41 protein-coding genes and 1 pseudogene (2 of these 42 running past the window's edge) are annotated in these 57,671 nt (G+C 43.3%); 10 read left to right on the top strand and 32 right to left on the bottom strand.

Annotated elements, in window-relative coordinates; all coding sequences use genetic code 11:
- The 3 genes in view from WA407_RS18150 to WA407_RS18140 are tightly spaced (at most 25 nt apart) and all read right to left on the bottom strand, a layout consistent with a single transcriptional unit that may run on beyond the window.
- Positions 1 to 1,075, bottom strand: the 5' portion of a protein-coding gene (locus tag WA407_RS18150) for a Ger(x)C family spore germination protein (RefSeq protein ID WP_061831256.1). Its footprint begins 125 nt before the window's first position; only the first 1,075 of its 1,200 coding nucleotides appear in the window; the start codon lies at positions 1,073 to 1,075; the stop codon falls past the left edge of the window.
- On the bottom strand, positions 1,072 to 2,166 hold the full coding sequence (locus tag WA407_RS18145; RefSeq protein ID WP_235307174.1) for a GerAB/ArcD/ProY family transporter: 1,095 nt from the start codon (positions 2,164 to 2,166) through the stop codon (positions 1,072 to 1,074). Before WA407_RS18145 ends, WA407_RS18150 begins: the two co-directional genes overlap by 4 nt.
- 25 nt (positions 2,167 to 2,191) lie before the next feature.
- Positions 2,192 to 3,892 carry a spore germination protein gene (locus tag WA407_RS18140; protein WP_254329044.1) on the bottom strand — a complete coding sequence of 567 codons (1,701 nt, stop codon included), beginning with the start codon at positions 3,890 to 3,892 and terminating at the stop codon, positions 2,192 to 2,194.
- A gap of 238 nt (positions 3,893 to 4,130) precedes the next feature.
- Here WA407_RS18140 and WA407_RS18135 point away from each other — a divergent pair, with 238 nt between their 5' ends.
- The 3 genes from WA407_RS18135 to WA407_RS18125 all read left to right on the top strand — a co-directional run bounded on the left by WA407_RS18135 (position 4,131) and on the right by WA407_RS18125 (position 10,044).
- Positions 4,131 to 4,472, top strand: coding sequence for a phage tail protein (locus WA407_RS18135; RefSeq protein ID WP_235307173.1), 342 nt, complete (start codon positions 4,131 to 4,133; stop codon positions 4,470 to 4,472).
- A gap of 45 nt (positions 4,473 to 4,517) precedes the next feature.
- Complete coding sequence (locus tag WA407_RS18130; RefSeq protein WP_336077959.1) at positions 4,518 to 8,408, top strand: immunoglobulin-like domain-containing protein; 3,891 nt, start codon at positions 4,518 to 4,520, stop codon at positions 8,406 to 8,408.
- A 232-nt stretch (positions 8,409 to 8,640) separates the two neighbouring features.
- Positions 8,641 to 10,044, top strand: a complete 1,404-nt coding sequence (locus WA407_RS18125; RefSeq protein ID WP_336077958.1) for an exosporium glycoprotein BclB-related protein — start codon at positions 8,641 to 8,643, stop codon at positions 10,042 to 10,044.
- Between the two features lie 72 nt (positions 10,045 to 10,116).
- On the opposite strand, the gene nirD is transcribed toward WA407_RS18125, so the two are convergent.
- On the bottom strand, positions 10,117 to 10,446 hold the full coding sequence (nirD, locus tag WA407_RS18120) for a nitrite reductase small subunit NirD (RefSeq protein WP_336077957.1): 330 nt from the start codon (positions 10,444 to 10,446) through the stop codon (positions 10,117 to 10,119).
- A gap of 39 nt (positions 10,447 to 10,485) precedes the next feature.
- Positions 10,486 to 12,915 (bottom strand): nitrite reductase large subunit NirB, encoded by a 2,430-nt coding sequence (nirB, locus tag WA407_RS18115; protein ID WP_336077956.1) that lies wholly within the window; start codon positions 12,913 to 12,915, stop codon positions 10,486 to 10,488.
- A gap of 344 nt (positions 12,916 to 13,259) precedes the next feature.
- On the opposite strand from nirB, the gene WA407_RS18110 reads away from it, so the two are divergent.
- Genes WA407_RS18110 through WA407_RS18100 form a run of 3 tightly spaced genes read left to right on the top strand, consistent with a single transcriptional unit; the run spans position 13,260 to position 17,256 of the window.
- Entirely contained in the window at positions 13,260 to 14,939 is a 1,680-nt protein-coding gene (locus tag WA407_RS18110; RefSeq protein WP_336077955.1) for a spore germination protein, read from the top strand.
- A 24-nt stretch (positions 14,940 to 14,963) separates the two neighbouring features.
- A complete protein-coding gene (locus WA407_RS18105; protein ID WP_069292060.1) occupies positions 14,964 to 16,067 on the top strand; it encodes a GerAB/ArcD/ProY family transporter in 1,104 nt (367 codons plus the stop codon).
- Positions 16,060 to 17,256 carry a Ger(x)C family spore germination protein gene (locus tag WA407_RS18100; RefSeq protein ID WP_235307161.1) on the top strand — a complete coding sequence of 399 codons (1,197 nt, stop codon included), beginning with the start codon at positions 16,060 to 16,062 and terminating at the stop codon, positions 17,254 to 17,256. Before WA407_RS18105 ends, WA407_RS18100 begins: the two co-directional genes overlap by 8 nt.
- 112 nt (positions 17,257 to 17,368) lie before the next feature.
- Here the strand turns inward: WA407_RS18100 and WA407_RS18095 are convergent, their stop codons facing one another.
- From WA407_RS18095 to WA407_RS18065, 7 genes and pseudogenes are all read right to left on the bottom strand, one after another.
- Complete coding sequence (locus WA407_RS18095) at positions 17,369 to 19,411, bottom strand: serine hydrolase domain-containing protein (protein ID WP_235307160.1); 2,043 nt, start codon at positions 19,409 to 19,411, stop codon at positions 17,369 to 17,371.
- Between the two features lie 123 nt (positions 19,412 to 19,534).
- Positions 19,535 to 20,836 (bottom strand): GHKL domain-containing protein, encoded by a 1,302-nt coding sequence (locus WA407_RS18090; protein ID WP_336077953.1) that lies wholly within the window; start codon positions 20,834 to 20,836, stop codon positions 19,535 to 19,537.
- A 1-nt stretch (position 20,837) separates the two neighbouring features.
- Positions 20,838 to 21,578: a LytR/AlgR family response regulator transcription factor gene (locus tag WA407_RS18085; RefSeq protein ID WP_235307158.1), complete on the bottom strand. Its 741-nt coding sequence runs from the start codon at positions 21,576 to 21,578 to the stop codon at positions 20,838 to 20,840.
- A gap of 209 nt (positions 21,579 to 21,787) precedes the next feature.
- Positions 21,788 to 22,537, bottom strand: coding sequence for a trehalose operon repressor (gene treR, locus WA407_RS18080; protein ID WP_069291030.1), 750 nt, complete (start codon positions 22,535 to 22,537; stop codon positions 21,788 to 21,790).
- Between the two features lie 76 nt (positions 22,538 to 22,613).
- Positions 22,614 to 24,571: pseudogene (gene treP / locus WA407_RS18075) on the bottom strand (PTS system trehalose-specific EIIBC component).
- Between the two features lie 90 nt (positions 24,572 to 24,661).
- Positions 24,662 to 26,401, bottom strand: a complete 1,740-nt coding sequence (gene treC / locus WA407_RS18070) for an alpha,alpha-phosphotrehalase (protein ID WP_336077952.1) — start codon at positions 26,399 to 26,401, stop codon at positions 24,662 to 24,664.
- 272 nt (positions 26,402 to 26,673) lie between these two features.
- Complete coding sequence (locus WA407_RS18065) at positions 26,674 to 27,255, bottom strand: LysE family transporter (protein WP_336077951.1); 582 nt, start codon at positions 27,253 to 27,255, stop codon at positions 26,674 to 26,676.
- 113 nt (positions 27,256 to 27,368) lie between these two features.
- Between WA407_RS18065 and WA407_RS18060 the strand changes: the two genes are divergently transcribed.
- Entirely contained in the window at positions 27,369 to 27,920 is a 552-nt protein-coding gene (locus WA407_RS18060; protein ID WP_336077950.1) for a helix-turn-helix domain-containing protein, read from the top strand.
- Positions 27,921 to 28,041: 121 nt separating this feature from the next.
- Here the strand turns inward: WA407_RS18060 and WA407_RS18055 are convergent, their stop codons facing one another.
- The 5 genes from WA407_RS18055 to WA407_RS18035 form a co-directional block, all read right to left on the bottom strand.
- Complete coding sequence (locus tag WA407_RS18055) at positions 28,042 to 28,611, bottom strand: sugar O-acetyltransferase (protein WP_165178915.1); 570 nt, start codon at positions 28,609 to 28,611, stop codon at positions 28,042 to 28,044.
- 20 nt (positions 28,612 to 28,631) lie between these two features.
- Entirely contained in the window at positions 28,632 to 29,840 is a 1,209-nt protein-coding gene (locus WA407_RS18050) for an MFS transporter (RefSeq protein ID WP_442952042.1), read from the bottom strand.
- Positions 29,841 to 30,075: 235 nt separating this feature from the next.
- Positions 30,076 to 32,430, bottom strand: coding sequence for a glycoside hydrolase family 2 TIM barrel-domain containing protein (locus WA407_RS18045; RefSeq protein ID WP_336077948.1), 2,355 nt, complete (start codon positions 32,428 to 32,430; stop codon positions 30,076 to 30,078).
- 79 nt (positions 32,431 to 32,509) lie between these two features.
- Positions 32,510 to 33,304: a Nif3-like dinuclear metal center hexameric protein gene (locus tag WA407_RS18040; protein WP_336077947.1), complete on the bottom strand. Its 795-nt coding sequence runs from the start codon at positions 33,302 to 33,304 to the stop codon at positions 32,510 to 32,512.
- A gap of 121 nt (positions 33,305 to 33,425) precedes the next feature.
- On the bottom strand, positions 33,426 to 33,992 hold the full coding sequence (locus WA407_RS18035; RefSeq protein WP_069291023.1) for a 5' nucleotidase, NT5C type: 567 nt from the start codon (positions 33,990 to 33,992) through the stop codon (positions 33,426 to 33,428).
- Between the two features lie 497 nt (positions 33,993 to 34,489).
- Here WA407_RS18035 and WA407_RS18030 point away from each other — a divergent pair, with 497 nt between their 5' ends.
- Entirely contained in the window at positions 34,490 to 35,473 is a 984-nt protein-coding gene (locus WA407_RS18030; RefSeq protein ID WP_336077945.1) for a glycoside hydrolase family 5 protein, read from the top strand.
- A 100-nt stretch (positions 35,474 to 35,573) separates the two neighbouring features.
- Here the strand turns inward: WA407_RS18030 and WA407_RS18025 are convergent, their stop codons facing one another.
- From WA407_RS18025 to WA407_RS18015, 3 genes are read right to left on the bottom strand one after another with little or no spacing between them, the layout of a single operon-like run.
- Entirely contained in the window at positions 35,574 to 37,931 is a 2,358-nt protein-coding gene (locus WA407_RS18025) for a beta-galactosidase (protein WP_336077944.1), read from the bottom strand.
- Positions 37,932 to 37,952: 21 nt separating this feature from the next.
- A complete protein-coding gene (locus tag WA407_RS18020) occupies positions 37,953 to 39,239 on the bottom strand; it encodes a cellulase-like family protein (RefSeq protein ID WP_336077943.1) in 1,287 nt (428 codons plus the stop codon).
- Positions 39,232 to 42,588 carry a DUF5107 domain-containing protein gene (locus WA407_RS18015; protein WP_336077942.1) on the bottom strand — a complete coding sequence of 1,119 codons (3,357 nt, stop codon included), beginning with the start codon at positions 42,586 to 42,588 and terminating at the stop codon, positions 39,232 to 39,234. Before WA407_RS18015 ends, WA407_RS18020 begins: the two co-directional genes overlap by 8 nt.
- A gap of 136 nt (positions 42,589 to 42,724) precedes the next feature.
- Here WA407_RS18015 and WA407_RS18010 point away from each other — a divergent pair, with 136 nt between their 5' ends.
- Both WA407_RS18010 and WA407_RS18005 read left to right on the top strand, forming a co-directional pair.
- The gene (locus tag WA407_RS18010) at positions 42,725 to 43,606 is read left to right on the top strand and encodes an AraC family transcriptional regulator (RefSeq protein WP_336077941.1); all 882 of its coding nucleotides are present in this window, start codon (positions 42,725 to 42,727) and stop codon (positions 43,604 to 43,606) included.
- Between the two features lie 115 nt (positions 43,607 to 43,721).
- The gene (locus WA407_RS18005) at positions 43,722 to 44,696 is read left to right on the top strand and encodes a bile acid:sodium symporter family protein (RefSeq protein WP_307352252.1); all 975 of its coding nucleotides are present in this window, start codon (positions 43,722 to 43,724) and stop codon (positions 44,694 to 44,696) included.
- Positions 44,697 to 44,960: 264 nt separating this feature from the next.
- Here the strand turns inward: WA407_RS18005 and WA407_RS18000 are convergent, their stop codons facing one another.
- The 12 genes from WA407_RS18000 to WA407_RS17945 all read right to left on the bottom strand — a co-directional run.
- Positions 44,961 to 45,386: a MarR family winged helix-turn-helix transcriptional regulator gene (locus WA407_RS18000; protein WP_061831105.1), complete on the bottom strand. Its 426-nt coding sequence runs from the start codon at positions 45,384 to 45,386 to the stop codon at positions 44,961 to 44,963.
- Between the two features lie 362 nt (positions 45,387 to 45,748).
- Entirely contained in the window at positions 45,749 to 46,585 is an 837-nt protein-coding gene (locus tag WA407_RS17995) for a hypothetical protein (protein ID WP_336077940.1), read from the bottom strand.
- Between the two features lie 510 nt (positions 46,586 to 47,095).
- Positions 47,096 to 47,224 carry a hypothetical protein gene (locus tag WA407_RS17990; RefSeq protein WP_322161575.1) on the bottom strand — a complete coding sequence of 43 codons (129 nt, stop codon included), beginning with the start codon at positions 47,222 to 47,224 and terminating at the stop codon, positions 47,096 to 47,098.
- A gap of 668 nt (positions 47,225 to 47,892) precedes the next feature.
- Positions 47,893 to 48,315, bottom strand: a complete 423-nt coding sequence (locus WA407_RS17985; protein WP_322161576.1) for a hypothetical protein — start codon at positions 48,313 to 48,315, stop codon at positions 47,893 to 47,895.
- 11 nt (positions 48,316 to 48,326) lie between these two features.
- Positions 48,327 to 48,743: a hypothetical protein gene (locus WA407_RS17980; protein ID WP_322161578.1), complete on the bottom strand. Its 417-nt coding sequence runs from the start codon at positions 48,741 to 48,743 to the stop codon at positions 48,327 to 48,329.
- Positions 48,744 to 48,762: 19 nt separating this feature from the next.
- A complete protein-coding gene (locus tag WA407_RS17975) occupies positions 48,763 to 51,882 on the bottom strand; it encodes a phage baseplate assembly protein V (RefSeq protein WP_336077939.1) in 3,120 nt (1,039 codons plus the stop codon).
- An 11-nt stretch (positions 51,883 to 51,893) separates the two neighbouring features.
- Positions 51,894 to 52,328 carry a DUF4280 domain-containing protein gene (locus tag WA407_RS17970; protein WP_039270432.1) on the bottom strand — a complete coding sequence of 145 codons (435 nt, stop codon included), beginning with the start codon at positions 52,326 to 52,328 and terminating at the stop codon, positions 51,894 to 51,896.
- A 27-nt stretch (positions 52,329 to 52,355) separates the two neighbouring features.
- Positions 52,356 to 53,780 carry a phage baseplate assembly protein V gene (locus WA407_RS17965; protein ID WP_336077938.1) on the bottom strand — a complete coding sequence of 475 codons (1,425 nt, stop codon included), beginning with the start codon at positions 53,778 to 53,780 and terminating at the stop codon, positions 52,356 to 52,358.
- Positions 53,777 to 54,436, bottom strand: coding sequence for a hypothetical protein (locus WA407_RS17960; protein WP_235307138.1), 660 nt, complete (start codon positions 54,434 to 54,436; stop codon positions 53,777 to 53,779). Before WA407_RS17960 ends, WA407_RS17965 begins: the two co-directional genes overlap by 4 nt.
- A gap of 20 nt (positions 54,437 to 54,456) precedes the next feature.
- Positions 54,457 to 55,014 (bottom strand): hypothetical protein, encoded by a 558-nt coding sequence (locus tag WA407_RS17955; RefSeq protein WP_235307137.1) that lies wholly within the window; start codon positions 55,012 to 55,014, stop codon positions 54,457 to 54,459.
- Between the two features lie 6 nt (positions 55,015 to 55,020).
- The gene (locus WA407_RS17950; RefSeq protein ID WP_336077937.1) at positions 55,021 to 56,169 is read right to left on the bottom strand and encodes a pentapeptide repeat-containing protein; all 1,149 of its coding nucleotides are present in this window, start codon (positions 56,167 to 56,169) and stop codon (positions 55,021 to 55,023) included.
- A gap of 312 nt (positions 56,170 to 56,481) precedes the next feature.
- On the bottom strand, positions 56,482 to 57,671 hold the 3' portion of the coding sequence (locus WA407_RS17945) for an ABC transporter permease (RefSeq protein ID WP_235307135.1). The gene runs 130 nt beyond the window's last position; only the last 1,190 of its 1,320 coding nucleotides appear in the window; its start codon lies off the right edge, out of view; it ends in the stop codon at positions 56,482 to 56,484.

The raw sequence follows: 57,671 nt of genomic DNA, 5'->3' as shown, positions 1-57,671 counted from the left end.
GAATCCTCAAGGCTTCTCCGAAACCTCCGACATCAGCCTGCAGCTTTTGCATTTTGGCTACAGTTTGTTCAGCTAATGAATTCACTTTCTCCTGAAAGATACTTTCTTCTTGTCCGAGCACAGCGTTGCTGCGCAAATTTTCTTTCTTGTTAAAAACCTCGGAAACGCGCCCCTCTGAGGTCATTTTTACTTGGAAGGAAATGTCGTCCCCCTGAACGATGGCCTTGATCCTGCTTTTCACTGCTTTGATCTCATAGGCTATATTTTTACCGGTTTGAGGATCGTTACCTTTCAACACGCCTCCAACCAATTGGCCCTTGATCCACATAAGACCCTCGACCTCTGATTCATTCAGAAAACCACCGTATGTTTGCGTCTTTCCTTTGATGATCCCCGCACCTGCGACCTTGATTTCATTCTCCGTCGAAATGACATTGGGTAATATAAAACTTCCCTTACTCTTCATGGGCCCGACCACTTTAACCAAAGCCACGGGTTTTATCAACCGTGCGTTCCGTTTACGATTTTGGAAAATATCCTTTAAGATATAGGCAGGAATTTGACCAGGAGTTTTTTCCTGAAGCGCATTGCTCGCCTTGTCTGTACTAATCAGTAGCTGGACGCTGAGCCGAATGTCATTATCCCCCAAGAAAAAGTCCAGCAGCTCGTACAACGGGATCTTGCGAAGCAGACTGGAGCTGATAATAATCGTTTTCAAATGTTGCCCAATGGGCGGTCGGTTGGTTCGCAATGAAATTTCTCTTAACATCTCAAAAACGGAATCCCCTGTTTCTGTAATATTAAAAAATTTTTTAGCTTGCGGTGAGGAGCTATTGGAACCGCCGCTTTCCTCTGGGATGATAAATTGAAAGGTTCCCGTAATTAACTCTTTTTTCGGATAATCTCCTCCTTTTTGATTAATTTGCTCTTCTTGTGAAGATTCTGTCGCTATATCCATAGCAATGCCTGTCTCCAGATTTAGATCCTCCACGGGAGAGCTGCTCCAGCAACCTGAAAGTGTACTGCATATTAGAAGAACCGCTATTCCGAGTATTCCTGAACGGAACTTCATCATGACCCCACACCCCTCCAGCGAGAAATAAGCAGGAGTGGCAATGGAAGTAGAGCAAATAAAACGAATGCTGCATTCCCGATGATCGTTCCAAAAGAAAATAACTCATTCAAATTTTTGGGTATTTGGGACAGGACGTAGATGATCGGGAGCAAAATAAACAACACCTTGGAATAAGAGCTATTCAAAATTTGAGAAACTCCGAGCGAGGCGCAATAAAAAGCTATGCTGAATGTAGCAAAAATTTGCATGATCCAAATGGTCAACAATAAGGATTCGAACCGTTCCAATAACAGATACTCCACTTCAAAACTGCGGGCCAAATCTAAAAAAGGCCAGGTTCTGCTCATAACCCCTTCCACCGAAAAGGCACCAATGCATAAGGTCAGCGTAGCTATATAAAAAACGGTCGAGATCCCGATCGCCAGTCCGATTGCCTTGGTTGCTCTCTTTGGTTTTTCCATCCGACAAAGAATAAACAGCAAGCATTCTGTCCCCGTTAAGGTTAGGGTTGTAGTCTTGAGAGCTTTAAGCACTGGCATCACACCCTCGGACAAAACAGGACGCAAATTATTCAATTCGAAAATATTCAAACTTAGCAAGCATATTAACAAAAAGATAGACGCCGTAATCGGGAATATAAATTGGCATATTTTCCCCAACGTGCCTATCCCCCCCAAGCAAAGATACAGAGAGATCCACATAAAGGGTGCTGAAATAGCCCACGCTGGAGTTCCTTCAAGCAAAAAGAACGACGTTACTTCCTCCACAGATCGGATTTCATATGCAGCTATACAAATAAAATAGATGACGAACAACATGCCCACCACCTTGCCGATGGCTTTGCCGGTTATCCGCTGAACATACTGGTAAAAGGTGCTTTCTGGAAACCGTGAACTTAGTTTGACTATAATCCATCCGAACAGGAAAGTGGCAGCCCCTGCTAAAATGACAGACATCCATACATCCGGTGTTTTTGCAGTTTCAACGGCTACTCTGGGAAGAGTAAGCAGCCCGGCTGCCAGCATAAAGCAAAGCACAATTGCCGTCGTCTGTAGCGTTGTAATTTTATCCATTTTTTTCCCACGGGCCATCTTGCTCCCTCCTGTGTTGTTGAACTCATCCTTGTCGCTTAGGGTCTTTATGCTTCAATAGAATGGGTCTGTTTTTCATAAATTGTAGCGGTGCTCGCAAGAAGTAATCTTTCCAGTCCTTCAATGAACGGGGGACCGTTAAACTAAGATATGGCACGCCGAAGCTGTGTAATTTAGCCATATGAATGCTCAGCAGCAGGAAAAACATGATCACTCCATACAAACCAAAGATAGACGCCGTGAACATGGCCCCAAAACGAAGAATACGCATAGAGATCCCTGCACTGTATACAGGGGAGGCAAAGGAAGAAATCGCTGTGACTGCTACCACAATAACGAGAATCGGACTTACAATCCCGGCGTCAACAGCGGCCTGTCCAATGATCAGACCGCCGACGATGCCCATCGCTGGACCGATGGGTTTGGGCAGCCGTAGTCCCGCCTCGCGTAAAATTTCGATGGAAATCTCCATAATCAGGGCCTCAATCAGCGTCGAAAACGGAACCCCCTGTCTCGCACTGATAATGGAAATGACCAGCTTGGTTGGAATCAGTCCGGGATGAAACGAGATAAAGGAGATATAGAGCGCCGGGGCGAACAGAGATATCGTAGTTGCCATAAAACGAAGAAATCGAATAAGCGACCCCGGTATCCATCGTTCATAGTAATCTTCGGGAGACTGAAGCATCATCCCGTACGTTACAGGCATAAGGAGCGCAAAAGGTGTACCATCCAGCAGAATCGCCACACGTCCCTCCAGCAATGCAGCCATGACCCGATCCGGTCTCTCCGTATTTTGGATTTGCAGAAAGGGACTAAGAAAATTATCCTCAATAAGCTGCTCCACATAGCCCGACTCCAATACCTCATCCATATCAATAGTTTGAACCCGCCGTTTCACCTCGTCCACAAGCTCCGGATCGGCAATGTCTCTGAAATACACCACCATCAGCTGCTTTTCCACTCTTTTGCCCACTTTGAAGGACGACATGGCCAGTTCTGTACTTTCTCCATGTCTGCGCAGCATTGCCGTATTGTCGCTGAGGGTCTCGGTAAAACCAACTCGCGGTCCTCGCAGCACCGATTCCGATATGGGGTCTTCCACCCCTCGTGTACTCCCTTTGGGTGTGCCCAGCACAAAAGCACCCGGTATACCCTGAATCATGAGTATGACTGAACCGAATAGCACCTTTTGCAAGGAGAACTGCACCTCTAACGTGTACTGAGTCTCCGATACCAGCATGACCTGACGAATAAACATATCCCGAAGTTCTTCCCCTCTCGGGAGATCCTCCCCGCCTTGTCCGGAGCTGCCCCAATCCATCAGCGGCTTTAGTATGTTCTGATCCATGCCAACCTTGTCTGTTAATCCATCCACAAAAAAAAGTGTGCCTACAGCGTTCAATTTTTCCAGAAAAATGGATCGTTCGTTCACGTCCGACATATCCGTGACGGCTTGTCTGATTTTTGCTACATTGGCTTCATAATCTTCGGTAAAGGTTCCCTTTTCCTTCTCAGCCTCACTTACAGACGGATTATGATCTGCATGCTGCGAACGGTCTTCTTCTTCTAAAAGCTTTAATCGTTCCATACGTCTGCTCTCTCGACCATCCATCGCTCTGATTTGTCGTACCGTCAGAAAAATAATCAAAGGTACGATGGATAAAAAGAAGGCTTCCATCCACACGTTCCATTTAGGCATATGAGTTCCGATGACCTGCCACACACTCTTTCCTCCTTCACTTCCAGATGATTTGTATATAGATTTACCTGGATTAGAAAAAAGATGCATGGACAATGGAATAAATTTCTTTACTCACAAAAGGAATAAAAAGGCGAATTTGATAGATGAACTGTAGTGCCAAAAGTGGAATTCCATGATAATATCTATTCATTCTATGACTAATGTCACAAATTTGTTGAATTCGTGGGCCATTATTCGAATCTAAAAAGGAGTTGTAGGTATGAAGAATCATTTTGGGAAGAAAGCCGCTGTGTTGAGTTTGTTAGCGGTCATTTTGTTAGGGGGAACGGCGATCAGTCCCAAGCAGGCTCAAGCATCGACCGAACCTTATCTTGGGGAAATTACGATGTATCCTTACACGTTCGCTCCCAATGGATGGCTAAAGTGTGAAGGTCAGCTCTTATCTATTTCGCAAAATACAGCACTGTTCAGTCTATTGGGTAATAATTTTGGGGGGAATGGAACAACCACATTTGCATTGCCTGATTTGCGTGGAGCCTCTCCAATGCCGAATGTAGATTACTACATTGCAACCGTAGGAGGATTCCCGTCCCGTCCATAATGAAATGTTCAATGGTGTGCTACTTAATGAAGAAGAGGTGATGGCGTGCTCGAAGGCAATAACTTCACACGCAACAATTTTAAACCTTATCGCTTGCTGGTTCCATTGCTGCCATTTATCGGCGGTACGTTCCTGCTCATAGGGACGAATGAGGTTCACGCTGCCGGTTGGGAAAATGCGGTACTTAATAAGCCAGCCACATCCAGTGGCTATAGCCAGCCCTATGATCCCTCCAGAGCTGTGGATGGGTCAATCGAACCGACAAGCCGCTGGTATCAAGCCAGCAATGGTGAGAAATGGATTCAGGTAGATCTGAGAGACTGGTATATCGTAGATCGATACGTTGTTACAGGTATGGGTGTCCATTATGGGTGGCATGATCAGCGTGATCCATACAGTTTCCGATTGCAAACAAGCAGCAACGGAAGTAATTGGGTGACTGTGGATACCGTCCAGAATAATGGGAGCTCTAATGTTGAAAAGAGCATTACTCCTGTAACTACACGATACTTGCGAGTATATATTGATCAAGGAAATGCGAGAAACAATCAATGGGCTTCCATCATGGAATTCGCAGCTTATGGCGAGCGATTGCCCGTTCCGCAGACTCCGGGTCATTTTACAGGAACCAAAAATGGAAATACAGTGGAGTTAAGCTGGGATGCTGTTCCTTATGCAACTTCATACAAAGTCATACGAGATAGTGTAACGCTTTATTCAGGTAACTTAACTCAATTCATAGATACTTCAGCATTGCCGCCAGGTGAAGCAATTTACACGGTTCAGGCCGTGAATGCTAAGGGGGAGAGCACTCCCTCAGAGGTTAAAGTGAACATACTTTCCGATGCCGAGAGAGTTGCACAGGCAAAAGCTGCTCTTGCATTAGGCTTCGCACCTGGAGATACAGCTGATTCCGTAACCCAAAAGCTGACGCTGCCACTCGCTGGGTTGAATGATACGACGGTGAGCTGGAGTTCGGATACTCCTGACATCATTACGAACGAGGGGGCTGTCACACGCCCGCAGTATGATCTGGGTGACCGAAAAGTAAAACTGACAGCAATGATTGCGAAGGGAAGCGCCTCAGATACCCAAACTTTTGAGGTTACCGTAGCGAAGATCACTGCTCAAGATACATTAAATCAAGCAGCAGACACCCTCTCGCTTGGCGATTTGTCTGCGCTAACAGAAAATATTTCTCTTCCTTTATCCGGTTATGCCGGAGCGCAGATCGAATGGTCCTCGTCCAAACCTCTTGTCATTGCAGCAGATGGAACACTCACCAGACCCTCCTATAACAGTGGAGATACGGATGTTACCCTAACGGCTACCCTGCAACTTGCAGGCTTAACGAAAACAAAGGATTTTACTGCACACGTACTCCGTCTGCCGATGAGCGACACTGAAGCCGTAGACGCAGCATACAGAGCACTTGAACTGCCGATAACGACAGTAACGGGAGACGTATATTTGCCAAAAGATGCTCTGAATGGTGTTCAGGTGTCATGGTCATCGAATCAACCCCAGTTCTTGGATCATACTGGGCATGTAACCTTCCCAAGCTATGTACAGGGCGATCAGACCATCACGCTCGAAGCAGTTGTATCACGAGGCGCGGTTGAGCTACGAAAAACATTTAGCCTGCTCGTGCCCGCACTGCCTGTAAGCGCTGATGAAGCCGTAAATTTGGCAGCAAATACACTGAATCTGGATTATCCGCAAGGGATTAAGGATTCCATCGCTCTGCCTCGTACAGGAGCATTTGACACCCAGATCGACTGGTCTTCGGATCAACCAGATATCCTCAGCAACAGCGGTCAGGTGAATCGGCCTAAATATACAGATGGTGATGTGAATGTACAATTAATGGCCATTATTTCTAAAGGTGCAGCTTCTGTACAAAGAACATTCACGATCACAGTACTGAAGGCATTACCGAATACACCTTACGTACGATTGAACGGCAGCAATCCGATTGTTCTGGAAACCGGCGATAGCTTCACTGATCCAGGAGCCAGCGTACTGGACAGCGTATACGGCAATATCCTGATCCCTGAGCTTTCAGGTAGCGGGAATGTCGATACAAATGTACCTGGCGTATACGTATTGAACTATGCTTATAGCGACAATGGGGGCTGGACGGCAGAACCGGCAGAACGCCGTATAAACGTGCTGCCTCGTGCTGTTACATCCGCAGCAGGCACTGAGGATATAGCCTCAGTGATCGTTACAGGCGCGTTGCCGAGCGCACGGCTTGAGCTGTACAATGCCCAGCAGGAGCTTATAGCGGAAGGGATTGCTTCGGGAGAGGGAAGATATACATTTACACCTGTTCCTGAAGGAGCCAGCTACTATGTGCTGCAGAACGTAAATGGCATGAAGAGTGCTCCGTCAGGGCTAGTGTATCCGCAAGGGTTAACCGCGCAGCGCGTTGCGGATTCCATCACAAGCGTAGCAGCTCCTACAACAAGTGATACACTGCTCAGGTTGCCTGTTGTACCTGATGGTTTCCGTGTGACCATCAGCAGCAGTAGCCAGCCAGACATCGTGCGTACAGACGGAACTATTATTCAAGCAGATACTCCTTCCGTTGTAACTATCATGCTGGATGTTATGAGGGTAAGCGATGGTTCTCATGCTTTGACGCAAGCCATAGAAGTCACCGTCCCTGCCAAGGTAATTGCGAACACAGGCAAATCTAACAAAGATAAGAATGAGGATGTATCTGCTTTCGTACCACAGATCGGATTTTCCGAACAAGGGAAAGAGTTTTCCCTCTTTGTTCCTTCGCCGGCATTCCTGGATGAGCAGATACAGCAAGCACTTCGCGAAGGCAAAGCATACGCAGACATTCGTTTGGAGCAGGAGAAGCAACTAAGTCGTGTTATCCTTTCTCATTCTTTACTGAATAAATGGGATAAGATTGGTGCATCGGTAATATCCCGATATGGAACACTGTTGATATCCAGTGACACCTTAGCCAGCATGGCCTCAGGCCAGCAGGACGTTACATTGTCATTCCAGCAGGCAGATGTACAACGTGCACAGCAGATCCGTGATTGGGCCGAGCAACAATCCAGCCTGACGCTGATGGGTCCGATTACAGACATCAAAGCCAATGTGACTGGGACCTCGTCGATCATTCTACCGCTGGATAACGAATCCTTAGGTGAGTTACACAATACAGAGCCCCAGTTCTCCATTGTTGTTATTCATGAGAATGGTGAGCGTGAGATTCTAAAAGGGACTGCTGTAATGGATTCAAAAGGGATGTTGTCGGGTGTGAGTCTGAATACGACCGGGTTAGGTACCTTTGCCGTCGCCACAGACGCCAAGACTCAAACCAATAATGCCAGTGTGCAAAATGACCCAAGCAATTCGTCAGATCCACAAGTGCTAGCTCAGGTATGGCCGGATGTACAAGGCCATTGGGCAGCGAAGTCCCTGCAATCTCTTGCAGACAAAGGCTGGATACAAGGCTATAAAGACGGAAACATACGCCCTGATCGCGCTGTAAGCCGTGCAGAATTTGTAGCCATACTGACCAGAGCATTGGGAACTGCTGGAGATGAGAGCCCTTCTACCTCATTTACAGATATGCAGGGACACTGGGCTGGATCAGCCGTGGATTTTGCTCATCGCCAGGGATGGATTCAAGGGCTAACCGCTCAAACTTTCGGACCTGATGACAGTCTTACCCGTGAACAGGCGATGGTGATCCTGTCACACGCGATGCAGAATCAGACATCCATTTCCAGCACTGCTGCACTGCAATCCTACAAGGATGAGCAGCAGATTGCAGCATGGGCCTCCGCAGCATTCCAGAATGCAGTATCCTCCGGTTGGATCAGCGGTTATCCAGATGGAACACTCAAGCCAAAAGCGGCTATCAGCAGAGGTGAGATGGCTGAACTGCTGGTACGTATTCTTAAATAAGACGTTTTAAGCTTCATAGATCAGATGAGTATACGCACATACAACGCGGCCTCCATGCTTTTTGGGGGCCGTATTTTTTTATGTATATTTTATGTACAAGCCTTTAACAATCATTTTTGCTTGTTTATTCACCCTTTTCGCTTCAGTAAATATATTATGAATATCTGCGAAGCGGGGCGATGAACCACCTGTCACCTCTACAGTAGGAAGAATGAGGAGGAGATATTTGAGCATGAAACATAAAAAACCGTTCAGGTTCAGTGGTGCTTCAAAAAAAGACGAAGACTGTAAACCAACAAGAGTAAATAGAAGTATCGAAGATCTTCTCAGACTGATTAATGAATTGACCGCGATCATCCCCATCGTATTCGCAACCCCCTCTGCGACTAATGTATCTTCCTTGCAACAGATTTTAAGACGTTTGTTGTCTCTGGCGAAAAGCTTAAGACTTAGAGGCGGGGTTAAGGCAGACTTACTGGCAGCGCTGGAGCTTGCTATTGTTGCGTTAGAAGCTACACCCTTCTCTCCGATCGGCGTAGGTACTGCACTGCAACAATTGCTGGATGCCCTATTGTCCATCGTTTTACAAGAATCCCTCGATCCTGCTCTTAAAGACAGCTTAATCAGCGCGATCAGAATCGCTGGAAAGACGGTTAGCAACGTATTAGGTGAAACATACTTGTCAGGGGAGCCCGGTGCACAAGGACCTCCTGGACCTGCGGGACCCGGCGGTGTGCCTGGACCAGTAGGTGGACCAGGCCCACAAGGGCCTCCCGGGCCTCCCGGACCTATCGGCGCCGCTGGACCTATCGGTGCGGCTGGACCAGTCGGCCCTGCCGGGCCTGTGGGGCCTGCCGGACCAGTTGGAGCAGCTGGGCCTATTGGCGCCGCAGGGCCTATCGGGGCCGCTGGACCGGAAGGCCCTGCCGGACCTGTCGGCGCTACGGGTGCTGCGGGCCCTGCCGGGGGTGTGACAGGTGCCACGGGCGCTACGGGCGCGGATGGATTGATCGGGCCTGCGGGAGCCACAGGACCGACCGGGGCTGATGGGCTGCCAGGCGCGGTTGGCGCTACCGGAGCCACGGGCACAGCTGGTGTTACTGGAGCGACCGGTTCGGGAGCCATCATTCCGTTTGCTTCGGGCGGACCTGCTATCCTGACAACCGTTCTTGGCGGGGTGGTAGGAACCACCAGTTTGATCGGCTTTGGAAGCTCAGCAACAGGGATTAGCCTCGTAGGCGATACCATTGACCTCACAGGTACACTTGTAGGACCTCTGATCAACTTTGCTTTTTCCGTACCACGGGATGGCGTAATTACATCTATTGCTGGTTACTTCAGTACAACAGCTGCGTTAACTCTCGTGGGTTCAACTGCGACGATTACTGCCCAGTTGTTTAGTTCCACAACACCTAATAATACCTTCACAGCAGTTCCCGGAGCTATCGTTACATTGGCCCCTCCACTGGATGGCATTATTGCTTTGGGAACGATCTCTAGCGGTATTACTACCGGGTTGGCTATACCGGTAACCGCACAGACTCGTCTGCTCCTTGTCTTCTCTGCAACAGCTACGGGACTTTCCCTCGTAAACACTATCGTAGGTTATGCAAGTGCAGGCGTTACCATTACCTGATCCGAGACGAAAAAAGGGCCCTACAGGATTGTTCCTGTCGAGCCCTTTTTTATTTGTATTCCATCAGACGGACTAAACCGTTTCGAGTGATACTTTAACTTCTTCTCCCTCTTCACAAACGGCGAATGTTTTAACTTGTCCGTGATCAGGCTCCTGAACGATGCCTGTCTTCAGATCAATTTTCCAGTCATATAAAGGGTCATAGATATAATGACCAGATACTATCGCCTCTGTAAGAGGACCTCTTTTGGGATGAGGATTGATATTTTCAACGGCATAAAGCTCATTCTCCGAAGTGCGGAAAACAGCAATTTCAGCACCTTTGATATAGATGGTACGCCCTATTCTAATCGGAAAATCCTTACTGTGACCGACGACAAGCCATTCGGCATTTTTGATCATTTGCTTGATCGCTCCCTTCCTCAGGCATTTTAGATACAATTACACAATAGACGGAGTGACAACCTCAAATAGATTTTTGCGTGTATCCTCATCATTGATGATCTTTTTCCACGGGTCTTCCACCTGTTGTAGTGCAAATTCGATGCGTTCTACTAAAGCTTGTCGATGATCTGTATCCTGAACGACAGCCTTCTGAATCTCTTCCAGACCGATCCGTTCCACCCACTCCGAAGTACGTTCCAGGTATTGCCCTGTTTCCCGGTAGAATTGCATCACGGCTCCTACAATATCAATCAGTTCAGCGTCAGTTTTTACTTTACAGAGTGAATCAGCCAACCGCGCTTTAATACCGCCATTACCACCGATAAAGATCTCCCAGCCCCCATCGTTGCCTACGATCCCAATATCTTTGGTACAAGATTCCGCACAGTTGCGTGGACATCCATTAACTGCTAATTTGAATTTTGCTGGGAAATCCAGTCGTTCGAATTTTCGTTCCAACACTTCTCCCATTCCCATCGAGTCCTGTGTGCCAAACCGGCAAAATTGCGATCCAACACAGGTTTTAACCGTACGAAGTGACTTCGCGTAGGCATATCCCGACGGCATATCGAGTTCTTCCCATACTTTAGGCAGATCCTCTTTACGAACACCGATCAAATCCAGCCGCTGTCCTCCTGTTACTTTAACGACCTTAACGTTGTATTTAAGAGAAACATCTGCTATCTTCTTCAAATCTTCTGGGGTCGTTACACCGCCGTACATTCTAGGAACAACTGTAAACGTTCCATCCTTTTGAATGTTTGCGTGCAATCGCTCATTTACAAAACGGGAATCTCCCTCATTTTCATAGGTATCCGGGTTAATCATTCCCAAATAGTAATTCAGCGCCGGACGGCATTTGGAGCATCCTTCATCATTATGCCAACCCAGTACATTCATAACTTCACGCGTTGTTGTCAGCCCTTTGGTTTTGATCGCTTCCACAATCTCGTCCCGACTCAATGTTGTGCAACCACATATTCCTTGCTTGGCTGACGTCTTGAAGCTGTCTCCAAGAACATATTGTAAAATTTGCTCAACGACAGGCTTACATCCTCCACAGGAACGTGTTGCTCCGGTGCATGCCTTAATTTCATCGACTGTGGTCAGTCCATTATCATTAATTGCATCCACAATCGCCTTTTTAGTCACACCGTTACAGCCGCAGACAATTTCATCATCCGCCATCGTTTCAGCGGATAATGTTTTCGCCCCGTGATTACTACATCCAGTACCCATGATCTGTCCATATATCTCATCTGTCATCAATGTTTGCTGACGCACATATTTTTGAAGACTAGCAGATTCGCTTACATCGCCAAACAATACAGTTCCAACAATCTTATTTTCACGAAGCAGCACTTTTTTGTATGTGCGCTTCCACTCATCCTTTGCAACAATCACCGTATGTTCAGGCTGGGTTATGAATTCGCCAGCTGAGAAAACATCCACCCCTGAAATTTTGAGCTTGGTAGAAACTACCGATCCCATATAACCTTCAGTTTCCGCGCCTGCCAAATGTTTGGCAATGACACTCCCCTGTTCAAACAGCGGAGCTACCAAACCGTAACAGGTTCCACGGTGTTCAACACATTCCCCTACAGCATATACATCCGGCACGGAGGTTCTCATCAAATCATCGACTACGATACCACGGTTCGTTTCCATACCACTTTGCACAGCCACCTGAATATTAGGTTTGATCCCGACGGCCATAACGACCAAATCCGCTTCTAGCTCGCTTCCGTCTGAAAACCGCAGCCCTTGTACCCGATCTTGACCATACACCTCCGCAGTTTGCATTTGCATAGCAAACTTGATTCCCTGGCGTTCTAGTTCTGCTTTCAGCATCGCAGAGGCTTCCCGGTCCAGCTGGCGTTCCATCAAATCCTCCATTAAATGAACGACCGTAACATCCATTCCCAGGTTGACCAAGCCTTTAGCTGCTTCCAGCCCTAACAGACCTCCACCAATGACCGCTGCCTTTTTAAAGGTCTTCGCTGCCTCAAGCATTGCCGAGCAATCGGCGATATCTCGGAAACCGATGACACCCGGTAATTCTTTACCCGGAATAGGCAGAATAAATGATTGTGAGCCAGTAGCTACCAGAGCTACATCGTAATCAATTTCCAGTCCGTCTTCGGTATGAATCTTCTTGTTCTCACCGTCGATGCTTTTCACCATTTTTCCTGTATACAAAGTAATCCCTTGATCCGCATACCATTGCAAATCGTTCAGTATGATATCATCAATCGTTTTACTGCCTTCTAGTACATAAGAGAGCATGATCCTGTTATAGTTCGGATGCGGCTCATTTCCCAAGACCGTAATTTCATACTTATCCGTTAATTTCAAAATTTGTTCGACCGTATTGATACCAGCCATCCCGTTCCCTATAACCACAAGTTTCTGTTTACTGTTTATCATATACCGGTTCCTCCATTCATTCGACGATACTCCCTATCCGACGACATCTCCTACGTTCCTATGAATATTGCTTATGCTTCTATTCTAATACAGCAGATAGAGCTATATGTGACTAGAATCACAATGTAGTTCAAATTAAGAATATTTAGGGATTTCCCTATTCCGTTTCAAGGGATAAAGGTAAGAAGCTGAAATCAAATTTCAGGAATATTAAATACATCACTTGCCCAATTCATCGAACGAATCTTTCCATTTAATGAGTAATTGCAACCTTTATAAGGAATACTTTAGGAACAACTTGTATCTTAAGGAAACATGAATTGAATCGTATGGAGGTGATCATCATGTGGTCTAAAATAATTTCTTATATTCCAAGCTGGAGTACACTCTTTCAAGCAGGCCTCGCGTTGGTTATTCCTTTAGGAATTTATTATATAAACACATCGATTTATTCGTTTGTTGGCAGTAAGGGAGCAAAATCCAAACATTCTTCTGATCGTCCGCTTTCCGACGAACATAACGAAGGCCACGCTGATCAACAGCATGAACCAAGCTCCAAAATTACAGGGAATTATGATTCCGACTTCAAGTCGATTCGAGAGGCTATAGGCGAAAATAGTGATGTGCATTTTCGTGAGTTTGTAGTAAAGAAATATCATGCTCGGTCCGTGTTAATCTTCATAGAAGGTATGCAGGATGAAAAGCTTATGAGCAAGCAGGTATTGGAGGTCTTGATGTACGAGGGCCAGCAGGACCCACAGGAACAGCAGGAAAGTATAAGTAACTCCTTTATAAAAGATAACTTGATGCCACTTACGCAAATTAGTGAAGTTGCTGATATGGAGGACCTGCAGGAGTCTATACTTTTAGGCCATACTGCCTTATTAATTGATGGAATGAAGGGAGCACTGCTGGTGGGCTCGCCCAATGGCGCCATTCGCTCCGTCAATGAACCAACCTCTGAAGCATTACTTCGGGGTCCCCGCATTGGTTTTACGGAGGTATTAAGTGAAAATACTTCGATGCTTCGACGCCAAGGCTTAAACAAAAGTCTGGAAATGAAGAAATTTCAAGTGGGAAGCCGAATCAAAAAAGATCTGGTTGTCGCGTATATAAAGGATATTGTGAATCCAGATCTCCTCGAAGAAGTAACCCGCAGAATTTCAAAGATAGACATGGATTTTTTGGCTGAATCCGGTTATGTGGAACAACTTATTGAAGACAATTATTTAAGTCCGTTCCAGCAGGCTCACAACACAGAGCGTCCCGACCGTGTCATTAATGCTTTGTTGGAAGGAAGAATAGCTATTTTGCTGGATGGGACTCCCTTTGCACTTATTGTTCCGGTGACCTTCAGTATGCTGCTTCAATCACCTGAAGACTATTATGAGCGCTGGATTCCAGGAACACTTTTACGGCTGTTGCGTTTTAGCGGGGCTTTTATAGCGCTTATGGGGCCTGCTTTGTACATCTCTTTTATATCGTTTCATCCCGGTTTGATTCCGACCAAGCTGGTCATTAGCATCATCGAAACCCGTCAAGGCGTCCCCTTCCCATCCGTCATTGAGGTTATGATTTTAGAAATCTCTATCGAAATCCTACGGGAAGCCGGCATTCGCTTGCCCAAACCCATTGGTCCTGCGATGGGCATTGTGGGAGGCTTGGTCATCGGCGACGCTGCTGTAAATGCAGGCATCGTTAGCCCCTTCCTGGTAATTGTGGTTGCGGTTACTGCCATTTCTTCGTTTTCAATACCGACATACAGTGCGGGTATTACCTTGCGTCTTTTGCGTTTCGTCGGCATGCTCTTTGCAGCCATCCTGGGCATGTTAGGAACCATATTGTTCTTTCTGTTAATTTGTATCCATCTGACGAAATTAAAAAGCTTTGGCGTACCGTATGTAACGCCCTTTTCCCCTATGCGCCTAAGCGATTGGAAGGATATGTATATTCGAGCTCCTATATCTATGATGAAAAGAAGACCTCTTATGATGAAAACTCAGCAAACCAAACGTAGGCCATGATGCCAAGACGAAGGAGGAGCTATGGTGTTTAGACGCTCTGATGATAAGATCACAACCAAGCAGGCGGCTGTGTTCCTGACCAATACCGTATTGGGCGCGGGGATTTTGACACTGCCGAGAGGTGTAACTGAAAAGGTACAGACTCCTGATGCATGGCTTTCTGTCCTTCTCGGTGGATGTATTGTCATATTGGTCGTCTGGCTCATGGTGAAATTAAGTCAACAGTTTCCTGAAAACACCGTGTATCAATATTCCAGAAGAATCGTGGGCACAATTCCGGGTGGATTTTTAAGTGTGTTATTGATTATATATTTTTTAATCATCGCCGGCTTTGAGATTCGGGTTTTAGCTGAAGTGACCATGTTTTTTCTGCTGGAAGGCACTCCGATCTGGGCGATTGTTATTCCATTCATCTGGGTAGGAAGCTATTTGGTTTTTGGCGGCATTAATCCCATCGCTCGGCTATACCAGATTGTACTTCCAATTAGTCTTTTTTTTCTGCTGCTCTGTTTTGTCTTTAGCTTAAGGATTTTTGAGATTGATCATCTTCGTCCTGTACTGAGTGAGGGGATTTTACCTGTCATCAAGGGTCTGAAATCGACTATTCTTGTTTTCTCTGGATGTGAAGTCGTCATGACACTGGTCGCTTTTTTACAATACCCTGAGAAAGCATTAAAGGCCATGGTAGTGGGGATCAGTATCCCCTTAATTTTGTACTTTTTGACCGTAGTTATGGTGATCGGCGGGTTATCGATGGACTCCACTGTGACAAGTACTTGGCCTACCATCAATTTGATGCGCAGTTTTGAAATCCCCGGTTTTCTTTTTGAGCGGCTTGAGTTTCCTCTGCTAGTGATCTGGATGATGCAAATGTTTTGTAATTTCTGCAGTTTCTTCTTCAATGCTTCCCTAGGGGTCTCACAGGTGTTCGGTCTTAAATATCGTTATGCGATTTTTGGCTTAATCCCAATTATTTTTATCTCTACAATGACTCCTGTTCGTATGATGGAAGTGTTTAGTCTAGGCGATGCGATCGGATACATGGGAATCGTTATATTTGTTCTCGTTCCGGTACTTCTCTCCATCGTGTTCATAATCAGGAAGAAGGGAATGAAGCAAAATGTGTAGACGCCCTATGCTATCCTTGCTGCTTGCTTTCATTCTACTTATAACTCAAATCGGTTGCTGGAGCAGCAAAGAAGTAGAAGAGCTCAGCATATATACAGGACTGGCTCTGGATAAGGGGGAGCTTACTCCTTTAGAGCAGAATCTGGAAAAGAAAGGCAGTCGTTACTTCAAGAAAAATAAAATTACCGCCAGTTTACAAATCGTCCCCAAAAAATCATCCGGAAGCACAGAGCAGCAAGGCGGTGGCGGACAAGGACCAAATTATGTAAATATAGCAGCCACCGGGGATTCTCTGCTTGAAATCTTTCGACAACTCTCTCTCCGTTTGGATCGCCCGGTTATTGGTCACCATCTAAAGGTCATGGTGGTTGCCACCGATTTGGCGAAAGAACAGACGATGCAGCAATTAATGGATTTTGTGCTACGTGATAATGATATTCGCCCGAGTTGTTTGGTCTTCTTAAGCAAGGATCGAGCAGCTAGCACTTTAGTTACCAAATATGAAGACGAGGTCCCATCCATTCATATTTTGTATATGCTTCGTAACCATTTCAGAACCAGCAAGGTAATGAGGGGAGTCAATTTGTCTGAATTGGATGGGTTGATGCACTCCAAAAAAAGCTATATATTACAGAACATCACTGAATCAGATGGAGAATTAGAATTTTCAGGTGCCGGGATTATTAAAGGAGATACCGGTCACTGGATAGGTACTTTGGGACAACAAGACGTGGAGAGTATTGGATGGATTACCGGTGATGTTAAAGGTGGGGCTGTCAAAACGTATGACAAGCGGAATGAAGCCATAACTTACGAAATCAAATCGGTAAAAAGCAAAATAACAACCAAGGTGACCGAGGGCAACGATATCTCGTTCCACGTAAAAATTGAATCTAAAGGACGTCTAATCGAAAACTGGGATGATAAAGCGGACCCGACTGAGACACGAAACATGAAAGAGGCAGAGAAAGAATTTGAAGAACAAGTGACTCGCAGGATTAAGTCTGTTATGCACAAATTACAGTCAGAATATAAAGTCGATGTTGCCGGCTTCGGTGATCATTTGCATATCGAGAAACCTCAGGTGTGGAAAAAAGTAAAGGATGATTGGGATTACAAATTCAGCAAAATACCCGTAACCTTCGATATAAAATTATCCATTACGGATTTAGGCTCATCTGCGGAATGAAAAAGTCGAATTGGTCTTATATAAAGGCCAATTCGACTTAAGATTCGCGGTTATCTCTTAACCTTTCAACGCTGCAACGGTCGTTCCTGAATTTCCAGAAGCGGCTACATGCTTAATTCAAATTGATTTTAAATACATCCCCTGCATTGCCGCCCAAAACGATCAAGCCGCCTTTGGGCAGTACAATCGAATTGTTATTGCTAGCAGTTGAAAATTGTACAACCGCTCCGTTTTCATCATAGACAGCGAACCCTCCGCTTGTTGGAAAATCAACGGTCATCGTTTTATTGGCTGAGTTTTTATCTATTTTATACCATGTGGCTTGGCCATTAGATGGTATGGTGTACACTGACTTTCCTCCCAAGATAGGTTTAACAGCATCTTCACTGATATAGGATTGTCCATCTATGGTTAAATACTCCGAACCATCCTTGGTATAAAAATTCAGATCAAATGCATCTCTTCCACTCATAACAGGAATCTCAACGGCATTTACTGCTTTATTCTCATCCACAATTTTAGTACCACTTGCGTATCCATCATGATCAAAGGATATTTTTTTCGTTATAAATGAGGGGGCCAGATAGAATATGGAAGATATCTTTTCATCCAAAGCATAATAATTTTTCCCGTTTCTGTTTTCCCATGCCTTTTTAACTATGGGATTTACAGGATTGGCATCTAGCTTTTGATATTCATAAGTCACCATAACCATTTGACCTAATCCCGAAATGTTTAAATATAGGTTAGCCTTAATATACGTTTTCCCGTTTTTTTGTTTGTCAAAGCTTATGGCTACACTGCCATCATTGCTTTTGAATTGTCCATTGCCTGTATACACATATTTTTGCGCCGGGACGAATCCATCCAAGAAAGCAGGTAAGTCAAACTCACCGTTTTTAATCTCTACATTGATGGTTGTACCCACAGAACCGTATAATCCCGAATAAGAAAGTAAATCAGATGGCATTTCCACTTTTACAGGAGGCTCAAATGTTTTCTCCGGTATGATGTCTTTAATGATGCCCTTATCTTTTAAAACTTCCAATAAAATGTTAGAAGCAAAAATACTATCTAAGATGGAAGACCCTCCAGATGAAAGCACAGCCATAGAAATATGATGCTCTGGTATGGTGATCAAAGTAGAGTGATACAAAACAGTATCCCCACCCTTGGATAGCGCAGTTATTCCGTAATCACTAAACGGTGCCAACTGAACCGCATCCCAACCAAGTCCATAATTAAAGCTGTTTGTCTCTTCAGGTACCCATATTCCATTTCGATATTCATGACTTTTCATGGACTTCGCCGATTGTGCAGATAGAATATCGGGTCTGTTCCCCGTTAATACTTCTGAAAACATAGCCACCTCTTCTGCGGTGGAGTATAAGCCCCCTGTCCCGATGACATTGGCATTTTCAACCGGTAAAGCCCCCTCAACCGCAGGAAAATAAGTTTTGGACAGCTTTTGTCTATCAAATTGATCGAGAGGTGTTTTGGTAGATTTCAAACCTAAAGGGGTACTAATATGCTTTGCCAGGAAATCGGTGTAACTTAGACCGCTCACCCGCTCAACCAATATTTCAAGCAATTGAAATCCATCATTGGTATATACGGAATATTCGCCAGGGTTTGATTTTAAAGTTTCTGATTGCAACCTTAGCAAGAGCTCATCATGATTTTCTGTATCATTGTCATTAAATAACATACTATTTTTATAGTGAGCACCGTAAAGACCTGACGAATGATTTAACAGCATACGGGGTGTAATTTGTTTGTATCTTTCATCAGACATTTTAAAGTCCTTAATGTATGTTGTTAGCGGCTGATCAATATCTACCTTATGGGCATCGACCAGCATCATCGTTGCAGCAGATACATACATTTTGCTTGTAGAGCCTATACCGAACATCGTATCTTTGGTGATCGGCTCGTTGGTTGCTTTATTCTTTACACCCACGCTATCCGATAATACAATGTTTCCTTGGTCCATAATGGCATACTGCACACCGCTAGCACCGTATTTGGATACCAGCTCCGAGGCTAGACTGCGAGCCTTTTCCTTGATGGGTTCAGCAGTGCCTTGAGCAAAAGTATTCGTCATCGGCAGTACAAAAAGCATAGCAGAAACGAACACAGCTATTATTTTCTTCATTCCATATTTCCTCCTCTTATAGCTTCACCAGGCTTTATTACTGACCTGATCATACAATGAACGAGGATTCTATATAAAAAAACACCCTTAAACGTAAAAAACAATCCCTAAACAACATAATGTCTAAGGAATGTCTTTATAAAATGGCAATAAAACCATATTATTGAATACTTTATTTTTCGTTTCAATGGTCATATTCCCACCATATTTGTCACATATTCTAGATATATTGGTTAAGCCAATGCCATGAACATCCTGATTTGATTTTTGACTATGCAAATGAGCCACTTCATTTTCCACATGATTAAGGATGTGAATGAAAAGCGCAGACTCATTGGAATGTATTTTAATAAGAATGTACCTGTCATCGGCAATCTTGACCTTTTTGGATGCTTCTATGGCATTATCCAGCATGTTCCCTAGAACTACACATAAATCATAACGTTCAATATTTACTTTCTGTGAATATAAGTTAAGTTGGGTATCTATCTTTATGCCATTGGCTTGCCCAATATTAAGACTATTCGTGACAAGGGCATCTATAACCAGATTACCGGTATTAACCCTTTGATATGCTCCTTCGATTTTATTTAAGGTAACCTTAATATGTTCACTCGCCTCTGCCAATTCATTTCTCTTGATACATTCTTCAATATACAAAAACTGTTGGTGTGTATCATGAATGATTCTTTTTATATTTTTGAAGCTGTGAACCGTTTTTTCGTAGTTGGCATCTTGGTAGTCCATCTGATGTTGTAATTGAGCATTTTCATGCATTAATTGAAATTTTTCAATGACATTATCAAAAATATATATGATAAAAACATTTAAGGAAATAAAGCCAATAATAGAACCAAAATAATACATATTCTTTTCACTATAAACAGATAAAACATTGACCTGGTATAAACTTATGATGGGAACGATTAGAAATAAAATATAGTAACGATGCTGCAAAGGGAAGGTTCTGCGTTTGGCAAATAGCCGTATAATCTGAATGACAGCAAACATGATAATGCAGCTGAGTAACATAACCTTAGAGAATATCAAGTGATCTTGTCCACTCAAATGGCTAAAGTTGCTAATTTTAACGGAGCCTACAGCATATAAAATATAAAGAGATATAAAATTAACGATGGTTATCAATACAGCATAAAGAATAGAAAAAATGATCTTTGTCTTTATTTCCACTGTATACGATTGCGCTAAACTAAATATGACAAGTAATGCTAAAATCGAAGATACCGTAGGAGTCAAATAAACACTTAAATATAAGGAATCCAGCAACCCAAAAACAATGAAGTACACGAATCTGTTCGGCTTTCGATTGGACTTATCAAAAACCGAGTTAAAGTAAACATTCACTTGAAAGCACATAACAAGGACAACGCAAAGATTAAGAAGCAGGGAATTATATTCCATCATATTAATGCATCTTCATGATCATAAATTTGGTATATAGATCTTTAACTTCTTTTATTTTAGAACGCCCAATAGGTAACTTCACATCATTTGACATCAAAACATCACCGCCAGCAAATTTTTTCACATGAATTAAGTTTATAATAATCGAACGATGAATTTGTAGAAAATTATATTCTTTTAATGCTGAAGCATAGTCCGAAAGAATCCCTTTGCTATCATAGGTTTGAGTAGAGGTTACAAAATGCAGTTTGTTTTTTATGGTTAAGCTTTTGACCACTTCAATACTAATGATATCATCATATTTTAAAAGCACTTCCTCATAAGCTGACTTGATGATAACGAATTTTTTATCGAGAGATTGAAAATATTGACACAGCTTTATCATTTTTTCCTCAAAGATATGGGGAGCAATCGGTTTTATTAAATACTGAAATGTGACTACGTCAAAACTTTCCACCATATATTCAGGGTAGCTCGTTAAAAAAACAATCTGTTCATCCAGGTGATTTAAACTCCTTATTTTTTGGGCGGTTTGAATTCCGTTCATGCCATTCATTTCAACATCCAATATTAAGATATGGAATGGAGGCTCATGGTTTTGATAATGAGATACCAGCTGTTCTCCGGAGTCGAATAATTCAACTTTAAATTCTATACTGGTCTTTATCGACAAAGTAATCAGCATATTTTTAACAAGTTCTCTCTGCTTGTGCTCATCATCGCAGATAGCCACTCTATACATAAATAACATACACCTCGTTCCCATTGCATTGATCATGGAATTGTATTCTAAACAGTATATAACCTTTTAATATTCTATAAACAGCTTTTGGATAAAACGCAAATTCAAATCCCTCAAATGCCAGTATACAAGCTGCTCAGCAGTTGCATCCAAGGTAAAAAAGAAACCCTCGTCTTAAAAGACGGGGTTTCTTAACTATTTTATGATCGTTATTTTAAAAAATCTGCTCTCTTGTCTTCACCGTGGGAACGTCTGGCAAAGTCGATAAATTGGAATTTGTCTAGCCGATGCCTTGACTCGGTATACTGGAACAACGTGGTGTCCTCCAGATAAACATAGTTACGCACTACGACCACATGAGTGTAGTTCTGAAGGTCCATCAGCCTATGATCTTCTTCATCTGCATTTTCTACAGAAACCACTTTTTTGGCATAACTAATTTGAAGATGGAGCTCTCCCTCCAAATATTCGTAGATGGACCCACGACTAATTTCCTCGGTAAGCACAGGTACAATGTCTGATCGAAAGTAATCTTTATCCAGTATGACGCATTCACCTTCAATCTCACGCGCACGAATAACTTTCCAGACCAAATACTTGTCTTTGTCAATCTCAAGATGATTGGCTATGTCATCTGGAACTGGAATTAGCTGATTTTCATGTACAATGGTTCGTGATGTACGCCCAATTCGTTCAGACATTTCCTTGAAACTGACCAGTCCTCCTATAGGAAAATCCATCCGTCCAATATCCAGAACAAAAGATCCTTTAGCTTTTATTTTATGGATATACCCATTTTGTGCAAGCAAGTGAAGTGCTTTACGTACGGTTTCACGAGAAGTGTTATACTCTCGGGCCAGTTCATTTTCAGATGGCATTTTCGTGCCTGGAGCCAATTCGCCTGTCTGGATTCGTCCCGAATAATCCTGATAAATTTGCAAAAATATATTCTTTGTCAATTTTCATCACCACGTTCATTGTAGCATTCTTTCACTTCCCTGTTCACTATAATAGACTGTGCGAATTGAATCTGAATTAATTCCTATGACCTGATGAAGAATTCAAATGAATTCTCATTAAGGTATACTGCAAATCGTCTGCCTCACCTGGCAGTTCTTCAACCGATTCAATCATACTTTGACCATCCGGCACAATGACTGGTGTAATGACGGGATATCCGGATCTCTGAATCAGATCACGGTCAAATTCCATCAGTAGTTGTCCTTGCTCCACGGTTTGATTGGTCTCCACATGCATGGTGAATCCCTCACCCTTCAGTGACACCGTATTGATCCCCACATGTACCAGAATCTGTACACCTGTCGAATGCTCCAAAATCAAGGCATGCTTGCTTTTCATCATGATATGAATAACTTTTCCCCTGAATGGGGCAAGAATCTTGCCATCCTTCGGTTCCACTGCAATACCTTGCCCCATCTGCCGTTCGGCAAAAGCCGGGTCAGGAACTTGTTCCAGCGGTACAACACGTCCTCGTACGGGAGTCCTCACTTCAAGCACATCTATTGCAGTATTTTGCGGAAGCGAGTCTTTTTGTACGAATCATTGGCTGGTGCAGCCTGACGGCGCTTATTTAGCAGTTTCCCATACATAAAAGTTAAAGCAAACGGCACAATTAACACGATCGCCATCCCGATGAAGAATACACCCCAGTTGTTTGGGAAAATAGACAAGAAGCCTGGAATCCCGCCCACACCAATGGAAGAAGCCATCACATGATTTACGGTGAGCAGTATACCTGCAATACCGGAACCGATCATTGCGAATACAAACGGATATTTATATCGGATATTCACCCCGAATATGGCAGGCTCGGTTACACCCAGAAATGCAGACACTGAAGAGGTAAGAGCCAATCCTTTTCCCTTTTGCTCCTTCAATACCAGCATCATTGCCAGTGCTCCGGCACCCTGAGCGATATTGGACAGCGCCAGCATCGGCCAAAGGAATGTTCCACCCTGCGTACCAATTAATTGCACGTCCACCGCCAGGAAAGTATGGTGCATTCCCGTAATCACGAGCAAGGAGTACAAGCCTCCATAAATCAGGCCTCCCAGCGCAGGAGCCAAATCGAAAACGTATACAAGACCAGACGTAATAGCATTACCAATCATAAAAGTAACCGGACCGATCACTGTAAATGCCAGAAATCCCGTTATTAATAATGTAATCGGTGCTACAAGTAACAGTTTAAATGAATCTGCTATCTTCTTATTTAGGAATTTCTCAATGTGCGCGAGCACGTAAGCGGATACTAAAACGGGTAAAACCTGTCCTTGATAACCAATCTTGTTCACTTCCCACCCAAACAAATTCCAAACCGGGACGGTTCCTTTGGTAACAGCATCTGCATAACCGTATGCACTTAGCAGATCCGGATGAACCAGAATCAAACCCAGTACGATCCCGAGTAAAGGACTGCCGCCAAACCGGACAACAGCCGACCATCCAATTAAGGCAGGTAGAAATGTAAAGGCGGTGCTGGCAATGGTGTTAATGATAGCAGCAAAGTCGGTCCATTGAGGATAGACCTGAACCAGAGCCATACCTTCGAAGAAGATTCCCTTGCCAGTCAAAATATTATTTATTCCAAGCAATAAGCCTGCAGTCACGATTGCCGGCAAGATGGGGATAAAAATATCTGCCAGCGTCTTGATGGCACGCTGAATTGGATTTTGTTTTTTGCTTGCCGCATTTTTGACATCGTCTTTAGAAGCCCGACTACCTCCTGTAATGGAGATCATTTCGTCATATACCTTATCCACCAGACCTGGGCCAATCACGACTTGATATTGTCCTTGTGAAGAAAATTGGCCTTTGACCAGATCATTTTGTTCAAGTGCATCTTTATTAACCAGCTTATCATCATAAAGGGCAAATCGCAGACGAGTTACGCAATGCGTAGAGGCCTCTATGTTGTCTTTGCCACCAACGGCTTTTATAATGTCTTCTACCTGTGATCTTTCAATCGCCATTTAGCCCACTCCCTTAACGTTTGCTCATTTTAAAGTAGCAACCCCGGTTATCAAAATAACATGCCCAGGGTGCTACTAGATGTCTCCATACTATTCACTAAGTCTACGAACAATCCACATATATGAAGCATATGGGGTTAAAGAGATCATTTGTTTTAGCTCTGGGGCGTGCTGGGTATTACCAATTAAGAGCTCAGCCGCATCCAACGCTTGATTTATTAATCGTGAATAAAATGAATCCGGTATACAGAATTGCGCATCCTGTCCGCTAAAATTAGAGATGACGATCAAAGTCTCCTCTTCATTGCTGCGTTGATAGGCATAGACCTGAGGATGAGCTTCGTCCAAGCGTTGATAATTCCCATCGGTAATGACTTGCACCGTCTTACGCAGATGAATTAGCTTACGATAATGGTGATAGATAGAGTTCGGGTCCTCTAACTGAGCCTGAACATTAATCTGTGGATATCGTTCATCTACTTTAATCCAAGGAGTGCCTGTAGTGAAGCCCGCATTGCGAGTGCCATCCCACTGCATCGGTGTTCTCGAATTATCACGAGACCGCTCTCGAATGATATTCAATGCTTCTTCTGCACTTTTGCCTTGCTCCTGTAAAATACGATACATATTCAGAGATTCAACATCCCGAAACTCTTCAATGTCTGCCCACTGCGGGTTGGCCATCCCAATTTCTTCACCTTGAAATATATAAGGTGTACCTTGAAGACCATGTAGCGTGGTTGCCAGCAGCTTGGCGCTTTCCGCATGGTATTGGCCATCATCCAAAAAGCGAGAGATTGCCCTTGGCTGATCATGATTATTAAAAAACAATGCACTCCAGCCGCCACCCTGTTGCATGCCCGTTTGCCAATCCGAAAATAGCTTTTTCAGCATTTCAAAATCATATGGCATGAGTTCCCACTTCTGTCCATTTGGGTAATCCACCTTTAAATGATGAAAATTAAAGGTCATGGACAATTCTTTTCTCTCTGGATTGGAATAACGAATGCAGTGCTCTAGGGAGGTAGAGGACATCTCACCCACAGTGACGCTATTCTGTTTGGCAAATACTTTCTCATGTAACTCATGAATGTATTCATGCACATGTGGGCCGTCCGTATAATATTTACGTCCGTCGCCAGGAACCGTGCTCCCATCATCATTCGAGAATTGTTGATCTTTGGAGATCAAATTAATGACATCGAGCCGGAAACCACTGACTCCCTTCTCAGCCCAAAATTCCAGCAGATTGACAACTTCCTGACGGACTTTGGGATTTTCCCAGTTTAGATCCGCCTGAGTCTTATCAAATAGTGTCAGGAAATATTGGCCTGTTGCCTCGTCATATTGCCAAGCAGGTCCACCAAATTTGGAAACCCAATTGTTTGGTGGTCCACCATCGGGTGCTGGATCACGCCAGATATAGTAGTCCCTATACTCACTATCCTTAGAAAGCCGTGCCTCCTGAAACCAGGCATGTTCTGTGGAAGAATGGTTAACCACGATGTCGATCATTAAGTACATCCCACGTGCCCGGATTCCCTCGCTCAATTCTTCAAAATCCTGCATGGTTCCATAATCGGGATTAATCTGGCAATAATCGGCTACATCATATCCGTTATCACGTTGTGGTGAGACATATACAGGCTGCAACCAGACAATATCAACACCCAGTTTTTTTAAATAATCCAGCTTTTGCGTCAGTCCTCTTATATCACCGGTTCCTTTGCCCGTCGTATCGTTAAAACTTTTGGGATAAACCTGATAGACTACTGATTTACGCCACCAGTCTTTATCTTGAGGAATTAAAGTCTTGTTCATTGCTTCCATTCATGCTCATTCCTTTCTTGCGAAATGAAGTAGCGTAAAAATAATATAACGCTTTCAACATCTTGTATATACAAGATTAAGTCATGTATATACAAGTTGTCAACAGCTTTATCTATTAAGGTAATACCCGTTTTGCAGCTAAATGATCAGGAGACTCATCCATTCTGTTCGATTGTATGTTATGACTCGTAGAATAAGCTCAATTCACACGAAAAAAAGGCTCCTGCCTATAGTCAGGAACCCTTCTTTTCTATGATGAATAAGGTGCTCATTTACATCCATATCGATAGTGCACTATAAAGGAGCAATAAGGACATTATAATATTGAAGGAACGCTCATGCTTATTCAAGAAACGTTGAAACACAGCGCCAAAAATCGCCCAGCTCACTACAGCTAAAAAACCAATACAGGTCAGGAGTAATGAAATCGTAATAAGCTCTATATACGATACATCATAAGGCATTACAAACGTTGAAATGACCGTAATACCATACAAAATGATTTTTAAATTGATAAATTGCAGCAGCAGTCCTGATTTGAAGGAATATCCCTCATTGTGATCATTATCGTCCGTAGAGGATTTGCTCTTTGCAATTTTCACCGCCAGATAGAGCATATACAGACTGCCGAGGACATTCATCCAGATCTTAACCCGTGGCAAAAAATGATACAAAGCAAGATTAAAATAGCAGGCTAACAGCATAATAGCGAAACAGCCTGCTGTTACTCCCAGCAAGAATGGGAATGCTTTTTTCAAACCCAACCGTCTGGCACTGTCTAAAGACATAATATTGTTGGGACCTGGCGTAAAGCTGGTAACAAGTACATAAGAAAGGAACGGAATAAACGGCATGCAACAATCAACTCCCGTATGTTATAATTGAATGAAATGTACGTTTAAGCGCACATTTGTACTTTATGATTGTACAATATGTTCTTTATAAAGCACAATAGGAGTGGAGAATTATGGAGAATATTAATCTGATTTTAAGTAAAAATTTGAAGCATCTAAGAAATGAAAGAAAATTAAGTCTAGATAAATTAGCTGATCTGACGGGGATCAGTAAAACGATGCTCGGTCAGATTGAGCGGGGAGAATCTAATCCCTCGATTACAACCGTATGGAAAATTGCGAACGGCTTAAAAATCTCTTTCACTGCTCTGATTAATGAACCACCTGCAGATGCGGTAGTCGTTCCTAAAAGCAAAGTACAAGTGCTTGAAGAAAATAATCACTATCGGTTGTATCCGTTTTTCCCCTATGAAGGAAGTAGAAATTTTGAGGTTTACACCGTAGAGATTGAAGCAGGCGGGGAACTGAGTTCAGCGCCGCACCGTGAAGGTACAGAAGAATTTATTACGGTATTTGAGGGTGAGATGGTGGTAAAAATTAGCGAAGAAATGTACACGGTTAAAGCTGGGGATTCGATCCGCTTTAAAGCAGACCGCCCACACATTTACTATAATCTAGGAGAAACACTGGTTCGGATGAATATGATTATTTATTACTCTGTATAGTAGTTCAATCTTGAAGACTATAAGTGTTCAAGTCTTTAAATTCAAATGATCCTATTAAAATAAGGAGCCCTTTTAATAGGATCATCGGTACAAAATATTATATGATTTACTTGTATGCTGTTTAGGAGATTTTAATTTGCTTAATTATTCGTGCCGGATTTCCAGCTACAACCGTATTGTCTGGAACATCCTTGGTTACTACTGCTCCTGATGCCACGACGACATTATTACCTATCGTAACACCGGGATTAATAACTGCTCGACCGCCAATCCATACATTGTTGCCAATCTTAACAGGCTTTCCATACTCCGGGCCAGCGATTCGTTCAAACGGATCTATGGGGTGAGTCGCTGTGTAAATATGAACTCCTGGAGCCAGGAAACAATTATCTCCAATACGCACTTCGCAAACATCCAAAATGGTACAGTCAAAGTTGGCGTAGAAATTTTCCCCAACATGAATATTGTATCCGTAGTCACAGCGTATGTTGGGTTCCATACCTATATTTTCACCAGTTGATCCGAAAAGCTCCTTAAGTAACTTTTCACGGTACTCACGATCCGTCTCTGCCGTCTGATTAAAGAGACGTACACATCTTCTCGCATACTCTCTTTCTTGCGTTAATTGAGGATCAGCAGCTACATACAGTTCCCCATCCATCATCTTTTGTTTTTCCGTTTTCATAGTCATGCGACAATCCCCTTTATATTTTAATTTGATTTCTTTTCTTTCACCCCAATAGGTTGGGCTGCACCGGATATCCAACCAGCAACAATAACGCCAACAAGCACTACGATCAAGGCATGCAGAAGTCCAACATGTTCACCTAAAAATCCTAAGCCTGGGGGACCTACTAAAAAGGCAATGTAACCGATCGTGGCTACGGCTCCAACCCGGATAGCTGCACCACGAGGGTCATCTCCGGCAGCAGATAAGCCCACAGGAAAACCAAGTGAGGCTCCAAGCCCCCATAATACGACGCCCAATCCGGCTATGAGGTAATGCTGTCCCCAGATCACTAGAATGATACCGATAGCAGCCAGGACAGCACTTCCTTTCAATACAGGGACACGGCCGTATTTATCCAGTATGAATCCTCCGGTAAAACGTCCAATGGTCATCGCTGCCACAAATAGTCCATACATATAGGAACCTGTTAAAGAATCCACGCCATAACCATCCACCATCGTTAGCGGTAGCCAGTCATTCGCAGACCCTTCTGCAAACGCCATACCTAACACGATGATACCGATCAATAAAATTCGTCTTTCTTTCCATACAGCAAGCTGCGCCTTGAGATTAGATCCAACCTTTTGAGTAGGAACTTCTTTCTCTATACCTGTATCGTGAGGCAGAAAACGATAAAAATAGAAAGTTATCACTGCAATCATGGCAGCCATCGCTCCAAAATGGACCACAACAGGTATGTGTAGTGCCGCTGCTCCAGAACCGATGACTGCACCTACAAGTGTCCCCATACTAAATGAACCGTGAAAAGCCGGCAAAAGCGTTTTTTGCAATTGATTTTCTACCGCAGAACCTTCGACATTCAGAGCTACTTCTGCTGTCCCATAACCACCTCCAAAGATGACTAAACCAGCAAACACGATGCTCGTGAGCGAAAATGCAGTTCCCAACCCTACAATGACAAAACCGCTTACAATCAAAATCGCACTTCCCAGAATGACCGCCCGTCCACCTACACGAGAAATCATATTGCCTGCACTGAGTAGTCCCACTAAAGAACCTGCAGCTAATCCAAAAATAATGATTCCCATTTCGGCAGTCGAGACATGCAAAATATCCCGTATAATGGGCGTTCGAGACACCCAGGAAGCAAAAGCTACACCTGGTAAAGCGAATAATAAAAACAAAATATTACGAATTACCCGAGGATTCATGGATGGTTCTACTGGCATTTACTTATCTCCTTATCACCACTTTTTATTAATCTTTTAATAAGTTATATTATAATTAGTCATTTTATTCGTATCCAAACTATTTGTCAAAAGAGAATTATAGTCATAGATCGTTATTGACCGTCAGTTGTAAACATATAAAAAAGGCCTGAGCAGGTAAAGCATGAGCACTCATCACCTATTCAGACCTTTTAATTAAACTATACGAGCTTTATACTGAATCAACCTTGAATTATCATTTGCGTTCTTGTTCTATTTTCAGTCTGGTTTCTCCCAGCAACCCTCCATCTGCTGACGCTTGAAGCAACAACTCACCAGCCACATAACCGGACTGTACAACAACGAGACACCTTCCTCTGTGTGTTCGTCTCTCATTCCCCTTGAAGGATTCATCGCTGGTGAGATCACCATTGTCTATTCCAAGGATACGACCATCACCCTGTAGTTTAAAGGTTACATCAAAATTCTGGTTAGGTACAATGATCCCGTTTTGGTCTATGACGGTTACTTCTACATGAGATATCTCATGCCCATCAGCAGGTAGCATTACCCGATCAGCCTCCAACTTTAGAGCATAAGGAAGTCCGGCAGTGGTTAATTCATGCTCACAAACCTTATTGTTTCCATTACGACCCACAGCCCGGATTTCGCCCGGTGTATAGGGAAGCTCCCATACGATCAAATGATTAGGATAATCCACTAACTTCCTCTCACCGTATGATTCATCATTCACGATCAATTCCACGCTCTCACAATTGGTGAAGGTAACCAACCGTATCAATTTTCCAGCGTATTCAGGAAATGTCCAGTGATCTTCCATGGCCGGAGATCTCCAGTGCATCGTCCATGTCGGATTAAATTCCGATTTCATATGTTCGTTAAATACGGCTATGTGCACAACAGGCTGATTAGACCATAAACTTTGTTGGAGATAAGATACTGGTTTGCGGAATCCGCAAGTATCAATCAGGCCCGAAGACCACCCTTTGGAGGGATAGCTCGTTTCTCCCAAATAGTCAATTCCACTCCAAACAAATTGACCGATCACATAATCATGATTAGCGACATCAAACCAGGGATTCATAGGCAAATAACCTTTAACCCGGTTATCCTTACCCCGATAGTATGGGAATGTTTCTGTTCCCAGGATTAGCGTATCCGGCATGGCCGCCCTATAGTGCTCATACCACTGTTCCTGATAGTTTAACCCTAGAACATCCACTCGTTGTGCCAGCTGTTTGGTATGCTCCACTTTGGCCTCAATTGAACCCTCACGCAAGCTGATCGGTGTATTATGCGGCTCAAGCGCACATGTAACTGGTCGAGTTGGGTCTTTTTCATGGCAGAAACCTACGAGCTGCTCCAACATTTTGAGCATGGATGGCTGACCTTGATTCTCCACTTCATTCCCAACGCTCCACATGAAAACACTGGGATGGTTCCTGTCCCTGAGCAACATTGCTTCCAGATCTTTTTCCCACCACTCATCATATAAATGCTCATAGAAAGGAGATTTCCATTTGTCAAAAGCCTCATCAACCACCAAGAACCCCATCTGATCACATAAATCTAATAATTCGGGCGCCATCGGGTTATGAGCAAAACGGATCGAGTTACAGCCCATTTCCTTCAGCTTTTGAAGCCTTCTTTTCATGGCTGTATCATGGTAAGCAGCCCCCAGACAGCCTAAATCATGGTGAATGCACACTCCCTTTAGCTTTAAGCTGTCCCCATTCAGAAACAAACCTTTTTGAGTGTCCAGCTTCACTTCTCTTATGCCAAAAGGGGTACAATAACGATCCACCTCTGTATTGTCACAATAAATTGTCGTTTGGGCTTCGTAGAGCACTGGGTTGTCCGGTGACCATAGTTCTGGTTCTAAAACTCGCGTTTTTTGCTCTATTTCCCCCGTTTCACAACTCGAAAGAGTGACTCGGTTTTCAACTTTTCCTTTGATCTGTCCCTGTGGGTCCAGCATTTCAGTCATAATCGTACACTTTACGGCATGCGCGTGATGATTAGTGACCTGGATTCTGGCAGTCACCTTGGCTTCATCTGGCGAAATTTCAGGTGTGGTAATGTAAGTCCCCCATTCGGTTATATGAATATAATCCGTACAAATCAGCCAGACATTACGATAAATACCGGCCCCCGAATACCATCTGTCAGGTGAAAGAATCGTATTGTCCACTTTGACGGCAATCACATTCTCCTCATCCCACCGAATATATGGAGTCAAATCATATTGAAAGCTAACATATCCATAGGGCCGCTTGCCCACAAAATGTCCATTGATCCAAACCTCACTGTTACTGTGAATGCCATCAAATTGTATGTATACGCGCTGTTTTGGAGAGGAGGGCTTCACATTAAAGTGCTTTCTGTACCATCCGACAGACCATCTCGGCAAATAAGCTTGATTGCCACCATACAGCATATGTGGATCAAAGGACTTCTCAATGCTCCAATCATGAGGGACCTGAAGGAGTCGCCAATGCTCATCGTTGTAGTCCATTTTCTCAGCACCTGCGTAATTACCCTCTATAAACTTCCAGTCCGTTTTGAACGGCATAATCACTCTGCTTCCCATCATCTTGCCTCCATTTCATAAAGTGGATGAACGGATATAACAGCAGTGCTGGATGACCATCACAAAAGACGTGTTCTCATTACAATATTTGAAACACCGGGCGATCTTCAATAAAGTGTACCGGGAGCATTGGAAATTGAGCGGAAAGTACATCTGCGAGATACTTCATCCCAGGTGCTTCACTTTCAGCATGTCCCAGCATGATAAGTGCTTTACTTTGACCTTGATAGACGGCATCTTTAACATATTCTGGTGTTTCCCATTCTGGGCCTTCACCGGCAATGACTAAATCTACATTTTCATTTAGAAATAATGGAATGGCTAGATCACCACCTCCCCTGTATCCTACTGAGATTCCCACTCGTTCACATGGCATGGAAACCTCACCAGCCACCCGTACATAACGAATATGTAATTTGGCTTTAATATATTCAGCGATCTCCTGAACTTCCATAACCGGAATAGTCAAAATGGCGGCCGTCGGCTGCTGCTTCACAATGTAGTTGTGCCAGTCAAGCGCCTGAAGTAGCCCAACCATCACTCCATCCGGTTGATAACGATGTATGGCGTCATGAAACCGATAAATGCCTATACCTGCATCGGCAATGAGGCGAGATTTTTGCAAAAAAACAGGATCATGTAGTAAACATTCATGCATCCTCTGATGACTATAAAAGATGCCTTCATGCGTAATGATAAAATTTGCACCTAGAGAAATAGCTTGTTCTATCACATACTGCGAAGCGGAGAAAGCGGTTACAATTCCGTGTACCTCAATATCTATAAATCCTGGTTCCAGCAGATCTACGGTGGTGTTGGGTATGCTTATTCCCTTGGTCAGATGATTCACAACCTGCCCCATAGTCATGGTCATACACGTTCCCTCCTCATGGATAAGGTATATCAATTGTACCATTTTATTTCAATCATAAGTGCTATTCTTTCTAACAAAACAGCCAGTTCCAAAGGAGCCAGCTGTTTTACGAATGGTTCTATTATTTATACAGAACCCCTAAAATGGAGTCGATTCGTTCTTTTGCCCCTTGCCAGGATGTCATGACGGGGAACTCATATTGCTCTCTTGCTCTCAGATTCCATGGATGAGGAATGCAAAGCACCTTTTTCCCCGCCTCTAGCGCAGGCACTAAATTATGAGGACCATCATCAATCAGGAGATCATAGTTAATCAGGTTTTTTCGTTTACATGGGAAAAAGTTCTCAATCGGAATGAATGGCATATGTCTTTGAAGCCAGTTCCATTTCTCTACGACGGTCTTGGGTTCTGCCGCTGTCACAATAATGACATCAAAAGCATTGCAAAGCTTTTCCATTTCTTCTACAACATACTCGTCAAATAGTTCAAGTTCCTCAAACAAACCCGGTCGTCCATAAAATACATCAAGCGTGCTCTTCGGATGACGTAGATGATCAGTGTTCCAATCTAACATTTCTTCATACCGAAGCGGATGAGTGGGAAATTCACTATTGTTATGGTATATGGCTCGTTTGACGAGATGACAGATGGTATCGTCCATATCGACTGCAATGATTGGTTTTCTCATCAGCTTGCCCCTATTCACTCTGGTAAAATTTTTCATAAGAATATCATACTATAATTTAATATCGTGGTGAAGCTTAGGTATTGCTTCCGATAGATCTCACCTTTGTTCAAGATAATCATCCAAGCAGAAAGTTAGGTTTATCTACATAATCTAGGCACACTAAAGAAAAACTAGTTAGGTTATTTTTATCTTAAAAAAAACTAAATTACAAATAAGTATCGAAGGAATACACCTTAATATAAGCAACGAGCACAATAAAATCATAGAAAAATCACACATAAATAAGTAATCTATGTATCTGTATTTCAAAAGCAAAAAAATAGATAAAAAAATCAATTGCATAACAAAAACACAAATGATAGAATAACAAAAAATAACTATCACCAAAAATGAAAGCGTTTTATATTGTGTTTAGCTTACTGCTGTATACATACTTACATACCTACTTCATCTCTATATAGCAGGAAGTTGAATAATATATTTAGGGAGGTAAAAAAATGAAGGTATTGTTAAGAAAAGCATTATTGTCTGGACTCGTCGGTGTGCTTATCATGATTGGTTTGGGGGGATTCTTCTCCAAGGCACAAGCTGCTTCAGGATTTTATGTAAGCGGTACCAAATTGTATGATTCTACAGGCAAGCCGTTTGTTATGAGAGGCGTCAATCATGCTCACAGTTGGTACAAAAACGATCTTTATACAGCTATCCCGGCAATTGCCCAGACAGGTGCTAATACCGTCCGAATTGTCCTTTCTAACGGAAACCAGTACACCAAGGATGACATTAATTCCGTGAAAAATATGATCTCTCTCGTCACGAGTTACAAAATGATTGCTGTGCTTGAAGTTCATGACGCTACGGGCAAAGACGACTACGCGTCTTTGGATGCAGCTGTGAACTACTGGATTAGCATAAAAGATGCTCTGATCGGCAAGGAAGATCGGGTTATCGTAAACATTGCGAACGAATGGTATGGTTCTTGGAATGGAAGTGGTTGGGCTGATGGATACAAGCAAGCGATTCCCAAGTTGAGAAACGCAGGTATCAAAAATACGCTCATCGTTGATTGTGCCGGATGGGGACAATATCCTCAGTCTATCAATGACTTTGGTAAATCTGTATTTGCAGCTGATTCTTTGAAAAATACGGTATTCTCCATCCATATGTATGAGTTCGCGGGTAAAGATGCTCAAACTGTTCGAACCCATATTGATAACGTTCTGAATCAAGGACTTCCGCTGATTATTGGTGAATTTGGCGGTTACCATCAAGGAGCAGATGTCGACGAGACAGAAATCATGAGATACGGACAATCCAAAGGGATAGGCTGGTTAGCCTGGTCCTGGTATGGTAATAGTTCCAACCTTTCCTACCTTGATCTTGTAACAGGACCTAATGGCAATCTGACGGATTGGGGAAAAACTGTAGTTAACGGAAGCAACGGGATCAAACAAACATCAAAAAAAGCCGGTATCTACTAAAAACACATTAAGATAAGAAAATAAAAAAGACTCATGTATTCACTGGCTGATTATTTTATGTAGATTATTCTGGAAAAGAATCACCATATAACCTTCTGGGTTATATGGTGATTTTGATTTCATATACAGGCACAAGGCTAACCGAACCAATATCTACAATACATTCCTTTGTCGCCTCGTTCCAGCCCGCCATAGTCGTATTGCTGTTGAGAACCTTACCCTTTCGAATGGGGGAAACATATACGTACAACCCTTGCTCGATGAGCCGATGTTCAAATGCTTTCAAACCTATTTCCCAAGTCGTATGGTTGCAGAAATTATCATTGATCAGTTCGCCATCCATAAAAGCATAACCGATATCTCCAGTATAATCGATACGCAGCAGAGCCTCCTTGATTCCATGAAACGCATCTGTTTCGAAATCAATAGTAAATTTATCTTTATTTACCCTTTTCAAATTGAAATGGATTTCTTTCTTAGGAGCCTTTAAACGATACGTTTTGAATAATTCACTTTCTGTTATTTCAAGCAGTTCTCCACCGGAAATAGATGTGAATGAGGCGTCAAAATCCGGGAATACACTCAGGGTTACCACTTCTTGGTCCGTTGATTCCAGCCTTAGATCGCCCTCAGATACAAGTACATTGGCATTTGTCAGCATCACTCTGTCGCGGCCTTGCATGTTCACCTTCCAAAATGTAAGACTTTGCTCATCAGTCATCGTGTAGATGGCAACTTTTTGGCCACTTTCAGATACCAAATGGATGAGACTATCCTCCTCTTCAGCAACCTTAATGATCGTGTTCCCATCGAATTGCTCTATCGAACCTTTGTCGATTGTGGCACTGATGATATCTTGTGACTCCATTGCATACGTTCCTTTCATGCCCTCTGGTACAAAGAAAAAATAATATACTTCTCCATCTTCTTCTATCCTTGTTATCAGCTGTGCCGTAGCATATTTAAGCATTATTCCATCTAAATTAAAGTTAAATGGCAATATGGCGAAGCTATCACGTCCTAACGTCAGTTCACCTTGACTAGGAATTACAATCGTTTCCTCGGGCAGCTCAATGCTCACATTAAAATCGCACAGGTCGTCATTTTCGACATGGTCTTGGAAATTATTTAGAAATAGGTACCCCGATCCGGCACTGGATCGCACTGCATATCGTAACGTTTCCACATCATAAGGGTCCATCTGGGACGTATCTCCTGGCAGAATAGTCTTTGTTAGAGAGAATTGTTTTTGGAACGTTGAAAAAAAGTAATGTTGCAGCTTTGTTCTTTGGTATGACTCCCTTACTTGACCGAATTCGCCGATCATGGCGTTGAAATCATAGGATATTTTAGGGGTGGCTAGATCATTTGTGAACGGGTTAACCTGACCTCGAGGATTGGAACCCCCATGATACATATAATATCCGATCAGGTTACAGCCTTCTGCAACCTTCATGACAGTCATCGCTGGAACACTACGGTAGGGAAAGGCGAACCGATATTTATAAAACTGAACCATGCCGCCACCCATTTCACAGCAAGCGTACGGATAGTCTTCAGGGGCATATTGAGGCTCAAAATTGTAGCTCTTTGGAATCTTGTTATTATGCTTGTCTCGGAAAATGTATTCCGGTGTCGCAGGATGCTCGTCCATCCCTTCCAAACGTCCCTCTTCGTAGTAGATCCATGGCCAATAGGCATACCCGCCCCATAATGGCAGCATATCAGGGACAGGAGTTGTGGCTCCTCCCCATCCTGTGCACGTATAGATCGGAGTATCAATCCCCGCTTCCAGAGCTATTTCTTTAAGTTTTAACATATGCGAGTTACCGTCACTTCCGCTGTTTAACCACATATCATTAATTCCTACAGTCCATGCCCACTGGGCAGATGAATGATGATGTTCGTTTTCGATTTGGGTGCCGATAATCGGCCCCCCTTCCTTATATAGCAGCCCTTTAACCTGGGCACCGATTTCGTTATACAATCTTCTCGTATAGAACAGATACCCCTCATCATTAGAACGAACCTCAAATGGTCGACCAAATAACCAATCCGGCATACCGCCGTTTCGAATTTCCCCATGATTGAAGGGTCCGATCCGAATAATGGAGTATACCTGATGTTTGCCGCACAACTCGATGAAACGACGAAGATCCTTGTTCCCACTCCAATTAAAAATACCTTCAACTTCTTCATGTAGGTTCCAAAAAATATAAGTGGCAATGATATTTACGCCGCCCATTTTTATTTTAATGATTTCGTCTTCCCAATAGCGTTCATCATAACGGGCATAATGGAATTCACCACAAATACCGAAAAAGGGCTCTCCGTCCTTCTCCATAAAATAGTTGGTGAATCCGATTTCCTCTCCTTTTGGATTGGTGCCGCCAAGTTTGATATGTCCTTTAACAATATGCTTTTGATCGTCTTTGACTGTAACTCGATAGTTTCTCATGGAGTTCACTCCCCTCACTCGTTAATCTGAATTCAGGATAAATTGATTCCACTTGCGCTGCCAAGCGATATCATTCCAGAATGGATGATGGGGAGCACAGTTAGAGCAGAGGGTCATTCCCCAGAATCCAAGTGCTATTCCTTTTCGCAACACATATTCAGCGATAAATTTACCGACTGGGCCTTCTTCAAATTGGGCATACAGCGGCGTGTAGCCTACATAACCTTCTCCTATGACAATTGGAATGCCGGAATGACGTGTCCATTCATGAATCTCTTCCAATCGGGAGTCGGCCTTCTGCAACATGGCAATTTTATGGTCTCCATACCGATCGTACAAAAATAAATCCCATTGATCGGGATCTACCCAATCATGCAAATAAATAAGCCTCATGCCGACTGGATTGCCTTCCATCCGCCAATTCTGCTCCGGAGGCAGGTTCCACTCTGCAAATGGAGGAGCGTCTTCTCTTAATAGGGATTGCACGAATGGATTGGGGAACGGCGCCAACTCATCATAAAGCGCTGCCGCTTCCATAAGCTCATTGAGTACCCCCTTAATATAAAGGTGAAAATGGGCAACCTGCATATTGCGCGCGACGTAAGCTTTAGGGTAGGCTTCATTTAACGTATAACTGGCGGTCATCATGATATCGGGATGACATTGGCGGAGATATTCTATCGCTTCTTCTACGTAGGGCTGCATGGCTTCAATAAGCGCTGGTACATTCGTTTCGGCTATGCCTTCAGATGTTCCGACGGCGTTTAACTGCCCAAATTCCACTTCGTTATGCAGCTCTGTATAGATAATCTGGTTCCTATAGCCTTCTGCTGTGACGAAACGGATCAACTGATCCATTGATTTTGCAATGGCCATGAATCTCTCCTTAGGAGGAATTGCAGCTAATTCATCTCTAAGCCCAGCATGAGCCAGAAAGCTGGGACTCTGCTGATATTCCCAAGAGGATAACATAATGTAACAGTTATGAGCCTTAGCTTGTTTAAACAGTTCAAGCAAATGAGCATGCCCGTCCAGCACTGCGCCGCCATGACAGTTATACCAACGCGTACGCTGGCCTACTTCCCCAAGGTTAGCAAACTCCAAGGGACCGGGGCGTTTGCCATCCGCTGTAAACAACATGAATGGCATAGCACATATTCGGATCGTATTGTACCCTCTTTCGATCGCTTCCTTAAAACGGGCTTCAAGATCGCTGTAGGGCTCACCTTCCTGTGTCATTGTATACCAGGAGAAGTCCCACATGGTGATCGTCAATTTACGCGGTAACTTTCTCATGAGATTATTCATTTGATTTCCCCTCCCAGTCCCAGTCCATATGGTTCAATGCTCCTTGGTGGTTAGCTTCCAGTTTGAGCACGGATTTAAAATGCAAGATAGCTTCGTCCTGTCGCCCTAATCCAAGCAAACCAAGTGCTTTCATATAAGTACAATGAACCTGATTACGAATATTCAGGTCATCTTCAAAGATGAGAAAGTCGGGTAACGAGACCGCGAAATAATCCATTTTTACGGGTTCAAATAAGTGTCTTTCGGCGTAATCAATGAGCTTGTTGAATCGACGCATGCCTTCCTTCGCATAGCCAAGTTTCTGCCAGGCCAATCCTTGGTAAAATATCATATCCGGCTGCTGATCGTTATAATACATGGCGTTAATAGGTTCCCCCAGTCCTTGAGAGGCCGTGGAAAAGGCCTGCCTTGCCTCATCTGTTAATTTCAATAGCTCATACGCGCAGCCCAAATAATAGTAAATATCGTTATCTTGGGAACCCTCTAGCTTACCTTCGCCAAGATTCTCTGGATACACTAAAGCCTCCCGCAGCCCTTTTACAGCCTGTTCAATCCGTCCAGACCTCAGGTCGGACTTGGCAAGCTCTACCTTGGCAAGCCTATACTGTCCAGTTACCTTCCCCTCTCCTCCTTCCCATGGATGAAATATTCTCCCTGTCAGCAAGGACAAAGCTACCTTATGCTGCTTCATCGTATTGTGAACGGTTACATATTCCAAAAACAGATCATCGCGAAGCTTTATGATTCCCGGATAACTCTCCATTAGGTTCAATCTGTCGTTGGGCCTGATGTTCAGCTTCTTATACAGCTGGTCAAGCTCATAAAGAACACGCGCGTCTGAAGTATTGCACGCAAAGGCCTGCTCTAACGAATGGCGAGCCTTCTCTACTTGGCCTTGTTTGTTAAAATATCCAAGAGCAAGATTACGGTGAACAACGGGGTAAGTATCGTCAATGGAACGAGACGTTTCCCAGCTGGAAATGGCATCCAGATGCCGTTTCTTATCATAGAGTAAATTACCTAAGTAATAATGCGCCTTTCCATCCCCCGGTCTCGTTCGAATTGCAAATTGTAACACATCCAACTCAAACAGACTGTTAGGAAAGCAGTAGTCGGGTACTGCATCTGCGGCCTGAGCGAGAGCATTGTTCACCTGCTCATGCTTGCCGATTTTAGCATAGCAGAAGGCCTGAACGTAATACAGCATAGGGTGTGTCTTCGCCTGCTCTGGAGCTTCTTCCAGCACACATGCTGCATCCTCATAGAGTCCCGCCGCCGCGTAGTCCGATGCTACCGCTATATAATTATGCACATCTCCCCGCATCCATTTTCCCAACTCTTCGAGGACCGTTTTAGCATCATCTCGTAACCCGAGAGCCTCTAAAGATAATGCTTGCTCACGGTAAGCTCCAAAATCGGCGATATCGAGCTTCATCGTTTCCTTGGAGAAGGCTATTGCCGCTTCGTAGCTGCCGAGCTTACGAAGAATAGCCGACTTCAGGTTGCGTGCTTTGTAATTGTGAGCATTGCGGATGATTGAACGCTCCACGAGCTCCAATGCTTCTTCATAGTTCCCTTGTTCTGTCGCAATCTGTGCCAGTGAGAAATACCCGCTGTCTTGCCATGCTGCACTCCATACCGATTTATAAAATGCAGCGAACGCCTCATCTATCCGCTCTTGGTGTTTTAGCGACAAGCCAAGCTGGTAGTAGGCCTCACCGTCATAGGGATTAGAGTTACGCCAGGTTACCCGCGAGATGGCTTTACGAAAGCACTCTTCACTTTCTGAATACAACCCTCTACGAAGAAGTAACGTACCATATGCCACATTTATGCGGCTGTCATTTTTATCTCTTTTCAGGCCCTCAAGATAGTACGCCTCCGGTTCAAAGGTAGCATGACGGTATTGCTCCAAATGTTGTCCTGCTAAATACAATTCTTCGTTCGTTCTTAATTTCTCCGGTTCTGGCAGGGGGGCGGCGGCGGCCGGCATCTGTTCAACTTCCTTTTTCTTCGGCTGGTAGCTAATCAGCTCCCTTCCGGTCGCGTCTTTGACGGTTAAGCATAGTTCATAATCCCCATCCTCAGCCAAAATAACTGTCTTCTGTATAAAGGCCTTATTAGGTGTCAGATCTAAGGTTTCTTTAATATAAACTTTCCGCTGACTACTTAATTCCACAACAGCCTCACGAAATGAGGAAGTTACATAGACTCCAATCTGTGCTGTCCCTTCGCTGCGATTTAATTCCAGATTAACGGCTGCGTCAATTGAAGCGTTTTTGACCATACCAATATGTTTGTAAGGCATAAAATACTGCGAGAACGATTTTTCTTCATACGGCTGAAGCCAAGTAAAATCTGGTTGGTTATCGGTATATACCCCCGTCATCAGCTCGATGTAGGGGCCGTCTTCGTCTGTTAGATTCCTGTCCCATGCTTGGCCGAATTCGCCATTTCCCCATGTCCATTGCTTTTTTCCGGGAGAGATGTGATGGTTGGCCACGTGCAAAAGCCCGGCTTGTTTCATATGGTCGTAACCACCTATGAAATTGTAATCCGATTTATAGGCCATATATGAAGTGGGGACAGGAATATTTTTATATCGGGAGATATCTACGCCTTCAGAATAATCCATTTTATAATAAGTGCCTGTAGCGATCGGGAAACGGGATACATCTCGCTTTCCATGGTCGAACACGGCTGATACGTCTGGAGGAAAAACAGATTGTGTGTGCTCATGTACCGCTACGGCTGGATTGGCCCACCATAGAAACGTTTGAGGCTCGGCAGTCCGGTTGTATAGCTGGGCTCCAACTTTAAGGTATGCTTTATCCGGTTGAAGTGTAAAACCCGCTGTTACTTTCGTGCCGAACATACGATCAATTTCGCTCACCCATATCGTTGCGCTTCCGTCGTCATGTTCTTCCAACTTGTATTCAACGGGTCCATAAGTGTTGGGACGGTGATGCTGCGGCCAGTTGAACTCAATTCCTCCAGATATCCACGGCCCCAATAAGCCCACAAGCGCTGGTTTGATGACCCTGTTATAATATACAAAATCGTAACCGTTGGTCTTGTCGACCGCACGATAAATGCGGCCTCCCAGCTCTGGCATGATCTCAATGCGCAAATATTTATTTTCCAGAAAAACCATTTGGTAATTTTCAAGTTTCTTCTCATCCTCAATTTTATCAATTACCGGATGCGGGTACACTCGACCGGAGCTTCCCTGGTAGACACGTTTCTCCAGAAACATTGGATTTTTGTCAGGTTTGCCAATTCCATACGTGGGGATCTGCACAGTTTCCTCCCACACGCGTGCCCTAGCGTCGAAAATGCTCAATTCCATCACTCCCTCATAGTCGCCCTTATATTCAGAGCTTACAAGTAAGCGACATTACAGACAATTGACAATCCACTGTTTATGATGGATTATATACGTATTTCATCATTAGAGCCGCTTACGGCTGGGAGATGGATAGATTATGAATAAGAAAGCTGATGGATTTGAGGGTGAAAAGTTATATGTCCTTCCACCCTATATGCTGGATAAATTAAATTTGAATCCGCTTACAAAAAATCTATATATTACGGACATAGGCTGCTTCAGCCATGCCCGCCATCATTTTCGTGAAAGAATGCACGGATGTGACTCTCATATATTCATCTACTGTGCCAGTGGAAAAGGTTGGATACGAACAAAGGATGGCCTAACCATTGACATGGCGGAGCGAAGCTTTGCGTACATTCCTAGGGACATGCCGCATGCTTATGGGGCTGACGATGGAGATCCTTGGACGATTTACTGGTTTCATCTTAAAGGGGACCAAGTTGATGACTTTATGGCATTATTTGAGCCTTTTAAAACGTATGTTTCGATGGCCGCCAGTGATGAAGTCAAACTACTGGAGCTATTTCATCAGTGTTACGACCTTTTACTGAACAAGTCATACTCCATTATACATTTAGTCCAAGTATCGCAAACTGTCCGTTATCTGCTGAGTTTTGTTGTATCCGTTGCATTTCGCAAGGAAGACAGTACGTACCAGAGTCATGTGGATAAAGCAACACGCTATATGAGTGAACAATTGGAATCCACCGTTTCGCTTGAGGAGCTTAGTCGGCATGTTCAGGTATCCAAGCAGCATCTGAACTTGATATTCAAGCAATCCACCGGCTACTCTCCTGTCGATTACTATTTAAGAATGAAGATACAGAGGGCCAGTCAGCTTTTGGATTTAACGAATGCTTCTATTAAAGAAATTAGCATACAACTCGGTTTTAGGGACCCTTACTACTTTTCCAGGCTATTCAAAAAAATAATGGGCTGCTCTCCTTTGGAATACCGAAGTAATTTGAAGGGTTGATCTATGTTCATCAGGAGCGTTCAAATTTGCTTCTATCGGGCTGCCGCAAGGTCACAGATCATTTACGAATCGGGGGTGCAAGGTCTATACTTAAGGTTAAAAAAGGAAGTTTTGTATGCTCCTCACGTTGAATCGTAGACTAAATGCAGCTATGCCGCTAATTACACCAATCAGCATTCTAATTGGCGTCCTAATCGGTACGCCGTTGTCAGAATATACTGAACTCTCTCCCTGGCTGTTTGCATTCATGACCTTCGCGGGCAGCATCAGTATGGGGTTTAAGGATTTTGTCCATGTGATAAAGCATCCTGGTCCGCTGATCGCCTGTCTGTTTATTCTTCATCTGGCCATGCCGCTTCTTGCCATGATGCTGGGGCATCTGGCCTTCAATGATGATCCTTATACGATCACTGGACTTATTCTTGGTGCGGCTATCCCTACGGGCATTTCCAGCTTCGTGTGGGTCAACATCTATAAAGGCAATACGGCGCTGACATTGGCGATCATTTTAATTGATACGATTTTGGCCCCATTTGCCGTTCCGGGCATCATGTCCCTGCTGATCGGAGCGGATGTGCAGCTCGATACCTGGGCGATGATGCAGAGCCTATTCTGGATGATTGTCGTTCCTTCGCTAATCGGCATGGTGTTGAACGAATGGACTAAAGGGAAGATCAAGCAGGTATGGGGACCTCGGCTGGGCCCGTTCTCCAAGCTGGCTATGGCTCTTGTCGTAATGATTAACGGATCTGTCATCGCGCCTTATCTGGTCGATTTCAATCTCAAGCTTGTCGGAGTATGCCTATCCATAGTCGTCCTTGCTTCCACTGGATATGCAATCGGCTATCTGATATCAGGACTGATGCGGTGGAATAATGCAGACCGTACGGCGCTTGTCTTTAACGGCGGCATGCGCAATATTAGCGCAGGAGCCGTGCTTGCCATCACCTATTTCCCGGCCCCGGTAGCACTGCCTGTTGTGCTCGGGATGATTTTCCAGCAATCCACGGCATCTCTGGTCGGATTTCTGCTGAGTCGTCGCGACCGCGGCAATGCCAAGGAAAAGCGCAATACGGCCTCTGTTTCTTAATTAAAGGAGTAGCGGCGGTTCCAGATGATAAAACTCCTCCTTATGAGGAGGAGTTTCGGAAGGGCGTTTCTATGCGTACATGGTTGGAAGCCTAACTTAAATATGCATGCGCAATCATTTAAATGGTTACTTTCCAATTATAACATTTCTATTGAATCGTGTAGGGTAATAAACTAAGTCCCTGTAAAGAGCCTTTCGTGGCACAACGTTTAAGCCACATATTACCCTAAGGAAACTAAGAAGGATATACACAGGTCGCAAAGTCTAAAACAGCTTTTGCGTAAGATTTTGAAATTGTGACTTCACTCCATCTTTCTGAAGTTCTGATTGAAGAACCTGATTAAAGGTTTGAAGTGCACGCTGGAATTTATTTTCACCAAATTCCGTAATCCGAGTATACACACCTCGCCGATCATCCTCGCATGTATGTCTTTGTAAAGCCCCGCAGTTTTTGGCTTCCATTCTCACTACGAGTCTCGATGTCGCACTTTGACTTAATCCCACCAATTCTTGAAGTTGCTGCAGTCGCAATTTTTTTTCCTCGGAATGGGATATAAAACCCAAAACATAAAACTCCTTCAAGGATAAATCATAATTTTGTAGTAGAGCTTGTTCTAACTTATCATTTAAAGTGGAATGGATGTGAGACAAAGACAACCATACATCCAAAAGTTCGTTTTCATGTTGCAAGTTTAGACCACACCATTCTATATTGAAGTATCTCCACTTAGTTTAACCTATTGTATCAAGCTTAAATGGAATGGTCAAAATCCATACAATATTTTAAATATTACAATCCGTCACCACCGAACCAGTATGCAAATGCAGCATAATGATTCTCGTTTCAGAGCGTCCACTTATTGACAGTAGTCCACCTTAACTATCGTCCACGGATATTACATGGTTTATATGTGTTATTGGTCGTATGGTTGGGTTCACTCGAAATTGGTATGTACTACAAAACCAGCATCTTCTAAATAAGGTATCCTAAGTCCGCTTAACCCTAGGAACATATCATCAAGTGGTTAGGTGAAATTATTTTACATAATTTTCTACATTGGCAAAGTAAAGATTACTTCAAGTGGATCTTTACCTTCGAAAAAATCTTCATACAATTTTCTGACTTCCATCGAATCTAATTCTTCTCCTTGCATGTTGATTAACCTATCCAACTCTTCTAAAATACTTACTTCCTTTGATGACAACACCTTTGACTTAATAAGCGTGTCTTTCATATTAGGAAGTAACCCTCTTGGCCAGCAATCTTCATACACACCTCTGTATGAATCATATAAGAAAGTGATCTGACTTATTCCCGCATATTTCCGAACGTGTGGATGCACTAATAATAAAAATTGAGCGACGATTTCAGAACGCTGGCTTATATAATAGGCCTCTTGTACCTCCTTCATTAAGTAAGATTTGGCTTCTACAGAATTAGCAAGATAATTGACGTACATTCTTGAGAAAACATTTATTAAGTGTTCTTTCTCTAAATTCTCCTCCAACTTCTTAATTATTTCTTTTTCACTAATCCCCGCTTGAATAAATCCTATTAAACAAGCTGACATCCCTTTCGCATTAACAGCTTTTTCAGCTATACATAATATATATTTATCAAAAATTTCATTGAGGTAGTTTTCACTAAATGTGTAAATGTCTAAACATTCAATGATCGTTTCTATTAGTAAAGCTTGATCATACTTATCTTCTATATGTGGGAGAAGGCCTATCATATGTTCAACAAATTCTTTTCCATAATACTCTAGCAAGCTAGGATTATATTTTATATTTTCTAATAGAGCAAAAAACGTTTGATATTCTTTTGTATCATTATTTTGTGTTAGATATTTGAACAGCTCATTAATATATTTAACTTTCTCGTCCACCAGACTTTCTCCCCTTCTATTGTTAGTGTTACTTAATTTAACTTTTTACACGACTTTATATCAAGTTAATGGAAATAAAAAAAATTTAACCATATAAAACCCTGCGCCATTGTACTACATGCCACTCAATTCCTTTGGGAGTTTGCCTATAAATAATTCGCATTACACCTTTGTTTCCATATTCATCTTGTATATATACATAATTCCACCCTTTGTAATTCTGCCCATTGCGCCTATTATCAAGAACATGATCGTTTAATGCCTCTAAACGCGCTCTAGCACTTTCGTCACCCCGAGCTTGCGGAAAATCATATGCCAACTGTTATCGATTGAAATAAACCTCTTAAGAATGCCCGTATAGTACATCAAGCAAAGTGCATAACTTCACCAAACAATCAGGATTGTTTTCGATTTGAAGTGTGTACCTTCTTGATTTCTTTTGCCACCACGGTCGATAACACAAGTACAGGTGAGCCTCGTCCATACCTAATTCCAGTGGTAAACATACTCTTAATGGCGAATAACGAGCTTAATATCAAACCAATCCCGAAAGGACAGGGCTAGTTGATTGTAGAAGTTCACTGCCACTCCACGATATTCAATAGCAAATTTGTCTATTGAAATTTGTACGTCATTCATGCGTTCCCCCACAGGCAAAACTTTTGATGGATTTTCCGCTCGTTTATAGAAAGGTGGGAGTTAGCGGCTAGCCTTACCACATGACCTACTCTTTATGTAAACTGGTCGTCACCAGATTTCCTTCTTCGGAGTAACAATTGCGATAATTGTACCGTTCTGTTGCTGACAAAATCAAAAATGTATTCGTTTTAGCCGCCTCTACTTTCATTGTCGCACGATTTATCCTAAATGATGCGCGTTGTTACCTTCTCATCTTCCATATCGGGGCGGCGTATTGTACGGTTGCGATGAATTTTGGTAAAACCGCGAGAAAACGAAGGTAACAAAAAGACAGGTGAATTATGGTATTATCTGACCATAATCAACTTGTTCAATGTAAACGGAATAGCGTTATTTAGGTTATAAAATTAAAGCATTTTGATGTGCGTACAAACATAATGGAGAAATCTTTATACAAGTATTACATTGGTTATATGTTTTATGTGTTCTTGAATGAATAGATGACTTACTTGGCAGTGGGTGGGGTCTTTTTGAGAAGCCGCCGCCTGTATGTTTGTATTGTTCAGCATATAGCGGCGGATATAAAGAAACCACAACACGGGCGAATAGCCCGTGTTGTGGAGTTGTTAATAGTGTTTTTCATGAATTTACACAAAGCAATTAAATCTTTAACTTTTAAAAAATTTGAGATATTTAGTATTCTTTGGACTTCCAAAACATCTACCTTCTGATTTCCTATTGGCGATGATGAAAAATTCTTTCGCTGTTTCTAAATCACCTAGTTCGAAAGCAACTTTTCCAGAGATAAATTCCTTATCACCCGAATCTATGCGATCAAATCCAGTTAAAAATATTTTATCTGCCCACACCTTTGCTTTCTTAAGATCATTTATAATTAAACAAGTAGCAACGACATCCTTTACCAGATGATAGCTTTCTTCACAATATATACCCTTTGGGTCGGGTATTAAATTCCAAGCCTCTTCTAACAACAAAATAGAATCTTCATGATTACCATTATTAAATTGTTCATCACTTTTATTCACAAGACTTTCAAACTTTTCTTTGATAGGTGATTGCAAAGTAGCCATATTTATCCTCCTCAAATCATATCTTTAATCAATTCAAAATACTTATCATCTTCACTAAAAAAAATTTTATATCCTTCTAACATGTAAGTTCTTAATAGGTAGTCCTTAGCTTTATCAAGCTCCCCACACTCGAACAAACTCTCTCCAAGTCTCAGTAAAATAAATGGATTTGAAATCCCATCTGGACAGTTTAAAGCATTATAAAAATTATTTCTTGCCATTTCATAACTATTGTTATGAAAATAAGTGTCGCCTAACGCTGTATAAATCCATGTACTTGTTTCCCAGTTGTTCTTCGGTAACGGAACCAATTCCAGAGCGGCTGTATAGCTCTCAATAGCCTTAATAATTTGTCCTTTTTCAGTTAAAGCATTTCCCTCTTTACACAGTTGTAAAATTTGCTCATATACTTGATCATCTAGTTCCAATATCAGTTCCTCCAAATGATTATTTATCTGGTGGCAAATAGGTTTCATTTAACTTCGCACCTGCGGATCGGTTCAAACTATAATGATCTAACACATAATTATCGGAGTCAAGCATCCATTCCCTAACTTCTGGGGACTTTGCACCATAATATCTCCCCTTACTGTTCCACCATGAGACAGCGTCAGTTAGATGAGCCATATCTGCTTGATCTAGAGGATACCATTTTCCGTCACTTGCCATAAATTCCATATCTCCATCACGTGTTGTTCGAATTTTTGGTGGAACTTCTTTCTTCATTCGATCTATTACTTCTTTACCTGTTCTAGAATTTTTTCCAGGTGTATCCCCCATATACTCTAAACGTTTTGTGAGGCCACTTGGTTCAGGTAAACCTACTTCTTTGTTACTTGCATACCCCCCGTCAGGGCGGTGCCATCTTCCGCTTGTATCTTGATAATAACCCTCAGGAACATTACCCGTCCCCTTAGAAGAATGGCCCTCCTGTTTATGCGGTGATCCTCCTGGTGAAGCACCGTCATCTTTAGAATGATTCTTTCCTTTCCTTCCAACGGCAAATAAAAATGCTGCTTCTACTAACAGACGGGCATTTTCTTGTTTGGAGCTGTTTATCGTTTTTTCATAAGCAGCATCTGGATCCGTTATGACTTTAACAATTTTATCTGCTACGTCTTGTTTTCCTTCGATGTTATCGATCATCATTTGGTGAATATCTATATTAGGGAAATTCCGGAGCCTCTCTGCCATGTCCTCTACACTCTCATAGGCAAAGTTTTTGATTTCATTAAACACAATCCGCTCAGTCTCATCCAGGTCTTTCATAAAAGGGCTTTCCCTATACGGCCCATACTCTTTCCTATATTCGTCAATTGAATTCAGAAAATCAATTAGATATTTCTTCTGTTCTGTCGTGTACCCTTTCATATCATCCCGATACTTGGAACTCATCAAAGCTCTGTCACTATACCGAAAATGATTGTCTGTCTGCCGCTGATGCTCCATCAATGCGACTATATCTGTGGAGAGATCCTGATTATTATAATAAGCATCCAGCGCCTTTTCAAACTGTTGATCCACATTTCGTTGATACCAGCGTTCCCGTATATCAGAAGGAATATCGCTATAGGCTTGGACGGAAGCCTGATTGACTCCCTTTACATAGTTGATGAAGTCATGTATGGATTGTACTTCTCCATACCCTCTGGCACTCGTCCATACCTTACCAAGAAAATCCATTGTCGCATGCCGTTCACGAGCCCTCTGTTCCTCCGCGTGTGCATGTAAGGTTTGAGCAGCAACCTTGGCCGTCTTCCCCAACACCACTCCCCAACCATGGGAAGGTACGCTGGCAATCATGGACAATCCGGCTGCCGCATATTTAACTATGGATGACGGTCCAGAGGAAGCCACTTCGGAACGAATCGAAGCTATTTTTTGACTTGCTGCTTTCGGTATGGCACCCAATACAGGAATAGACGCAGCCACATCACATACTTTCTGGGCTAGTCCCAATACGCCATCGAGTAGACTAGCCTTCGGTGAATTTGGAGTGTTTACGGCTGCCTTAACGGCTCCCCCATCTTTCGATGTAACGCTTGAATTGGAGCTTCCCCCTGTACTGCTGTTTGCTGCACTTTTCGCCGCTTGCGCCTCCGCATAAGCTTTCACAGACATTAGTGGGGGTTCCCAAATCGGTGCTAAATCAGCTACAAAAACCGGCCTTTTAACCGTGCCTTCCAACTGTACTTTAGCGGACCGTATATCCGTTTCTCCATCCAACACCAAGCTACTGCTGCCCGCTTTGAAATAAATAGCCTCGGCAGCTTGAATATTCAGCTCCCCGTCTGCATGCAAGGAGAGCGTTTTACCTGCCGACAATGACAATTCATGTTCACTGACGACCTGAATACCCGAACCATTCATTGAAATGTGAACCTGTTCCGATTTAGCCGTCACCTTCAATTCACTGGTACTCAGCTTGATGTCCTTGCCATAAGGAGTCCCCCAATACTTGGTAGCTGGATCAGTGAGCTTGGGTGACGAGCTTCGCCCTTGTCGTATGGAACTTGCCGCATATCCATCCGCCTCCTGCTCTGTAGGGAAGCGGACAGATACTGTATCTCCTCGTTCCGGCATGACGTACCACCCGCTATGTCCTTCGGCGGTATAACTACTGGCATATGGAAACCACCACGCCTTATCCCGATCTTGTTTTTCATCCACTGTAAGATGGACTCGGATTCGGCCTGATTCAGCTTCAATTACACGTCCTTCGAGTGAAGCTCCTGTGAGGTGGGGGCACAAAATCTCTGTTTGCTGAATTCCCTGTTCGTGAACCAGTTCATATTCGTGTAATAGCAACCCTTTCCGCAATTCAGAAGTGACTTCTGCCACCATCCATTGCTCACCATTCCAATTCGTGAGGTCTCCGGGCCGGGCAAGCGTTTCACTCTCCATCATATAGCTGAATTCCGCTGTCCTTTTCGGATCAAAACTACGTCGAGTACGGTAAACCGGATGCTTCATCTCAACGTACTGCCCCTCAGGCATACCAAACCAGAATTTAGGTCCATTCAATGAGATCTCAGGGATCAACACCGTTCCAAACCGGGAAGCCATCCGTTTGAGAAAGGCCCAATCCGTCTCTCGATATTGTAAAGTAAATTCATGCAAGATAGTACTATCTGTTATGTTATCAATAACATCGGCCTGATTGTAATTTTGAACGATTTGCTTGATCAAATTTCCGTAGGGCATTAAGGTATCCTGATAAGAACGCGTTACAGGTGTGATATCCAACTGAATCGTATGAGATACCGCCTCAAGCTCCACATAATAGATGCCACGCACCATCCGTGTTTCTGCATGGACCAGTAAACCATGGAACAAAATGCGTTCAGGCTGACCATTCTCTGTTTTGGTACGGATAATGACCGGTTCGTTATCCTGATCCTGTTCTATGTAATGATCTCTCTGCTCTTCATCTAACCATCCACTGATCTTTAACCGGGCATGGTCATTTAATTTTCGTTCAATACGCAGTTCGCTTATCGTTTGAAGAGGATATGGACCTGTACATTCCAACTCCGTATACGTTAACATCGTTTGTGTGTGATTCAACTTGTACCTCCTTACTCCAGCGTCTGGCCATCGTCTGTAATCCGAATCATTCCCCCGTATAGGCACGCATTCGAGCATTGATCCAGCAAGGCTGGTTCTCCTTCCACAAGCACATCACTTTTGCCGCCGATCCAGGGTCCGGTGATGACCGGAACACAGTTCGCTTTTTTCACCCCGTAGATATCCACCATGTCACTGCTTTTGACCGCTGGATTAGCTGGACAGGAGCAACGACCGAAATTGCTGATATTGGTTCCTGGCAAGTAATCTCCAACGTTCATTTGCGCTTTCTCTTTTACATATACTCCGTGACTGAACGGACGTTTGAGACGTGTCGGTTGCGTACCAAAGCTACAGCTTAAGATCGCCCCAGCAACAACATATCCTTGTTTACTTCCCCGTCCAGCTTGAATAGGTTCCTTATCGGAATGAGACTTATTTGCCATTCTTCTATTCCCCCTTTCATTCCTTTCTTAGTTCGTCTTCACTTCACTGCCCAGAACATTTGTCATTCCGCCCAGCGATACGGTGCTGCCTTTGCTCGTCATTTGAATTTCATCCCCTGCCGTGATTTTCACTTTACTGCCGGAATGAATGGAGATATTTCCTCCTGCTGAGAAATGAATCTGTTTGTCGCTTACAATATGAATACCATCTTTTTCATTTAACTGTATATACACAGCTCCCTCCTTACTGGTGATTACAATTTCATCGGGAGTTAATTTGATTTCCTTACCGTGGGCCGTACGAAATAATTTGATGTCGGGATTAGCAAGCGCATGCTGCTCTACACTCTGATTCTTTTGGCGCAAAGATGTACTTGCCATGCCTTCTTCTTCCCGATGGGCAGGGAAATAGAGTAGTACGGTATCTCCCAACTCAGGCATCACGTACCATCCGCTATGTCCTTCCGCAGTATAAGGAGAAACATACGTGAACCAGTGGGCTTTCGTAGGGTCTTGAACGGCATCTATATTCAAATGTAATTTGATACGATCTCGCTCTACCTGAATGACTTTACCTGGTAAAGACAGACCAATAAGCTGTTCGTTAAAAACTTCCTTGTGCCTCAACCCCTTGTGAGAAGTTAAGGTATACACGTGCTGTAGCACACCCTTTTGCATGTGAGTATCTACCTTGTACACGTACAAGCTTTTACCTTTAAAAGTAACGGTGCTGCCTAACTCCAAAACTTGCTCCGCCTCAACCAGATAATCAATAAAATCATGCTCGTTTACATGTGCTGTATCATTGCCGTTAAAATAACGATAATCCGCAACTCGTTTACTGACGGTGTAATGATAATTCGTTAAATCAAGTCCTGACTGGGTCTCCTCAACACCAAAATAACACTTCGGCACATCAAACACCGAGGCAGGCGTGAGTGAAGTATGATAACGCGAAGCGATCCGCTTTAGGAACTCCCAATCTGTTTCACGATATTGGACCGCTATGCGACCTAAAGTTGCTCTCCCTGTAGCCGAATCAATAATGTCAAAACCGGGATAATTCCCACCTACAGCCCGAAGCAATTCCTCTACCTTCATATTTTTATCCTGAAAGGACCTGTCTTTCTTGCGAATATCCAGTTTATACGTGTGTGATATAGCCTCGACCTCCAGGTAATACACATCTCGGACAGCTTTGACTTCCATATGAAGTATCGTTCCGTTAAATAGCGGTGTTGGTGTTCCTGCCTCATCCAATTGGGATACACAAACCGGAGAATCGGCTTCGATCAATTGAACATAACTGTCCTGTAATTCTTCAGGTAAAATAGCTGTAAAAGAGAGCCGGGTGTGCTCATTCAACCGCTTGGTCATACGCAATTCCTGAATACTCACCAATTCAAATGGCGTAATTTGCAGCCGATCATATGTAATGTTAGTTAATGTCATAAGGGTTTATTTTCCTTTCGATCAGACTCGATTTTCAACGTTAGCAGCATACTGCGGGCAACAGGCTTCCAAGTCACCATTTCTTCTTCCGTACAGTTAAACGTGCACATTAGCGCCCGTCCTTCCAATACTGTAAAAAAAGATAAATTATACATACGTGCATTCCATACAGGCGTCATGAATTCGCAGTATCCTATTCGCTTCTCTCCTACCTCCAACACTTCATGGCCAAACCATTCGGTCAACTTCTGGGTTTGTTTTACCACCAGAGCCATCTCATCCGTAAAGTCCTCCAACTCTTCTGTTTGCAACGGGCTTTCGGTATGCTTGAAGGTTAAGTTAATCGTGCCTGCCTCATTAGTGAAAATAAAATCTGGGCGATGATGAGAAGGATATTTTAATAGTTGCTCATCAATTGGCATATCCCGAAAGCTCTTTGGCATTGTTATACTGATACGTTCATCCACTAAATACCGCTGAGCAAAAATCAGACTTTCTCCATCAAGTTGCATGAATGTTTGTAAAGGCTGCCCAAACGGTTCTTTCTCGTGTGCGTGACTCAAAGCTTCATCCTCAGTTAAGGATGGATTATTTTCAGCATTTTTTGATCTTACCGTATGTAGCAAAGAAACAATTTTCTTATCCAAATGTTCCACAAATATCTCCTCCCATTTCGTTACTGCATATCGACTTCCTGAAAGGAGATACCACTCGTTCCCCTCCGCAACAGACTTTCTGCTAATGCTAAATTTACTAATGTACAGGTTTCACGCAAACCTTGAACTTGCAATAAGGGCCTTCCCTCGGTGCGCTCTCGATCTACTACCAACTTCATCAATGTTCCTCCGGGATGAAATGTACTTAGCTCACCTACACAGTTCACTAAAGGGGGCTGAATCATCCAGTACAACTTTTGCTGAGAACGTTCCATATCCCGAAACAAAGCCATACGACTGAAGAGGCTCGGCGTATAGACCTGTAACAACTCATGTACAGAATCAGATACCATCATCCTCGAACCCATCAGAATATCAGGGTAAACCGTGTAATCGTGACCCTTGACCTTAAACTGTGCAGCATAAGAAGAGGGCCATTCCGTCCAATTATTAATATTTACCATCTCTGCATTGGCTTCTTCGTCCCATACGGGAACAGCAGAATACAACATCCGATCATCATGTTGACAAAGGAAATACTCCACTATGCCACGTCCCTTCCATTGCGTCTGTCCCACATGGTTTCATCCAAATGAAGTTAGATCCCGGGCAACTGGATGCATCCCTAAACTAAATCGGGTTCCATCCAGCACCGCCCCTTTGAAACAGGCCCTTTCTATAGCTGCACCTATGAAGTCGGCTCCCTGCAATATAGCCCCGGTGAAATCTGCATTCTGTAAGTAAGCGCCCTGAAATTTGGCTCCTGTAAGATCTGCTCCTGCAAAACTTACGGGTTGAAAACCAGGTCTCTCCCATCGTTCAGATTGGTATATTCCAGGTACAGCTACTGCATCTCGAAAAGAAGCTTCTCTTAAGTTGGCTTTTTCAAAACGAGCTTCTTGAATCAAACAATCGCTAAAATCAGCTTCTATTAAACATGCTTTATTCCAACGGGAACCAATCAAATTCCCTTTCGTAAAAACACTATTTATAAAGGAACTTTCATTCAAATCGGCATATTGTAGACGTATTCCCTCATAATTTCCTTGAGACCCGTCGATCTTGCGGAAAACTTCATGTATGTAGTCGTAGGGCTTTTTTTCCTCTAGCCAGTCTTTAATCACAATGGAATCTTTGACACGCACATCTCGTTTATAAATGACTTCACTTCGATCTAAATATTCTCCGACTCTCAGTTCGAATACATCTTCCAACTGTATTTCATGAGCAAACTGAATATCATCGAACCATTCTCCTTTGATACTAAAACGCGCCAAGGCAATGATATATTGATGAACATATACTGCCGCATGCAATTTCATCCTCTGAATATCATCTAATCCGATTCTTCCACCGTATTTCTTAGCGTGCTTACTTAATTCCGTCTCCCACTCGTGCAAGTAGTGAAATGCCCAATCTGCATTATAGGTATCTCGACAAGTATGGAGATCCATAAACCATCTTTTATCCATCGCCTCCACTAAATAGGTCGCCCTTCCGTTTGCTAATTCGGTACGAAGCATGGAATAAGATATATATCCCAAGGCCTGTTTATTACCTTCTTGCTGCATCAACTTGACTTTCTCAAATATCTGCTCCAGTGAATTGCAAAATGCCTTAGCCAAGGCATGCTTATGATTTTGGAAATAGACTTCCAATGCGAATAACATTCGATGTTTTAGGGGTTCATAGATCTCATTTTTAAAATGTCGAAAAACCTCTTCACGATTCACGCTCTATCTCCTTTCTAGTCGTCACATTTACATAGGCTGCACGTATCAAGTAGTTGGTTATCTTAAACCGAAGTCTAATTTTAATGATATGTGAAATCATAATTTTCAAGGGTATATTTAACAGTAAATCATCCTTATGTATGTATCGGACAAATTAGTGATTTTGTTTACAGAAAGAACCATAACTGTGTTCAATGGAAAATGGGTAGGTTCACAATCGAACCCACCCATTCGGAGAAAATAAATATTATTTAATGTATAACAATGTATAACTATTCATAACTCCACACACTCACACCGCAATTAAAAAATTTAAATCTTGTAAGCCTTCATAGCTTTTCTTAACTCTTTGAATGAAGGACGTTTGCCATACATTAAGACACCCGTACGGTAGATCTTGGCGGCCAGCCAACCGAACAACAAAATGGAGGCGACCAGTATACCAAGTGACAGCCAAATTTCCAGCAGACTCGCCCGCTCCAGACCAATCCGCAGCAGCATGACAGTCGGCGAGAAAAATGGGATATACCCGGCCACCTTTACGAAAATCGTATCCGGTGCGGCGATATTGAAGATACCGATATAAAAGGCTGCCAGTGACAGCACGGTAATCGGCATGATCGCCTGTCCCAACTCCTCGGTACGGCTAACGATAGAACCCACCGCAGCGAACAATACTGCGTACAGAAAGTAGCCGAGGATGTAGAATACCAGACCATAGCCCAACACTGCGATATTCAGTTGCGACAGATCCAGCCCAGCTGAGCTAAGAATGACATTATTATGCGGCAGCATAAGGTTAGCGCACACAACGGCTGCAAAGACAGCAATTTGCAGCAGGCCGACCAGGAAAATGCCGATAATTTTTCCGAACATCTGGGTCAACGGTGAGACGCTTGTGATGAGAATCTCCATGATACGTGAGCTTTTTTCCGATGTCACCTCTGCAGCAATCATATTCCCCGTCATCATGGAGGAGGTGAAGAATAAAATCATCAGTACATAGACCAAACCATAGTTAATCATAGAGGTCTCTTTTTTCTCTGTCCCCACGGCTCCCCCTGCCTCAGACGGACCGTCTACTTCCCTGCTATCCACCAATACAGGTGTGCTAATTTCACGAATTTGATCGCTGGTCAATGCATTGCCGCCCATAATGGCTTTGACCTTAGCTTCCTGAAGTCCCGTCTGCAACAATGTAATTACAGCAGGAGATGGCTCTTTTTCTACAGAGACGTACTCCACTTTAGGAAACGCATCTCCCTTGGCGGCAGGCTCCGTGAACTGCACGTAACCTTGCAGCTCCCCGTTTTTCAAGGCTTGCTGCATGGCCGGCGTTTGTACGCTGTCATAACGCACCCAGATGGCTGCCGGGTTGGATTGCTCCTTGGTGAATTGCTCCAGCTGATTCGCCACTTCTATCCGGCTCCCGGCAATCAGTCCCAAGCGATGATGCTCGGCTGCCGTTGTGCCCGAACCTCCTGCCCCATCTCCTTTAAACA

Origin of the sequence: Paenibacillus sp. 203, assembly GCF_037027525.1 — a bacterium.
In the GTDB taxonomy this organism is placed as follows: domain Bacteria; phylum Bacillota; class Bacilli; order Paenibacillales; family Paenibacillaceae; genus Paenibacillus; species Paenibacillus polymyxa_B.
The sequence above is the reverse complement of the archived record's forward strand: the minus strand, read 5'-3'. Positions and strand labels throughout refer to the sequence as shown.

Excerpts from the sequence above, each read along its gene's own strand:
- WA407_RS18145 (WP_235307174.1), bottom strand. The coding sequence starts at position 2,166 with ATGGCCCGTGGGAAAAAAATGGATAAAATTACAACGCTACAGACGACG.
- WA407_RS18135 (WP_235307173.1), top strand. The coding sequence starts at position 4,131 with ATGAAGAATCATTTTGGGAAGAAAGCCGCTGTGTTGAGTTTGTTAGCG.
- WA407_RS18125 (WP_336077958.1), top strand. The coding sequence starts at position 8,641 with ATGAAACATAAAAAACCGTTCAGGTTCAGTGGTGCTTCAAAAAAAGAC.
- nirD (WP_336077957.1), bottom strand. The coding sequence starts at position 10,446 with ATGATCAAAAATGCCGAATGGCTTGTCGTCGGTCACAGTAAGGATTTT.
- nirB (WP_336077956.1), bottom strand. The coding sequence starts at position 12,915 with ATGATAAACAGTAAACAGAAACTTGTGGTTATAGGGAACGGGATGGCT.
- WA407_RS18110 (WP_336077955.1), top strand. The coding sequence starts at position 13,260 with ATGTGGTCTAAAATAATTTCTTATATTCCAAGCTGGAGTACACTCTTT.
- WA407_RS18100 (WP_235307161.1), top strand. The coding sequence starts at position 16,060 with ATGTGTAGACGCCCTATGCTATCCTTGCTGCTTGCTTTCATTCTACTT.
- WA407_RS18095 (WP_235307160.1), bottom strand. The coding sequence starts at position 19,411 with ATGAAGAAAATAATAGCTGTGTTCGTTTCTGCTATGCTTTTTGTACTG.
- WA407_RS18090 (WP_336077953.1), bottom strand. The coding sequence starts at position 20,836 with ATGATGGAATATAATTCCCTGCTTCTTAATCTTTGCGTTGTCCTTGTT.
- WA407_RS18085 (WP_235307158.1), bottom strand. The coding sequence starts at position 21,578 with ATGTATAGAGTGGCTATCTGCGATGATGAGCACAAGCAGAGAGAACTT.
- treC (WP_336077952.1), bottom strand. The coding sequence starts at position 26,401 with ATGGAAGCAATGAACAAGACTTTAATTCCTCAAGATAAAGACTGGTGG.
- WA407_RS18065 (WP_336077951.1), bottom strand. The coding sequence starts at position 27,255 with ATGCCGTTTATTCCGTTCCTTTCTTATGTACTTGTTACCAGCTTTACG.
- WA407_RS18060 (WP_336077950.1), top strand. The coding sequence starts at position 27,369 with ATGGAGAATATTAATCTGATTTTAAGTAAAAATTTGAAGCATCTAAGA.
- WA407_RS18055 (WP_165178915.1), bottom strand. The coding sequence starts at position 28,611 with ATGACTATGAAAACGGAAAAACAAAAGATGATGGATGGGGAACTGTAT.
- WA407_RS18050 (WP_442952042.1), bottom strand. The coding sequence starts at position 29,840 with ATGCCAGTAGAACCATCCATGAATCCTCGGGTAATTCGTAATATTTTG.
- WA407_RS18045 (WP_336077948.1), bottom strand. The coding sequence starts at position 32,430 with ATGGGAAGCAGAGTGATTATGCCGTTCAAAACGGACTGGAAGTTTATA.
- WA407_RS18040 (WP_336077947.1), bottom strand. The coding sequence starts at position 33,304 with ATGACCATGACTATGGGGCAGGTTGTGAATCATCTGACCAAGGGAATA.
- WA407_RS18035 (WP_069291023.1), bottom strand. The coding sequence starts at position 33,992 with ATGAGAAAACCAATCATTGCAGTCGATATGGACGATACCATCTGTCAT.
- WA407_RS18030 (WP_336077945.1), top strand. The coding sequence starts at position 34,490 with ATGAAGGTATTGTTAAGAAAAGCATTATTGTCTGGACTCGTCGGTGTG.
- WA407_RS18025 (WP_336077944.1), bottom strand. The coding sequence starts at position 37,931 with ATGAGAAACTATCGAGTTACAGTCAAAGACGATCAAAAGCATATTGTT.
- WA407_RS18020 (WP_336077943.1), bottom strand. The coding sequence starts at position 39,239 with ATGAATAATCTCATGAGAAAGTTACCGCGTAAATTGACGATCACCATG.
- WA407_RS18015 (WP_336077942.1), bottom strand. The coding sequence starts at position 42,588 with ATGGAATTGAGCATTTTCGACGCTAGGGCACGCGTGTGGGAGGAAACT.
- WA407_RS18010 (WP_336077941.1), top strand. The coding sequence starts at position 42,725 with ATGAATAAGAAAGCTGATGGATTTGAGGGTGAAAAGTTATATGTCCTT.
- WA407_RS18005 (WP_307352252.1), top strand. The coding sequence starts at position 43,722 with ATGCTCCTCACGTTGAATCGTAGACTAAATGCAGCTATGCCGCTAATT.
- WA407_RS17990 (WP_322161575.1), bottom strand. The coding sequence starts at position 47,224 with ATGAATGACGTACAAATTTCAATAGACAAATTTGCTATTGAATATCGT.
- WA407_RS17985 (WP_322161576.1), bottom strand. The coding sequence starts at position 48,315 with ATGGCTACTTTGCAATCACCTATCAAAGAAAAGTTTGAAAGTCTTGTG.
- WA407_RS17970 (WP_039270432.1), bottom strand. The coding sequence starts at position 52,328 with ATGGCAAATAAGTCTCATTCCGATAAGGAACCTATTCAAGCTGGACGG.
- WA407_RS17965 (WP_336077938.1), bottom strand. The coding sequence starts at position 53,780 with ATGACATTAACTAACATTACATATGATCGGCTGCAAATTACGCCATTT.